The 57,671-nt window shown below is 66.1% G+C and carries 43 protein-coding genes (1 of these 43 running past the window's edge); 16 read left to right on the top strand and 27 right to left on the bottom strand.

Going from position 1 to position 57,671, the window contains the following annotated elements; all coding sequences use genetic code 11:
• The 6 genes in view from ABGB14_RS46840 to ABGB14_RS46815 are tightly spaced (at most 56 nt apart) and all read right to left on the bottom strand, a layout consistent with a single transcriptional unit that may run on beyond the window.
• Positions 1 to 329, bottom strand: the 5' end (the start) of a protein-coding gene (locus ABGB14_RS46840; RefSeq protein WP_347650362.1) for a replication-relaxation family protein. It extends 505 nt beyond the left edge of the window; 329 of the gene's 834 nt are visible here — the first part of the coding sequence; its start codon is at positions 327 to 329; its stop codon lies beyond the left edge, outside the window.
• Positions 326 to 2,677: a TraM recognition domain-containing protein gene (locus tag ABGB14_RS46835; protein ID WP_347650361.1), complete on the bottom strand. Its 2,352-nt coding sequence runs from the start codon at positions 2,675 to 2,677 to the stop codon at positions 326 to 328. Before ABGB14_RS46835 ends, ABGB14_RS46840 begins: the two co-directional genes overlap by 4 nt.
• Positions 2,674 to 4,410, bottom strand: coding sequence for an ATP-binding protein (locus ABGB14_RS46830; protein ID WP_347650360.1), 1,737 nt, complete (start codon positions 4,408 to 4,410; stop codon positions 2,674 to 2,676). Before ABGB14_RS46830 ends, ABGB14_RS46835 begins: the two co-directional genes overlap by 4 nt.
• Positions 4,407 to 5,333: a PrgI family protein gene (locus ABGB14_RS46825; RefSeq protein WP_347650359.1), complete on the bottom strand. Its 927-nt coding sequence runs from the start codon at positions 5,331 to 5,333 to the stop codon at positions 4,407 to 4,409. The genes ABGB14_RS46830 and ABGB14_RS46825 overlap by 4 nt, the downstream gene beginning before the upstream one ends.
• Positions 5,330 to 6,766, bottom strand: a complete 1,437-nt coding sequence (locus ABGB14_RS46820; RefSeq protein WP_347650358.1) for a conjugal transfer protein TrbL family protein — start codon at positions 6,764 to 6,766, stop codon at positions 5,330 to 5,332. Before ABGB14_RS46820 ends, ABGB14_RS46825 begins: the two co-directional genes overlap by 4 nt.
• A 56-nt stretch (positions 6,767 to 6,822) precedes the next feature.
• Positions 6,823 to 8,034, bottom strand: a complete 1,212-nt coding sequence (locus ABGB14_RS46815; RefSeq protein ID WP_347650357.1) for a hypothetical protein — start codon at positions 8,032 to 8,034, stop codon at positions 6,823 to 6,825.
• 252 nt (positions 8,035 to 8,286) lie between these two features.
• Between ABGB14_RS46815 and ABGB14_RS46810 the strand changes: the two genes are divergently transcribed.
• The 3 genes from ABGB14_RS46810 to ABGB14_RS46800 all read left to right on the top strand — a co-directional run bounded on the left by ABGB14_RS46810 (position 8,287) and on the right by ABGB14_RS46800 (position 11,643).
• Positions 8,287 to 8,724 carry an XF1762 family protein gene (locus tag ABGB14_RS46810; protein ID WP_347650356.1) on the top strand — a complete coding sequence of 146 codons (438 nt, stop codon included), beginning with the start codon at positions 8,287 to 8,289 and terminating at the stop codon, positions 8,722 to 8,724.
• Positions 8,721 to 9,731 carry a site-specific DNA-methyltransferase gene (locus ABGB14_RS46805; RefSeq protein WP_347650355.1) on the top strand — a complete coding sequence of 337 codons (1,011 nt, stop codon included), beginning with the start codon at positions 8,721 to 8,723 and terminating at the stop codon, positions 9,729 to 9,731. The genes ABGB14_RS46810 and ABGB14_RS46805 overlap by 4 nt, the downstream gene beginning before the upstream one ends.
• Before the next feature lie 232 nt (positions 9,732 to 9,963).
• Positions 9,964 to 11,643 (top strand): recombinase family protein, encoded by a 1,680-nt coding sequence (locus ABGB14_RS46800; RefSeq protein ID WP_347650354.1) that lies wholly within the window; start codon positions 9,964 to 9,966, stop codon positions 11,641 to 11,643.
• A gap of 119 nt (positions 11,644 to 11,762) precedes the next feature.
• Here the strand turns inward: ABGB14_RS46800 and ABGB14_RS46795 are convergent, their stop codons facing one another.
• From ABGB14_RS46795 to ABGB14_RS46750, 10 genes are all read right to left on the bottom strand, one after another.
• Positions 11,763 to 13,628, bottom strand: coding sequence for a DUF262 domain-containing protein (locus tag ABGB14_RS46795; protein WP_347650379.1), 1,866 nt, complete (start codon positions 13,626 to 13,628; stop codon positions 11,763 to 11,765).
• 290 nt (positions 13,629 to 13,918) lie between these two features.
• A complete protein-coding gene (locus ABGB14_RS46790; RefSeq protein WP_347650353.1) occupies positions 13,919 to 15,253 on the bottom strand; it encodes a DUF4407 domain-containing protein in 1,335 nt (444 codons plus the stop codon).
• Positions 15,246 to 16,370, bottom strand: a complete 1,125-nt coding sequence (locus tag ABGB14_RS46785) for a hypothetical protein (RefSeq protein WP_347650352.1) — start codon at positions 16,368 to 16,370, stop codon at positions 15,246 to 15,248. The genes ABGB14_RS46790 and ABGB14_RS46785 overlap by 8 nt, the downstream gene beginning before the upstream one ends.
• Entirely contained in the window at positions 16,367 to 18,403 is a 2,037-nt protein-coding gene (locus ABGB14_RS46780; RefSeq protein WP_347650351.1) for a hypothetical protein, read from the bottom strand. The genes ABGB14_RS46785 and ABGB14_RS46780 overlap by 4 nt, the downstream gene beginning before the upstream one ends.
• Positions 18,387 to 19,313, bottom strand: a complete 927-nt coding sequence (locus ABGB14_RS46775; protein ID WP_347650350.1) for a hypothetical protein — start codon at positions 19,311 to 19,313, stop codon at positions 18,387 to 18,389. Before ABGB14_RS46775 ends, ABGB14_RS46780 begins: the two co-directional genes overlap by 17 nt.
• A gap of 105 nt (positions 19,314 to 19,418) precedes the next feature.
• The gene (locus ABGB14_RS46770) at positions 19,419 to 20,087 is read right to left on the bottom strand and encodes a Crp/Fnr family transcriptional regulator (protein WP_347650349.1); all 669 of its coding nucleotides are present in this window, start codon (positions 20,085 to 20,087) and stop codon (positions 19,419 to 19,421) included.
• A 429-nt stretch (positions 20,088 to 20,516) separates the two neighbouring features.
• A complete protein-coding gene (locus ABGB14_RS46765) occupies positions 20,517 to 20,966 on the bottom strand; it encodes a PASTA domain-containing protein (RefSeq protein WP_347624452.1) in 450 nt (149 codons plus the stop codon).
• A 15-nt stretch (positions 20,967 to 20,981) separates the two neighbouring features.
• Positions 20,982 to 21,434: a hypothetical protein gene (locus ABGB14_RS46760; RefSeq protein WP_347650348.1), complete on the bottom strand. Its 453-nt coding sequence runs from the start codon at positions 21,432 to 21,434 to the stop codon at positions 20,982 to 20,984.
• 64 nt (positions 21,435 to 21,498) lie between these two features.
• Complete coding sequence (locus ABGB14_RS46755) at positions 21,499 to 22,254, bottom strand: serine/threonine-protein kinase (protein WP_347650347.1); 756 nt, start codon at positions 22,252 to 22,254, stop codon at positions 21,499 to 21,501.
• A gap of 483 nt (positions 22,255 to 22,737) precedes the next feature.
• Positions 22,738 to 25,296 carry a UvrD-helicase domain-containing protein gene (locus tag ABGB14_RS46750; RefSeq protein WP_347650346.1) on the bottom strand — a complete coding sequence of 853 codons (2,559 nt, stop codon included), beginning with the start codon at positions 25,294 to 25,296 and terminating at the stop codon, positions 22,738 to 22,740.
• A 325-nt stretch (positions 25,297 to 25,621) separates the two neighbouring features.
• On the opposite strand from ABGB14_RS46750, the gene ABGB14_RS46745 reads away from it, so the two are divergent.
• The 6 genes from ABGB14_RS46745 to ABGB14_RS46720 all read left to right on the top strand — a co-directional run bounded on the left by ABGB14_RS46745 (position 25,622) and on the right by ABGB14_RS46720 (position 36,484).
• Positions 25,622 to 28,066 (top strand): class I SAM-dependent DNA methyltransferase, encoded by a 2,445-nt coding sequence (locus tag ABGB14_RS46745; protein ID WP_347650345.1) that lies wholly within the window; start codon positions 25,622 to 25,624, stop codon positions 28,064 to 28,066.
• Positions 28,059 to 29,252 carry a restriction endonuclease subunit S gene (locus ABGB14_RS46740; protein WP_347650344.1) on the top strand — a complete coding sequence of 398 codons (1,194 nt, stop codon included), beginning with the start codon at positions 28,059 to 28,061 and terminating at the stop codon, positions 29,250 to 29,252. Before ABGB14_RS46745 ends, ABGB14_RS46740 begins: the two co-directional genes overlap by 8 nt.
• 89 nt (positions 29,253 to 29,341) lie before the next feature.
• Positions 29,342 to 32,497, top strand: a complete 3,156-nt coding sequence (locus tag ABGB14_RS46735; protein WP_347650343.1) for an HsdR family type I site-specific deoxyribonuclease — start codon at positions 29,342 to 29,344, stop codon at positions 32,495 to 32,497.
• Positions 32,498 to 32,504: 7 nt separating this feature from the next.
• Complete coding sequence (locus ABGB14_RS46730) at positions 32,505 to 33,221, top strand: SprT family zinc-dependent metalloprotease (protein ID WP_347650342.1); 717 nt, start codon at positions 32,505 to 32,507, stop codon at positions 33,219 to 33,221.
• A complete protein-coding gene (locus ABGB14_RS46725) occupies positions 33,221 to 35,029 on the top strand; it encodes an N-6 DNA methylase (RefSeq protein WP_347650341.1) in 1,809 nt (602 codons plus the stop codon). The genes ABGB14_RS46730 and ABGB14_RS46725 overlap by 1 nt, the downstream gene beginning before the upstream one ends.
• 15 nt (positions 35,030 to 35,044) lie before the next feature.
• Complete coding sequence (locus ABGB14_RS46720) at positions 35,045 to 36,484, top strand: protein kinase (RefSeq protein ID WP_347650340.1); 1,440 nt, start codon at positions 35,045 to 35,047, stop codon at positions 36,482 to 36,484.
• Between the two features lie 194 nt (positions 36,485 to 36,678).
• On the opposite strand, the gene ABGB14_RS46715 is transcribed toward ABGB14_RS46720, so the two are convergent.
• The 8 genes from ABGB14_RS46715 to ABGB14_RS46680 all read right to left on the bottom strand — a co-directional run bounded on the left by ABGB14_RS46715 (position 36,679) and on the right by ABGB14_RS46680 (position 45,843).
• Entirely contained in the window at positions 36,679 to 37,776 is a 1,098-nt protein-coding gene (locus ABGB14_RS46715) for a hypothetical protein (protein ID WP_347650339.1), read from the bottom strand.
• 4 nt (positions 37,777 to 37,780) lie between these two features.
• Positions 37,781 to 39,835 carry a methyltransferase, FxLD system gene (fxlM, locus tag ABGB14_RS46710; protein WP_347650338.1) on the bottom strand — a complete coding sequence of 685 codons (2,055 nt, stop codon included), beginning with the start codon at positions 39,833 to 39,835 and terminating at the stop codon, positions 37,781 to 37,783.
• 50 nt (positions 39,836 to 39,885) lie between these two features.
• On the bottom strand, positions 39,886 to 40,959 hold the full coding sequence (locus ABGB14_RS46705; protein ID WP_347650337.1) for a lanthionine synthetase C family protein: 1,074 nt from the start codon (positions 40,957 to 40,959) through the stop codon (positions 39,886 to 39,888).
• Positions 40,956 to 42,944, bottom strand: coding sequence for a lantibiotic dehydratase family protein (locus ABGB14_RS46700; protein ID WP_347650336.1), 1,989 nt, complete (start codon positions 42,942 to 42,944; stop codon positions 40,956 to 40,958). Before ABGB14_RS46700 ends, ABGB14_RS46705 begins: the two co-directional genes overlap by 4 nt.
• A gap of 124 nt (positions 42,945 to 43,068) precedes the next feature.
• Positions 43,069 to 43,239 carry an FxLD family lanthipeptide gene (locus ABGB14_RS46695; RefSeq protein ID WP_132340572.1) on the bottom strand — a complete coding sequence of 57 codons (171 nt, stop codon included), beginning with the start codon at positions 43,237 to 43,239 and terminating at the stop codon, positions 43,069 to 43,071.
• Between the two features lie 12 nt (positions 43,240 to 43,251).
• Positions 43,252 to 44,532, bottom strand: coding sequence for a methyltransferase, FxLD system (gene fxlM / locus ABGB14_RS46690; protein WP_347650335.1), 1,281 nt, complete (start codon positions 44,530 to 44,532; stop codon positions 43,252 to 43,254).
• A gap of 511 nt (positions 44,533 to 45,043) precedes the next feature.
• Positions 45,044 to 45,355 carry a hypothetical protein gene (locus ABGB14_RS46685; RefSeq protein ID WP_132340574.1) on the bottom strand — a complete coding sequence of 104 codons (312 nt, stop codon included), beginning with the start codon at positions 45,353 to 45,355 and terminating at the stop codon, positions 45,044 to 45,046.
• The gene (locus tag ABGB14_RS46680) at positions 45,352 to 45,843 is read right to left on the bottom strand and encodes a hypothetical protein (protein WP_347650334.1); all 492 of its coding nucleotides are present in this window, start codon (positions 45,841 to 45,843) and stop codon (positions 45,352 to 45,354) included. The genes ABGB14_RS46685 and ABGB14_RS46680 overlap by 4 nt, the downstream gene beginning before the upstream one ends.
• A 157-nt stretch (positions 45,844 to 46,000) precedes the next feature.
• Between ABGB14_RS46680 and ABGB14_RS46675 the strand changes: the two genes are divergently transcribed.
• Genes ABGB14_RS46675 through cutA form a run of 3 tightly spaced genes read left to right on the top strand, consistent with a single transcriptional unit; the run spans position 46,001 to position 48,835 of the window.
• Entirely contained in the window at positions 46,001 to 47,788 is a 1,788-nt protein-coding gene (locus ABGB14_RS46675) for an ElyC/SanA/YdcF family protein (protein ID WP_347650333.1), read from the top strand.
• Positions 47,730 to 48,518 carry a WbqC family protein gene (locus ABGB14_RS46670; protein ID WP_347650332.1) on the top strand — a complete coding sequence of 263 codons (789 nt, stop codon included), beginning with the start codon at positions 47,730 to 47,732 and terminating at the stop codon, positions 48,516 to 48,518. The genes ABGB14_RS46675 and ABGB14_RS46670 overlap by 59 nt, the downstream gene beginning before the upstream one ends.
• Positions 48,519 to 48,544: 26 nt before the next feature.
• Positions 48,545 to 48,835 (top strand): divalent-cation tolerance protein CutA, encoded by a 291-nt coding sequence (gene cutA, locus ABGB14_RS46665; protein ID WP_347650331.1) that lies wholly within the window; start codon positions 48,545 to 48,547, stop codon positions 48,833 to 48,835.
• Positions 48,836 to 48,841: 6 nt separating this feature from the next.
• Here cutA and ABGB14_RS46660 read toward each other — a convergent pair whose 3' ends face one another.
• Entirely contained in the window at positions 48,842 to 50,167 is a 1,326-nt protein-coding gene (locus tag ABGB14_RS46660; RefSeq protein WP_347650330.1) for an XRE family transcriptional regulator, read from the bottom strand.
• A 249-nt stretch (positions 50,168 to 50,416) separates the two neighbouring features.
• Here ABGB14_RS46660 and ABGB14_RS46655 point away from each other — a divergent pair, with 249 nt between their 5' ends.
• Together ABGB14_RS46655 and ABGB14_RS46650 are read left to right on the top strand one after the other, a co-directional pair.
• Complete coding sequence (locus ABGB14_RS46655) at positions 50,417 to 50,902, top strand: ATP-binding protein (protein WP_347650329.1); 486 nt, start codon at positions 50,417 to 50,419, stop codon at positions 50,900 to 50,902.
• A 72-nt stretch (positions 50,903 to 50,974) separates the two neighbouring features.
• Complete coding sequence (locus tag ABGB14_RS46650; RefSeq protein WP_347650328.1) at positions 50,975 to 51,223, top strand: hypothetical protein; 249 nt, start codon at positions 50,975 to 50,977, stop codon at positions 51,221 to 51,223.
• Between the two features lie 56 nt (positions 51,224 to 51,279).
• On the opposite strand, the gene ABGB14_RS46645 is transcribed toward ABGB14_RS46650, so the two are convergent.
• Both ABGB14_RS46645 and ABGB14_RS46640 read right to left on the bottom strand, forming a co-directional pair.
• Positions 51,280 to 53,112: a S9 family peptidase gene (locus tag ABGB14_RS46645; RefSeq protein ID WP_347650327.1), complete on the bottom strand. Its 1,833-nt coding sequence runs from the start codon at positions 53,110 to 53,112 to the stop codon at positions 51,280 to 51,282.
• A gap of 19 nt (positions 53,113 to 53,131) precedes the next feature.
• Positions 53,132 to 54,133, bottom strand: a complete 1,002-nt coding sequence (locus ABGB14_RS46640; RefSeq protein ID WP_347650326.1) for a LuxR C-terminal-related transcriptional regulator — start codon at positions 54,131 to 54,133, stop codon at positions 53,132 to 53,134.
• A 531-nt stretch (positions 54,134 to 54,664) separates the two neighbouring features.
• Between ABGB14_RS46640 and ABGB14_RS46635 the strand changes: the two genes are divergently transcribed.
• The gene (locus tag ABGB14_RS46635; protein ID WP_347650378.1) at positions 54,665 to 55,426 is read left to right on the top strand and encodes a bacterial transcriptional activator domain-containing protein; all 762 of its coding nucleotides are present in this window, start codon (positions 54,665 to 54,667) and stop codon (positions 55,424 to 55,426) included.
• Between the two features lie 1,001 nt (positions 55,427 to 56,427).
• Positions 56,428 to 57,411 carry a hypothetical protein gene (locus tag ABGB14_RS46630; protein WP_347650325.1) on the top strand — a complete coding sequence of 328 codons (984 nt, stop codon included), beginning with the start codon at positions 56,428 to 56,430 and terminating at the stop codon, positions 57,409 to 57,411.
• The last annotated feature ends 260 nt before the right edge of the window (positions 57,412 to 57,671 follow it).

Genomic DNA, 57,671 nt, shown 5'->3' with positions numbered 1-57,671 from the left:
ATGGACAGGACGCGGTCGCGGCGGTAGCCGAACTCGGCTGGTTCGGTGCCGTCTTCGGCGGCCAGGACGACGGCCCCGGTTTCGCCGAGCACGTAGTGCCACGGAGCGGAGCCGGTCGGCGGTTTGGGGCGGAAGCGGTCGAGGACGCCGATGTGGTGCAGTTTGACCAGGCGGTGGCGCGCGGTAGTCGGGTCGTTGAAGGCGATGCGGGCGAGCTGGTGGCTGGTCAGGACCTTGTGGGTCCAGATCAGGCGGAGCAGGTGCCGGTCGCGGCTGGTGAGCTGGCTGGCGAGTGAGGCCATGACGGCGGGCGTGTAGTGCTCGTTCATCCGTGGACGTCTCCTCCTGTGCTGGGCTGCTGCCGCGGGTCGTCCTGCGGCAGGGCTTCGGGACGGCCCGGGGTTCGGCCGTGTGCTCGGGCGGCGGCAGCCCGGACGCGTTGGGCGAGGTCGGCGTCGGGGGTGGGGAGGGGATGGGTGCGCAGGGTGAAGGGCGGGGTTTCCGCGGAGCGGACGATGAGGCGGGCGGCGGCTTGGTAGGCGCCGAGGTTGGCCAGGTCATGGCGAGTGAGGTACGGGCTGAAGTGGTGTTCGGTGTCGCGGGCGTCTTCGGGAGACAGAGTGAAGTAGATCTTGTTGCGGGCGTCCGAGCTGATGGCCTGGTGGAGGTCGCGGGGGAGCTGGGCCAGGTGCTGGTGGGCGAGCACGATCGACAGGCCGTAGGCGCGGGCTTCGGCGAGCATGTCGGACAGGGCGCGGGGGAGGTTGAGGAAGTTCTGGGTCTCGTCGACGTACAGGGCCGAAGGGGCGCGGCTGCGGCCGAGGCGGGCGCGGTGGGAGGCGGCCTGCCAGACCTGGGCGAGCAGGAGCGAGCCGAGCAGGCGGACGGTGTCGTCGCCGAGTACGCCTTTGGGCAGGCGGGCGAGCAGGATCTTGCCGTCCAGGACGTCGCCGACGTTGAAGGTGGACCGGGCGGAGCCGAGGATGTCGCGGACGAACGGGCGGAGCAGGAACGCGCGGAGCTTGTTCATGATGGGCGCGGTGACGTGGGATTGGGCCTGCTCGGACAGGCGTTCGTACCAGGTCCAGAACCCGGCGAGGAACGGGTCGTTCATTTGCGCGGTGAGCTGGTGGCGGTAGGCGGGGTCGGTGAGCAGGGCGGGGATGTCGGCGAGGGTGCCGCCGCTGCGTGACAGGGTGAGGGCGCAGCCGCGCATGATGTCGTCGCTGCGTGGCCCCCAGGAGTCGGCGTAGATCTTGTGGAAGATGCCGACGAGGTTGTCGGTGAGGGTGTCGGGGTTCGGGCCTGCCAGGACGTTGAGCGCGGGTCGGGAATGGGGGTCGTCGGGGTCGATGAGCGCGATGCGCTTGCCGGCGTCTTCAGGGATGAGGCCGAGGAGGTCGGCGACGAGGTCGCCTTTGGCATCGATGACGGCGACGCCGCGCCTTGCCTGGATGTCGGACAGGATCATGTGGGCGAGCAGGGTGCTCTTGCCGGTGCCGTTCGGGCCGAGGATGTGCGTGTGGTGGCAGGAGTCGGGTACGCGCAGCGCGACCGGGCGTTGGTGGCCGGCGTCGGCGGTGCCGAGCACCTTGCCGTGCTGGGCGACCTGCGGCGTGGGGGCGACGGTGTTGGCTCCGGCCCGTTGCAGGCCGGGGACGGCAGGGTCGGTCGGCAGGTGCGCGAGCGCGGCCAGTTCGGGGATCGACAGCAGGAAGCCGCGCCCGAGGCGGCGGGCGGCCAGTGCATGGCCTGGCCGGATCAGTCGGCGTCGTTCGAGCCGGTTGTGGCCGGAGTACAGGGCGAAGGCGGCGGCGATCGCGTGAGCCCGCCCGCGGATGGCTTGACGGCGCAGCGAGGCCGTGCCGCCGTCGTCTGCCTGGACGGCGTAGCGGATGGCCACTTCGTAGCGGGGCTGGAGGGCTTTGTCGCGGATGGCGCGGGCTTCGGCGTAGTGCTCCAGCCGTACGGCGTGATCGGACTCGCGGTGCGTACGGGAACGGTCGGGAACGGCGAGGTCGAGGGCGGCGCGCACCAGCGCGACGGGAAGACCCGGACGGGACAGGCGCCCGCCGGTGGCGGGACGGGCCAGGACCTGTACGGCGGCGTGCTGCCAGGCGGGCATGCCCACGCCGGCGCCCAGCAGGGCTCGGAGGGGATCGTGGTCGTGGTCGTCGCGGATCGGTAGCCGTTCCTCGCGGGCGATCACGAACTGCCCGCCGGTGGTCCGCCCGCTCAGCGGCACCGGCGGATCCGCTTCGACCACGGTGGTGCGCGCGGAGGGCCAGGCGGCTTCGACCGCGTGGTCCACCAGATGCTGGGGGACGGTGCCGGGGACCCACATGAGGATCCGCACTCCACCTGCACTGAAGTGGTATTCGAAGGTCAGGTGCGGCTGGCCGAACAGGAAACGCTTCCACGCCGGACGTAGCAGCCCGAGCAGGTTGCCCCACAACGCCTCGGCTCCGGGCAGGTCCGCGGCCGGTGGAGCCAGGATCTCCAGGCAGCGCGCCCCTCGGACCGCCGCGCGGTGACGTAGCCGCAAGAGCACGAACCGGCCCAGACTCACCGTGAACACGCTGGCTGGAACCAGGATCGCAAGGTGCGTGCCGTGCCCGTGCAGCCACGTCAGGACGACGTCCAGCAGGACATCGGGGTCGAGATCGTGGAGGGTCACAGATCCTCCTCGTCGTACTGGGCGAGTTCCTGCGGGGAGGAGGTGACCAGGCGGTGTTCGCCGGCGCTGGCCAGGATGTGGAAGGCGACCCGGGACGCGCCGGAGTCGGCGGCCAGCAGGCCGGTGCCGCGTTCGGCGGACAGCAGAAGCTGGCGTTCACCCGCGGACAGGTTGAAGGCGTCGGTCACCGCGTCGATAGCCTGCGGTGCCTGCCGGAGCAGGATCTGGGTGGCGGAGTTGGCGATGATCGCCTGTCCGACGGGGGAGCCGAGCAGGTCGGCGGCATCCTGGGTGACCACCGACAGCCCGGCCCAGTGTTTGCGGGCCGCCTTCGCCATCCGGAGCAGGAACTTGGCTCCTTCGGGGTCCTTCATGAGCAGCCACGCCTCGTCGACCACGACCAGCCGGGGACGCCGCTGGTCCGGGTTGGACACGCGCCGCCAGACGGCGTCCAGGGTGAGCAGCGTGCCGACCGCCTTGAGCTCCTCGGGAAGGTCTCGCAGGGAGAACACGATCAGGTGGGAGTCGGGACGGGTGGTGGTGGGCCCGTCGAAGAGGCGTCGGTGGCTGCCCGTCACGTACGGCGCGAGCCCGGCGGCGATCTCGCCCGCCCGGAAGTCCGCGTCTTCGGTAAGAGCGGTTACCAGATCGCGCATCAGCGGTGCCGGACGGTCCCAGGTGCCGGGATCGAAGGTGATCCCGGCCTGCTTGTACGTGGCGAGAATCGCCCGATCGAGCGCGGCCTTGCCGGTCTTGTCGAGTGGTTCGCCGAGCATGACCGCGACGAGGGTGTGCAGGAACAGCACCCTGCGGGTCAGCGCGTCTCGTCGGTCGGCGGGCAGGTCGAAGGGGTTGAGCCTGACGTCCGGCGCGCCCAGATGCAGGTAGGCGCCGCCGACCGCCTCGCACAGCCGGGCGTACTCGTCCTCCGGGTCGATGACCGCGACCTCGACCCCGGTGTACAGCGAGCGGAGTGCTTCCAGCTTGGCCAGATATGACTTGCCGGCGCCGCTGCTGGCGATGATGGCCGAGTTGTGGTTGGGCTGGGCGAACCGGTCCCAGGTCACCAGGGAGGCGCTGGCCGCGTTCGCCCCGTACAGCACCGCGGTCGGTCCCGTCTCGGCGGTGAGGTCGGGGCTGGTGAACGGGAACGCGGCGGCCAGGGCCGGGGTGTCGAACGTACGGGTGGCGCCCAGGTTGTCGAAGGCCACCGGCAGCGACGACACCCAGCCCTGCAACTGGCGGAAGGCGACCTGGCGGGCGTCCAGGAGCAGGGACGCGGCCAGCGCGCGCACCTGGGCACACGCCTCGTCCAGTTCGTTCTGGCTGGTCGCGTGGACGGTCAGGTAGATCGAGACCCGGAACAGCCGGGCCTGCCCACGCGCGATGCGCGAGGCGAGGTCCTGGGCGTCCTCGGCGGCCACCTCCGCGCTCGGGTCGAGGAGCCGTCCGTGCTGCTGGTCGCTGCGCAGCCCGGACTCCAGGCGGGCCAGTTGCTTGCGCAGCCGATCAGCGGCGACCAGGGACGGCACCGGATCGATGTGGAGCGAGACGTCCAGACGGCCGGGGTAGGTCAGCAGCGGCTCCAGCCACCCGGAGTGGACCTCCCGCGGATACCCGCTGACGGCCAGCGTCGCGCACAACCCACCGCCCACCCGCAGATGGGACGGCCGGACCAGCACCGCCTCCGGCCCCAGCCCTGTGCGACTTGACCGTGTACGTCGAAGTTTCACCGGTGCTTTCCCTTCGTGATGACCGCGCTGGGCTCGGCGAGCTGATCGCGGGGCAGAGGCGGCGCGGCCGGGTCGAAGCAGGACGCCAGTACGGTGCTCGTGGCCTCGGCGTTCAGCAGCCTGACCGTGATTCCGCAGCCCGGCAGGAGCCGCGTGGCCTCCTCCACCCGCCGCAGCGCACGCGCCGCCGCCGCGTCCTGCCCGCCGTCGGAGGGCTCGCGCACGATCAGCAGGACCTGGCGGCGGAGCAGGTCGTGCCGGGCGGACAGGTCAGCCAGGAATGAGGCGTGCTCGTGCGCGGCGGCCGTCAACGCCGGATGAGCCAGATCACCGGCGCCCTCCACCAGCTGGTTGATCGCCGGAGCGAGGTCCACCCGCTGGGCGCGCAGCAGGATCTGCGCCGGACCGGACAGCGAGTTCAGCCAGCGCCCGAACGTCGCCACGAGCGCGTCCTGCTCCTCGGGCGTGCGCAGCGCGAAGCTGACTGTGGACACTTCCGCCACCGCGGCGACGCCGTCCGGTCCGAGATCGATCAGCCCGTCCCCGATCACCCCGTGAGCAGGCAGCCGCAGCGGCGCCGAGCGCGCACCGGTGCGAGCGGCCACCCACTTCGGAGCCGCCGAAGTCTGGTCGAGCGAGGAGGTCAGAGCCTTCGGCGCGAACAGGTGGCGCAGCGCGGCCAGCAGATAACGGTCCAGCGGTACACCGTCACGTCGCCCGACGGCCAGCAGCAGCCCCGCCACCGCGACCGGCAGGGCTCCGGCGGCGAACACCAGCAGCCCGATGTGCTCGCCGGCGATCAAGTACACGCCGTACAGCAGGGCTGCGGTGCCGCCGAGAATGGCCACCTGACGGGCGGTGAACCCGCCGACGATCCGGTCGTCCTGCTCCACATCGGCGGGGATCCGTGTCGGCCAGCTCACCTGCGCTCACCTCCCGCATCAGGGGGAGTACGCCGTCGCGGAGCCGTGGTGTTGCCGGGGTAGACGGGCGGCAGGAACACGGCCGGCGGAACCGGAGGCCGAGGTCGGGAAGGAGGGTGGTGCTCGGACGGTCCCTGGCCGGTCGAGCTCGGCTGTTGCAGCCAGCGTGGGGGTCCAGCGCTGGTGTTCGTGACGCGGACCGGCGGCGCGGACGACGAGGGTGTGGCCACCGTCGTGTTCCGCTGGGAGCGGGTGCCGGCCGGTGGGCGTTTGCCCTGGCCGCCTTGGGATGGAGGTCCGGAGGGCGGCTGCGGTCCGCGCTGACCGGCGGGACCGGGTGGGCCGCCACCGGGTGGACGGTGTGGGGGCAGCACCCTGCCCTGCATGCCATGGGTTGTCCGGGCGCCGGCAGAGGCGCGAGCTCCCCGGCCCAGGTGCAGGGCGTTCAGCACGGGTGAGGTGAGCTTGTAGGCGAGGGCGTACTTGACGATCCGCGTGATCGTCGAGCCGCGCCCGGCCGTCTGGGCGAAGAGCCGGCGCGTGACCCAGCGAGGTATGCGGACCAGGATGATCAACATGCAGATGGCCAGGACCAGGTTGATGAGCTGGCCGGACGGTATGAGCCCGAGCACCAGGCGCCCGTCCTGGTTGAAGAAGATCCGTACCGTCATCACCAGCGCCAGCGACTGCGCCACCTGAACGGTCAACAGCCCGGTGAAGGCCCGCCACCAGAACCGGGCCAGCCCATCGGTGTACGGGAGCGCCAGGCAGGCGAGCGCCAGCGGCGCGGCCACGACGAGCAGCAGTACCAGCGCGGCGCGCATCACGAAGGTGATCAGCAGCAGGGTCAGCAGGATGACCGCGACCAGCGCGAGCAGGATGTAGAAGCTTTCGTCCTGCGCCGGAGGAACGATCATGAAGCGGAGCGTCGTCAATGCCCGCCGGCCGTCGAAGTCCTGACCGAGCAGCGCCTGTGACAGCGCGTTGGCCAGCTCGATGATCTTTCCGCAGATGGTGAAGCTCGTGTTCGTGGCCAGGACGGCGACCAGCAGCCGGGGCAGCACCTCTTTGACCGCGTACCGGGTCTGGACCGTCTCGTGCCCCATCGCCGCGATCGCGCCGATCGTGGCCAGCAGCACGAACGCACTGTTGGCGATCACAGCGCTCGCCTGCCACAGGTCGTACACCCTGGGGCTGGCGGCCACGTCCGGCGTGGCGAGCAGCGTCATCGACAGGACCTTTAGCATCGGCTCGACCGCCAGCGTCACCAGGTTGGCGAACCACGAGTTGATCCAGCCCGCGATCCAGTCCCCGATGCCGAACATCGACCCGGGTGTGCCGATGGAGAGATCCCCCGGCGGCAACAGCGGCGGGGAAGGCTCGGGCGAGGGCGTCGGCGAAGGGGCGCTGGCGGCGGCAGGGGCTGCCGTCATAGCGGCAACACATCCGGCAATGACGGCAACGGTGGTGGCGAGGCGCGGCATGGCGGTCAACCGCCCACGATGCGCTTGAGCACGCTCATGAACAGCGGCGCCAGCACCGCGAGCGCGTATCCGAACGCCGCTGCCTTGAGCGCTGCCTTGGCCTTCTGGATCTCCCCGGGGTCGCCGCCGGCGATCAGGTAGCGCAGCCCGCCGACGGTCAGCATGAGGGTGGCAAGTGTGGCCAGCAGCCCGATCAGCCAGTTCCGCAGGTTGGTGAACACCGTGTTCAGGTCGGCCGGAGCGGCGGCCAGCGCTGCGGTTGCCACCACGGCAACCAGCAGCACGGCGATTGCCGCTGCGGCAACGACCGACAGGGCAAGGCCACGCAGGCAGGGCTTGCCGCGTCGGGGTTGCCGCGTGTGCCGCCTCCTGGCCCGTCCGGCGACGGATGGGTGGTTGGGAGAGATCCGCGCGGAGCCAGGGATGGTGTCCCTGTCTCCCTTCAGCTCGGTTGCCGTGTCTGCATCCGGAGTTTCCTGGCTCCGCGCGGAAGAGGTGGGGGAAGGCAGGGTGGGTTCGGTTTCCGGCAGCCACAGCCTGCTGACCTGCGAGGCGTCGTGCCGGTTCTGCGGCCGGAGGACCAGGCCGCCGTCTCGCAGAGGTACGTCCTGCAGCCGGGTGAGCATGATCAGCTCGGCGTCGAGCTCGTTGAGCGTCCCGTCGTCGACCGCGTCGAGGAGGACCAGATCGGGGTGGTGCCACGGGCGGCCAGCAGGCGGCGGCTCACCGTCCTGCCGCTGCCGCTCGGCCTTGGCCAGCAGGTAGCGGCGAGCGCTCTCGCCCGAGCAGCGGGCCGCCTCGCAGAGACGGCGCCGGATGTGGGGCAGGTCGGTGTCCACGCGGTGCAGGGCCCGCAGGAACCCGGCCAGGATCGCGATGTCGACGTCCACAGGGTCACCACACGCCAGCTCGCGCGTCAGGGAGAGGGCTGTCCTGCGCAGAGCCGGCATCGCCATGCCGGCGGCGGCGACCGTCCAGGCTGATTGCGGTTGCCGGGCCCGGGTGATGAGTTCCGTCCAGACGGCGTCTCTGGCCTGCTGGGTGACGTTCTGGCTGGTGAGCAGCACACGCAACTCCAGCAGCTCGATCGGCCCGCGAGGCAGGCCGGGCGCGAACGCCGTGCAGTCCAAGGACAGGCATCCGGGGCCGGTGCTCAGCAGTCGAAACGAGGTTTCCGCCGTGTCCAAGGGCGATTCGGTGAGGCGATGTGCGCTCATGTCGTGCTCCGATTCGAGAAAGCTCCCGTGGTCTCGAAACCGGTCTACGCAGCCCCTCAGAAACCACTCAGAGAAGCGTTGGGAATCAGCTCAGAAATTTCTCAGAAGAAGTGCCATCAGGACTGGGTTAGCGGTCGTGCACCCTTGTTTCTGAGCGACTTCTGAGCCCGCTGCTTGCCTGGTCACACGCCACCAACACCGTGTTCGCGGTGCTGGAGGCGCGCATCCGGAAACCGTGTCCCGACAACAGCGATGGAGAAGTCGAATGACATCTTCGCGAGCATCAACAACCGCAAACTGACCAATCCCGCTCAGTCGGAAGCCCGGCGCCTGGTTATTTCACCGATCAGGCTTCAGACCGCTCGGGCCTTCACCGCCTGGACTCACCGTCACCTTCTCGCGCCCGCCGACGCCGAATTCGTTCTCGGCGTCCGTAACGGCAACGCGACGTTGGTCGGCGCCGTGTTCGCCGGCCCGCCCACCTCGTGGCGGGACGACGACGGCTCCACGGTGGAGATCCTCTGCCTGGCCACCGACGGCACACCGGGCGTCGAACGAGCGCTCCTGGGCGCGACGTGGTGGGCGGCCCGGGTCAAGGGCTACCGGCGAATGGTCGTCGGCGCCTACCTCGGCGGTGCGCGCTCGAGCGAAGCGCTGTGGCTGGCCCGGACGGTCGGGGGCTGCCGATGACCGTATTGAGACAGCCGTACTGGCACGGCGACCGGGCCGCCGTCTACCACGGCGACGCCCGGCAGGTGCTCTCCGAGATGCCCGCGGGATCGGTGGACTGCATCGTGACGAGTCCTCCGTACTGGGGGCTGCGGCACTACTGCGACGGCCAGTACGGTCAGGAACCCACCATCGAGGCGTACGTGGAGACCCTGCGCTCCACCTTCGCCGAAGCCCGCAGGGTCCTGGCGGATGAGGGAACCTGCTGGCTCAACCTCGGCGACCTCTACGCCGCCAACTCCGACGGCTGCGCCCGCGGCGCGGCCTTCAACCCGCGCCAACCCCTCGTACGGCCGAAAGCCCGCCAGTCGGTACCGCCGAAGAACCTGATCGGCATGCCCTGGCGCGTCGCCTTCGCCCTGCAAGAGGACGGCTGGATCCTGCGCAACGCCATCGTCTGGCACAAACCGAACGCGATGCCGCAGTCCGTCCGCGACCGCCTGTCCAACCGGTACGAGCTGATCTTCCTGCTGGTCAAACAGCGGCACTACGGCTTCGACCTGGACCCGATCCGCCAGCCCTACACCGGCGAACGTCCGATCACCAGACGGTCACGTTCGGGCGGCACCAAGCCGAACAGCATCACCACGCCCTGGCCGCCGCCCGGCAAGTACGGCACAAACGGCCAGGACGCGGCAGGCCCGCGGCACGGGGCGGCGATGCGGCCCACGGGCGAGCGGCACGCCGCCTGCCACCCGGGCGGGCGGAACCTCGGGGACGTGTGGTCGATCCCCACCCGCCCGCTCCGGGCGGCACACTTCGCGGCCTTCCCGATCGACATCCCGCTGCGGGCCATTGCCGCCGGCTGCCGCCCCGGCGGCAAGGTCCTGGACCCCTTCATGGGCAGCGGCACCACCGGCATAGCCGCCCGGCAACTCGGCCGCACCTTCGCCGGGATCGAACTGAACGCCGCCTACTGCGACCTGGCCCGTACCCGCCTCACGGATGCGGAGGGCCAGGATGTCTGACCAGCCACAAAGGGCCTGCTCAGGGCCTCCGGAAACGACCGCGGAGGCGTACCCTGCAGGGCCCACACGGGTCCCCTCGGGAGGCGGAAGCACTGGGCCCAGGCGCGAACTGCGAGTGGAGGTACCCGAGACGAGCCCGTCTCTGACCGCCGGGGCAGCTCGTGCGCTCCTGCGCATTCTCCTGACATGTAACGACGCTGACACGACGTCAGCAGAAAGCGAGGAAGACTGAATGATCCCGTTCGCCTTCTGGGGGCGGGTGTCCACGGAGGACAACCAGGACCCCACCTCGTCGAGGAACTGGCAACTGTCGCGGTCGCGAGCGCTGATCGAGCCTCGTGGAGGAGTGATCGTCGCGGAGTTCTTCGACGTCGACAAGTCCCGATCGATCCCGCCGCAACGCAGGCCGCAGGCTGCGAACCTGCTCGGTGAGCTGCGAAACCCGAACCGCGGGTTCGACGCCGTCGTGGTCGGTGAGCCCCAACGCGCCTTCTACGGTAACCAGTTCGGCAACACCTTCGAGCTCTTCAACCACTACGGAGTGCCCTTGTGGGTGCCCGAGGTCGGTGGGGCGATAGACCCCACCAACGAAGCACACGAGCTGATCATGCTGATGTTCGGCGGGATCAGCAAAGGGGAGCGCAACCGCATCAAGATGCGCGTCCGCACCACCATGGAAGCGCAGGCGAAGATCGAAGGACGCTTCCTGGGCGGGCGCCCGCCGTACGGTTACCGCCTGATGGATGCGGGACCTCATCCCAACCCGAGCAAGGCCGCCGACGGAAAGCGGCTCCACCGCCTGGAGCCGGACCTGCTGACAGCTCCCTACGTGGCAAGGATCTTCGAGGAATTCGTTCAGGGACAGGGCCTCTACCTGATCGCCGAAGGGCTGACCAAGGAGGGCGTCCCATGCCCGTCCGCCTACGACAGGGCCCGCAATCGACACCGCTCGGGTGTCGCCTGGTCCAAGTCGGCGGTTCGAGCGATCCTCCTGAACCCGCGCTACACGGGTCGCCAGGTCTGGAACAAGCAGCACAAGCAGGAAGAGCTTCTGGACGTCAACGACGTCACCCAGGGACATGTGACCAAGCTGAAGTGGAACGCCGAAGAGCAGTGGGTGTGGTCGGAGGCGGTCGTCCACGAGCCGCTCATCGACACCGAGACGTTCGAGAAGGCCCAGGCGCTGCTGTCGGCCAACGGGCGGCCGGCGAGGCAGCGCAAACCCCGAAGGACCCCGCGCCCCTACGTTCTCCGCCACCTGCTCCACTGCGGCGTGTGCGAGCGGCGGATGGAAGGCACCTGGAACAACGGCCGCGCCCACTACAGGTGCAAGTTTCCCGTCGAGTACGCCTTGGCGAACAAGATCGAGCACCCGCGTACGGTCTACGTCCGCGAGGACCACATCCTCGCGGAGCTGGATCCGTGGCTCGGCCGGATCTTCGACCCGGCAGCTCTGGAGGAGACGGTCCGGGCTCTCATGGACGCCCAGAACAACGAGATGGACCGCATCGCCATCGAAGCCGCACGCAAGACGATCGACGACTGCGATCAGCGGATGGCTCGTTACAGGGCGACCCTGGACGCGGGCGGCGACCCGCGGGAGATCGGCACGTGGATGGGCGAAACCCGGGCCGAACGCATGCAGGCCGAAGGGCGCCTGCGGGCGATCAACAGGAAGCGTGAGATCACAGAGAAGGAGATCAAGGAGATGATTCCGGCGATGGCCGAGTTCCCCAAGATCCTCAAAACGGCCGATCCTCTAGACAGGAACGACCTCTACAAACAGATGGGCCTCCACCTCGTCTATGACCCCTCGGGGAGGGTTGTCACAGTCGAAGCGAGGCCCAACATGTACCAGAGTGCGTGTCCGAGGGGCGAGCACCACCGGTCGCACATGGTCCATCCCGATTAACGGGCACGTCCACCATATTCGCGTTAGTTGATGCTCGTTCAGCCCCGCCCGCGTACAGGGCCGAGCGGTTGAGGTTCGCCTCATCTACGCCTACGAGCGTTTCCGTGAGGCCGTGCTCGCTAGGGCTTCCCTTCAACCTCGAGGTCATCCAGGTCGGGGACTACGGCGGCATCTTCGGGGTCGAACTGCTGCAGGCTTTCGGTTCCGTCGCCTTCATCGAGGTCATGCTGCACTGGCTTGCCAGTCGCCTCCTCGATGAGGGCGATGAGCTCCTGCATGCGCTTGTTGAAAAACGCATCGAAGTCGTCCGCCCGTAGCTGTGCAGCATCCACCAGGTGTGTGTCGACGAGTGCGTCGAGCTGGGCAGCATCGATCGCTGCCTTTTTCTCGATCTTGGGTAGGTATAGGGATGGCGCCGCACCTCCGATCGCGCGGTTGGTCTCGGCGGAAAGGGGGGTCTTGTTGACGATGCTCTCCCGTCGGCTCGGATCAATGCCGTAGTCGAGGCACCACTTGGACGGGAAGATGTGATGGATGTCCACGGCCAGATCAACGTATTGGATCTTGTCGAATGCCTTGTGGTACATCCAGTCCTTGGCGCCGTGCGCCAAGACAAGTGCGTAGATCCCCTTGTAGGCGGCCGCGTTCCGAGTCCTCAATGAGAGAAGCCGGGAGGAAGCGAAGGTGCAGTCTGCAACAGTACGGGGTGCCGCCGCCGTGGTGCCGCGCGCCCAGCCAGGGACTTGTTCGACATCGCGGGCGAACCGGGTCTCACTGGCGGAGCCGTACAGTTCACCGATGATGCCGCACCAGAACCACTGAGCGAGCTTGGCACGTACGCCATGCAGGTCGGCGTCATTGCCAAGGATGACCTTGATCGCGGCGAGCGGAACGAGCTGCTTCGGATAAGGGAGAAACTTCACGTCGAAGATGTGAAGATCGGCAAGGAACGTCGATGTCCATACGAAGGCGTCACGGACCGGCTGCACCCACTCTAGGTAGTCGTCAAGGGCGAGCTTGAGCAGGTCCTCTTTCCGCGCCGACACGGCCGGCGGTCGGCCGGATGTGTCCTTCCTCGCTCGGTTCAGCGTCGCGAGCAGACTTACTGTTTGAAGGAAGTCCGTGTTCTCGACCGCTGCCAGGACAGGATATGCGGCAAGGCCCTTCTGCGTGGTGTGCCAGTCATCGTTGAGACGGAAGTCCGTGCCGTGGGCGTCGAAGTACTTCTTGTCGCCGGCAAACGTGGCGGTGAGGAGTTCGAAGACGTTCAGCGGCAGACCGCCGGTGTTGACCTGCTCGAAGACGGTGGCGACGGCCGCTTTGCTGGTCGTCTCATCCAACTCGATGGCGGGGATGTTGTAGGTAGAGCAGGGTTGGATGACTTTGGCATGGAACTGGCTGGCCTGGTCCTTGTCCTCGCAGGCGAAGAGCCATGTGACGGTGTCGGCCCCACCGAAGAGGAGTCGAACGGGGAAGTATCCGTGCGTACGCTCAAGTTCGGGAACGGACAGATCAAGCTCGATGTCCTTGCCGAAGTTGCTACGCAGGACTCCATCTCCAGGCATGGACACAACGGCCTCGTCGATGCGCTCTTCACCTAGCAGCGCAGTGGCCATGTGCACGTAGTAGCGGCGATCCATAAGCTTGCCTCGGCTGTCCTTGGTGTGGACGACGCCGTTGCCCGTGAGGGCCTGCGTTAGCGAGGTGAGCCGCTGCTGGCCATCGAGTAGCAGCAACCCGGGCTCGGTATTCGGTGGGAGAGCGACCCCTTCGACCGGGCAGGGCTTGAACCGGATCTGATCGTTGCCCGTCTTCAGCATCATGACAACACCGAGCGGATGACCACGGAGGATCGTAACAAGGAGTTGACGGATGCGCTCGTCGTCCCATTTGTAGCCGCGTTGGAAGTCTGGGAGCTGGATGCGCCCGTTGGTGGTCCACTTCAGGTAGTCGGCCAGCTTGTAAAGTGGAGTTTGGAAGCTCATGCTCACCCGTCCTCGTTGAGAAGGCTGGCAACATGGTAATGGCAAGGTAACGGAGTGTCAGGGGCGTTCTCCCCAGTCGATCAACCTTCAAGTACTGCTGTTCTAGCGCGCACAGGTTGTGGTTCATAGATGCGCCGAAGCCAGAACTGATACCTCGGTGAGGACCGTCTGGCGACTGCGGTGCCGCCTCGGCGTTACACGCGACGATGTTCAACTGCTCGGAGATTTCCATCTGCAGTAGGACGAGAAGCGGATGTCGAGCGAGGCAGGTGCGCGGCGCTGGCTGGACGCTATCGTTGCGCAGGCATCGAGGCCATGAAGGCTCGGGCGAGGCGGTCGATCTCGTCGTCTCTCGATGCCTCATCGACACGCTGTTCACGGTCAATCCGACTGCGTTCGGCCTTCAGATGGCGCTCCTCTTCACGCAGCCTGTTCTCGTACGCGCCGGTCGTCTGCCGAGTGGTGAAGTTCAGTTCGGCCTCGTGACGGGCTGAGCCTGCGCGCAACTCCTTAGTGAGTAGGCGGTCGTACTCCGTCTTGCCGTTCAGCATCTTGGAGATGATCGGCATGCAATCGAGCAGGACGAAGATGATGCGCAGCAGCCAGTGGGCGAAGCTGACCATGCCACTCTGATCTGCGACCGTGCCCAAGGCCTCCCATCGGTCAAGCAGTCCGATATTGGTATATTCCTGTTCCTTGTCTTCAACGCGCTCGCTGATCTTCTTGCTGAGTGCCGCCGCGCGTTCCTTCTCCGCGCCGGCGCGATCTGCCGCGAGCGAGCCGAGCTCCGCCCGCAGCTTTCCCACCTCTTTTTGCTGCTGGGGGATGTCATGATTGGCGAGGAAGGTCGCAAGATCACTTTTTCGAGCTTTGCACTCGGGCCCGTCGCCGGGCACGCCTGTGGTCCGGTTGGGAACCTTGACGCCATAGCACTCCCGGTCGCGGCGGCTCACCAACTCAGCATGCTGTTCCATGTCCGCTGCCAGGCGATCCTCCGCGGCCTTGAGGATGCTCTGCCTCTGCGCCATGTTGCCTTCGACCGCGAGTGCCTGGTCGCCGCCGTTGAGAAGAAAGTTGGTGCAGTCGACGCCCGTGGGAGCCGGCCCTTGAAGAGGGTTGCACTGCTTGTACCGGCTCTCCGTCAGGCTGATCGCCTGGCCACGTTCCATCATGATCTGCCGATCGAGCCGCTCCTGAAAGATCTTCAGAGTTAGCGGTTCGGCGATGAAGACGCCGATGACGACGGCGAGAGCGAGCCGGACCAGGACATTGCCCCAGCGGGACCAGCCGTCGTTGTCACCGTGAAGACTGGTGATCAGAAATCTGTCGACATTGGCGATGATCAAACCCCACAGCACCGCCGCCGGCACCAGATAAAGCAGGGACGCTTGCGACAGCAGTGTCAGCGCGCCCAACATGGAGGCGCCCGCTATGAGTGCGGTGCTGACCACGAGTCCGCCGAGACTGGTGTAGCGGGAGCGTTCCTGCGGGACACTTGACAGGATTCTTTCGTCGACTCCCGTGAACCGGCGTAGGAACATTCCGAGGCTGAGCTTCCCCCGGCGGCGCCGGGGGTGCCGTGCGTGGAGCTCGGACGCCTTCAATCCGTGGAGAATGTCAACCACGGACGTCCTCCTCCGGGAAGAAGCCGTCGTCGGTGTCGCCTGCTGTTACCTCGGCGCGCGCCTCGTATGCGGGTCCTTCGAGATCCTGCGGCTCCGCATCCGGTTCGACTTCGTCGAAGGTGGCGAGCAGTTCCTTGCCGGTTGTCTCGTTGAACAGACCTTGGGCGATCGCCGCCCTTACGACCTCAGCCCGGGCCCGGGCCTGAGCGACCTGCAACTCGTAGTCGAACTGGACTTTGCGCTGAATAGCGCTGTATTCCCGGTCGCCCAGGGCGGCATAGCGTTCCGCGATCTGCTGATCACTCAGACCGCGAGTGGTGACGTACAGGCCGTCGGCAGCACCAGGACCGCTGCTGAGGAAATCCTTGAACTTCGTGGCTCCAGTGATCTGATGATCGCGGTCCAGAGCCGCCTCCTGCCTGGTGAAGTCGTTCGCGTTGTGGCCCTTGGCGTGCAGGAACTCCTGCTCATCGAGCTCGAAGTCACGGTCGAGCTTGCGTTTGACGTCGCGGAGGTCGTGCTCGCCTTGAATGTTGTGCAGGCTGGTCTCGTAGCGTCGCCGTCCCTGAGCGATCTCGTCGGGAGCGTACACGTTGAGGCCGGCGAACTCGGCTGCCATGCCGGGTAGCACACACGGCACCACGGTCGTGTAAGCCTTCACCTGAGCGTGCACGATCGTCCACAACTCGTGGACCTCATGCAGGCCCTTGCTACGGCCGAGCTCGAAGAGTTTCGGATAGCCCTGGATATAGGTGATCAGATGCTCGGTGACGTCGGTGAGGCCGGCGCGTACCACCTCGATCGGTTCATCGACCGTGCAGCGGAACTGAATTGCCACGGTGAAGTCATGGGCGCCGGAGGAGTTGATGGGCACCTGGATCGTGGCGGGATGATCTCTGGCCACGTCAACGACGCTTACGCTGACGGCGTGCAGAACGTGCGGCTCGTCGCCGCGCAGCCGCCGGTCGCCCAGCACGAACGTGCCGTCGTACTCGAACACCAGCCGCTGATGCGGAAGCTGGCGAGGAAGACTGGAGATCGGGCGTCGGGGCTTGCTCAAGAACCCCTGCTTGGCGACAGGGTCCAGGGGAATCTGGCTGATCACGGGGTAGCTCATGAACGCTTTCCGATGGTGTCGAGGGACAGAACAGCCGGGCTCAGGAAGACCCGGAGGAGTGACAGGAGAATTTCCAGCCGGTTCTCGTCGGTGTTGCGGGAGATGGCGTAACGCCGCAGATCTTGAGCCAGTAGAGGCCTTTCCTTCGCTGGGAGCGCCTCCACTAGCGCTGCGAACAGGGCACGAACGTGACTGCGGTCGTTCTCGTCGCGCTCATCGAAGGCGCAGACGGCGTCGTAAAGGGCGGCCAATGCATCCCTGCGGTGAGGGCGCTTGACCAGGACCGCCGACCAGAGCTTGGCGAGGGGGACAGCGGAAGCCGGGCGACTGCGCAGATGAGCGGTGACTGTGGGGATACCGACGCCGTCGGCACGGGCCGAGAGGATACTCAGGATCGCCCGAATCAGCGGGTCGACCGCACGGCCGATCCGTTTGTCATTGCTGATGTGCCGCGCCAGCCAGTCGAGCATCGGAAGAGCGTTGCCGGTGGCCTCGGTCAGCGCCGCGAACAGGCGGGCCAGCGCAATCTCAGCATGCCGCACAGGCTTCTCGCTGGTTCTGATCTGCAGCCAGAGCATCCGGACCGCTTCCAGCGGAAACCGGATGCCCAGCTCGCCGGACCAAGCAAGAGTGGCAGTGAATTTGGGCCGCATGGCTGACGCCCTCGTCCAAGAGCTGACGGTGCGCAGTACCTCCGAACGGGTCGTCTCGTCCAGGCACAACCACGAGACGGCCATTGCGGCGGTGGCCTGGCTGCGCATGACGCCGTTCCCACGGGCCCATGGGGTGAGAAAGGTGCTCTCGACGTACGAGTAGTCCGAGACCGAGGCCAGAATTGCCACGCCTCTGGCGACCTCGGCCTGTGCACTCGGGTTGTCGCGGAGAGCGGCACACTCATGTAGCCATTCGATGACCGGCTCCCACAACCGCATGCCATGTCGTTGGTACAGCTCCCGCATGACATGGGTTCGGTGATTTGCCACTTTGAACTCCAGCCTGCGCCCCGGTGACAGGCTGAAAAGCGAGCCCTCTGCCACTCGGAGCAGGCGTCGGCTCGGCATCGGATCATCCGCTGAGACGGCATCCGCCTTCTCCACGCCGATACCGGCGATGGACTCCAACCGGGCGAGGAGCGACTCGAAACTGGCCTCCGGGAGACCGGCGGTGAACGCCATGGCGGCCATCTCGAAGAGCTCCCCGCGCGTACGCGGGGCATCGAACCAGGCAACCACGTCACGCCGTCCGGCGGACTCCAGCCTGCCGAGCGCCTTGTCGAGTGGTGCCCCTGCGGCCAGGTCACGCGCCAATGCCACCACGTCGGCCATGGCATGTTCGGAGGTGATGTGGGCAGCCGCCTTCGAAGCGATCTCGGGTGCCACCTCATAGGCCAGCAGAACATCTTGGGCCGACGGCGGCTGCCAGGGGATCTGATCTCCTACGGGCAGCGAAGTAGCCGTCGCTGTGATCACCAGATATGCCCCGGCGTCGCGCACACGGCGCCTGACCTCCCGTACGTGAAAGTCGGCGATCCCCCCGTCGGCGTCGTCCTTGGGCCAGTCACACAGTAGGTAGCCGTGCGCCTTTCGGTATTCGCGGGCAGCCAGCTTCTCCAAGGTGTAGGCCGGGCTCAGTTCCACCACCACCTCGCGACGTCCTCCGACGAAGTCATGGAGAAGGTTGAGTGCCGCTGTCCGCCGGCCGGTGCCGGCGGTGCCGATGAGGGCAACCATGTTGCACCTGCGCAACTGCTGGGTGGCGGCCTCGTAGCTCTCGTGACGCGCATAGCGGGCGCGGGCCTCCTCCATCTCATGTCCGGATACGGGTCCTGACGTGCGACGGGACTTGGTGCGGGAGCCGGAGATGCCGAAGGAGGCCCCTCCGATATCGCCGTGGATGTGGTTGATGACGGTCTGGACCTGGGAGACCTGCGCGAAGCTCGCGTCCGCCACCTCGGCTTGGTCGGTCAGATCGATCGGCGTGGCTTCCTCGCCGATCAGGACGCCGTCGACGGGCGCGTCAGTTTCGGATGCCAAAGTTGATCTCCTCGCCGGAGATGGGGGCGGTGATCAGGTTGACGGTCATCTGCTCGGCGTTGAACTGCTGCGCGAACTGCTCCGCAGCGGGGTCGACGCGCACCAGCTTCTCCAGGGTCTCCAGCAGATCGTCGCGCGACTCCGGGTCGGCCGGTCGGCCCTGCCGAGACCGGTACTCTTTGATCTTCGCGATCAGTCTCCGGGCGCCGTCGAGTCCGGTCTCGGTGCCGTAGGCGCCGAGACGCTCGAGGGCGCCACCGGCGATCAAAGCCCACAAGGTGTCAGCGACAGCGGGCAGATTGTCCATGTCGAGGGTTCCTTTCTCATGCAGGTCTTCTGAGGGGATCCACATCCAAGCGATCTCGGTGCGTTCCTTGGTCGGCACCTCCAGCCGGGTGAAAGACTCCGGTCGGTATGAGGTGTGGAGCTGGCGAACAACGTCCTCGTAGAGCCGATCGGTGAGGATCAGCACCAGATCGGCACGGGGGTTCACCTTCAGGGCGGTACGGGCGGCCGTCGCGTCGAGCAGCCGGCAGGTGGTCACCACGACTTGTCCGACGAAGCCCATGGCGCCCCGCTTTACGACCCCGTGGCCGATGGAGATACGAATGCGCAGGCGGGCATCCTCCCGGCGCTCGCGGTTGTGGTCATGGAGGGCCTTGCGAAGGCGACGGACCAGGTCATCGATGACTCGGAGCTCTGGTTCCCCTTCGGGGAAGACGATGACCTCGCCGTCGCCGGCTTCCTGGCGGGTCCAGGTCTCGCGGCGCAGGCCGACCTCTCGTGCGCCACGGTCCATGATCTGGGCCAGGCCGAGCTGGATCGAGTCGTGCCGCAGGTCGTCGCCGCGGCCGTATCCCTCCGCATCGACCGCCATGATCAAGCGGCGGCTGAAATCAGAGTCAAGCATCACGTCACCTTGTGGTTGCGGGGAAGATCTATCAAGGCGATGGGAGAGGTCGCCGGGGGTAGATTCTGGCGAAGATCACATCGCCTCAAGACGTACCAGTACGTTTCAGCGGAAAGTCGCCAGACCGACTGGATCAACGACCAGCCTGCGGCGCTGGCTGGGATCGATCAGTTTGAGTTCCTTCAAACGTCGGACGGCTTTGAAGACAGCGTCTTTTCTCGCACCGACGAGATTGGCGATCTCCTCATGGGTAAGGTCGACTCCCAGCTCCCGCAGTCCGTCGGGCCTGTCGACTCCGTGTCGGTTGGAGAGCTCCACGAGCACGTTCGCGACCCTTACTGGCACGCTGAACTGAGCGAAGTCGGTTCTTCTCCGGTTGGCCCAGTCGAGCCGGTCGGCGATCATCCTGGCCAGCGCGTTCCATGCCGCCGGGTGGCGATCAAGGAAGTCGATGAACGCCTGCGCGCGGATGGCGTGGACCAACATCGGGCTGCACGTGGTCACCATGGCCGATCTTGGCTCTCTGCGCAGAGCTGCGAGTTCACCGACTACGTCGCCGCTGACACGGATGCCCAACATGGCCGCTCCACCGGATTCCAGGTAGGCCGTCACCTTCACGCATGCCGTGAGCGACCGACCTGGGACGGACCTCAGTAGATAGACCTCGGACCTGTCTCGATCTCCTTGGTATATGAGTGGTTCGCCGGCCTGCTTAGGAGACGACGGTGCGAGAGCCAGTAGCTCCGTTCGTTCTTCTGGGCTGAGCCTGTCCATAAGGGTGCCAATGGGCCACCTGGCAGGGATTTGATCATTTATCACGGGTTAAGCGCCTTGGGTCATCGATGTGAAGCTGTTAGAACTTACACCTCGGGATATCTGGCGGCCAGGTTCAAAAACCATCACAGCGCAGGTATAGGGCTTTTTGTCTGACTTGCCTCTTAAGGTGTCGTGAAATTTCCGGAGGAACAGAACATTGTTCCTGTGACTGGCTCGACTCGGTGATCAGTGTTGTGCCTACATGTCACTTATGTTCCAGATGGCACGTTGATTCGGTTCTGCGATATACGTACTTATCGGGTAACTGCTCCAGGTGCGCAGCTTCTTATGGGTATTGTGTCCAGCGCTGTGTGTGCGGCGAGCGCCTGGATCGAATGGCATGTCTGCGTTGCCTTCGTGCGGGCCTGCGCAAGGTGAGCGAGGCTGTCAGGACGCTTTCGTGCAGGTGAGCACGATGGTTGTGCCCACTGCAACCTCGCTGCCTGCCTTATGGGACTGCTTGGTCACCGTCCAGTTCTCCGGCAGGAGGACCATGGTCTCGTAGCGGTCCTGCGAGCCGAGTTTGATGTCCCTGAACTCGTTCCAGCCTCGGTCCACCAGCCACTGGCGGGCGATCGCGGCGTTCTGCCCCTTGAAGTCGGGCAGCTTCACCAGGCGGCTCTTCTCCTTCTCTGCGGGGGGAAGACCGGTGTCCTGCAACGCCTCCGCGGCGGCTGTTCGGGTGGGGGACGTGACGGTGGCCGGCGTGCTGCCGATACTTCCTACGGCGACGCCACCAACACAACCGGCACCCAGCGCGAGAACGGCGATCAAAGCGACCGCCGGGCCGGAAAACCCACGTCGCGCGGGAGGTGGCATGGGGGGCTGGTAGGTCATGGGGATTCCCTGGAGTCAGGCGGCAAGCGCCGCGTCAAGGTAAGTGATGTCGCGGACCGCGACGTAGAGGCGCCAGCTGAGCAGGCCGGTGCGGGACACCACCGTGACCCGCACGTCGTGCGCGTTCAGCCAGACGGCCAGGTCGGCGAAGTAGCCGTCGCCGGAACCGATGATCACTCGCTCGAACCGGAGGTCGATCCGGTCGTCGACGGCCATCTCGGCGAGCACGCTATCGGCGCCGTCCGGGCCGGAGCGGGTGAGGATCTGAGCGCCGTGGATCACGCGGCCCACCTCGGCCAGCGATCGCGGATTGACCCCAACGACGAACTGGTCCAGAGGGCCGACCGATACCTGTCGCAGGTAGTCCGACATGGTGTGCGCGATCTCGGTCGCGGTGGGCGACGGCGACGCCGCCAGGTTCTCGATGTCCAGTAAGTGGATGGCTCGTCCTGCTCGCAGAGTACGCATCACAGCTCCCTTGCACCTCTCGTGCAAGAAGAGTAGAGGCTGTGAACTGCGTATGCAAGTATTTCTATCGTGACAGCAGTAGGAGTAGTTGTGATGCCGATGGACGTTCATGCGGAGCCTTGCGCATGGCCTGGTGGACGAGCTCGCGAAGAGGCGGGGGAACCATGCGAAGGTCCGGGTCGGAGTTGATGATCTGGTTCTCGACGGCCCAGACGGACGGACCGTCGAAGGCCAGGCGGCCGGTCGCCGCGAAGTACATGGTTGAGCCCCAGCTGAAGATGTCCGAGGCCGGACTTGCCTGACGGCCTTCGACCTGCTCGGGCAACATGAAGGCCGGTGTGCCCTTGGCGCCCCCCGATATGGTCAGCCGTTCGACGGCACGTGCGATTCCGAAATCGATCACCCGCGGGCCGTCAGGAGCGAGCAGGACGTTGGCCGGCTTGAAGTCGCGATGGACGATGCCCGCCTGGTGGATCCCGTTGAGGGCAGCGGCCGTAGCGATGGCGAGCCGAACCAGGCTGTCAGGAGAACGCGGGCCCTCGCGACGGATGAGCTGATCGAGTGAGGGCCCCTGAACGTACTCGCTTACGATGTACGGCCTGCCGTCGTGGACGCCCACGTCGAACACCCGCGCGGTTGCGAACCCCGGCACCCGGCGGGCCGCGCTGGCTTCGGCGAGGAATCCGTCTCGCTCAGTGAAGGACACCCGTGCATGCAACAGCTTGACGGCGACCTGCTCGCCGTCCGGAGAGCGAGCCAGGTAGACCTCGCCCTGGCCCCTTGGCCGATCTTCGAGAGGAGCGCGTACGGCCCCACCCACGCCTGTGCCGGCCCGGATGACCGTCTTGGCGGCACCGGTCCTGACCGGGTTCTCGGAACGGCCGGCGCAGGCGGGATCTTCTGCGGCAGGACCCGCTTGGCCAGGACGAAGAGGTGCACCGCACCGCCGAGATAGGTGCCCATCCAGATCATCGACGTGAGGGTCCAGCGAGCATCCTCCTTCGGTACGTTCTCAAGGGCCCACGAGGCTGCGAACACCGCTCCCTCGACCGCGAGGTACGCCGCGGCGAAGATCCACAATGTTGTGTTGCGGAGGCGGTAAGCGGCATATCCAATCATGAATGGGATCGGTAACCCGCCGCAGCAGCAGACCGGTATCAGCGCCCAGGCCAGGCTCTGACGCAGGCTCCTCTGGAGGGCGGCCCTATCGGGCCCTACAGTCATGCCCCGCATGATATGTAGGTGTTCCGGCGCTAGCGCTTGCAGCGCGAGGAGTCGTCATCGCGGCCGGGAGGTTCCCCCGTCACTGCCCCAGAGCAGCGTTGACCGACGGGCCGGCCCAGCCCGTTTCGGTCTTCCAGATGACTGAGACATCGAAGAGCGTCTTGATGATCTCGAGCGCCCACAGGTCCTGCGGCTCCTTGGGCAGGACGAGGAACAGGCGGTCGATCTCCTTGTGTTTGCCGCTGGCCCATTCGGCTTCCAGGAGCCGAGGTGCCATGGCGCGGAGCTCGGCGTAGGTGTCGACGCTCTGCGCTGAGATCACGTAGAACCCGAGCCCGCGCTCGTCCTCACAGATGATGTCGGCGTATTCGGTATCCAGCAGGGGCTCGCGTTCGTTGCCGTACAACTCGGCCGCGAGCATGTGCTTGAGACGGGCGTGTGCCGGTTGCTTCCGGCTGGTAGCCGCCTGCTCCTTGAGGAAGGCTCGAAACTCATCCCCGTCGGCGAACCGCTCATCCCGGGACGAGGGGACAGCGTCAGTCTTCTTGATCTCGTTCACAGGCACCTTGACAGGCCCGCCTAGTTCGGCAGGCAGAGGGGACGAATGGAGCACCGTCAGGGACTGCGTGCACCGGGTCAGAGCGACATAAAGCTGCCGAAGCCCCGTCGAACTCTGTTCGGCGAACAGATGCGGTTCTACCACCACGACGTGGTCGAACTCCAGACCCTTCGCCATGTGCGCGGGCATGACGGCGATTCTCTGTCCCATCCCCGGCAACGCCGCCTCCTGGGAAGCGGCGATCCGCTGTGCGAGTTCGTCATGGACCTCGTCCTGCGCCGGAGTCAGGACCGCGACGGAACGCGCCTGGTCGCCGTCCTTGATGGCCAGCCGCTGGGCCCTCGTGACCGTCTCGGTGAGGATGCGCTGTCGGGAGACCGGGACGATCTCCAAAGTGCCCGGCGACGACGGTCGGACCGAGGTCGGGATCACCGTGGAGGGCGAAATCTTCGTTCCCAGCATCGCGGCGAAGGTCATGACGTCGGCCGGCACCCGGTAGCCGATGCCGAGTTCGGCGATGTGCCAGCCTTCGGTGCCGGCCATGATGTCGGCCAGGCGCTCCCAGACGTCGTACTGGCGGATCCCCGTGCTCTGCGCCAGGTCGCCGAGTACCGTCATCGAGCCGGACGGGCACCAGCGGGCCAGCGACTTGGCCTGCATGGGGGTCAGGTCCTGGGCTTCGTCGATGACCAGGTGGTGGTAGCGCCGTTCGTCATCCCCGGTCAGGAGCCATCGGAGCTCTCCCAGGCAGACGAGGTCCTCGGCCGACCACGGTTCGTCCGCGACTCGTTTCGCCTGGGGGCGGACAAGCGCGGCCTGCTCGTCGAGGGTGAGCACGCCGAAGGCCGCGGCCGCGAGGCCGTCCTTGTCGGCGAGCAGTTGCCGATAGATCTGCTCGGCGCTGGACGACGGCCAGACGCGGTTGATGAGCGTGGAAACGGCCGCGACCTTCTCCAGTTGGGTACGGAGCCGGGCGTCGGTCTGCTTGACCCGAGTCGCCTCGGTGTACTGGGTCAGCAGCCAGTCGATGACAGTGTCGATGAAGCGGCGGCGGCGCACCTGGTAAGAACCCCTAGCCGCACGAGCCGCCGAGGCCAGCCGGACGAGCTCGACTTTGTCGATCTCCAGCCGCGCACCACGGAAGTTGAAGCCCTCTTCGGCGGCGAGGTCTTCTCGAATAAGGTTCTCGACCGCGTTGTGCAGCACCCTGGCCATCCGGTCGTCCGACTTGACCAGGCGGGTGGCGACCGGATCGGCTCCCCGGACGTCACCTAGCCAGAGCTCGGTGATGTCCACGGTCGCCACACCGCGGCTGCCCATCCGGGGCAGGACGTCCCGAACGTACTGCAGAAACGCCTTGTGGGGGCCGACGACGAGCACCTGGTCGGGGGTGAAGTGCTCGTTGTCCAGCAACCAGGTGACGCGGTGCAGCCCGACCGCGGTCTTGCCGGTGCCCGGACCACCCTGGATGACGAGCACACCTTTTCGTTCGTCGGCGACCAGCTGGAGCTGGTGGCGCTGGATCGTTTCGACGATGTCACGCATGACGCCGTCGCGAGCTAGATCTAGGTCGGCGAGGAGGAACAGGTCGGGCTCGTCGTCGATGACCGGAGCCGGAACGGTTTCCCCTTTGGCGTTGATCACCTGGATCTCGGTGTCGCTGTAGTCGAGAACCTTAGGGCCGTCGCAGCGGAGCTGACGCTGTCGCCGTACATCCGCAGGATCTTCAGGTGTGGCCAGGCGCCAGGCGGTCGCCGCCTTGGACGTCCACTTCACCAACGCCAGCTCGCCCTGGCGGTCTCGTACGGTGGCGCGACCGATGTACCAGGTGAGCCTGTCATCGGGGTCGTCAAGGAGGTCGACCCGGGCGATCACGAGGGGATGGCGGCCGAGATCCTCACGTCGTCCGTACTCCTTCGGAAGATCCGGATGAGAGGACAATCCTGCGTCCGGACAATCCCCGAGGCTGCTCGAACGGAAGCTTTCGATGTCCTTTCGGCCCTGGACGATGCAGTCGTAGATGTGATCCACGGCTTGCTGTTCCTCAGCGATCACCGCATTCCGATCGACCGTGCTCATGTGACCTCCGGGGGAAGCGGTCGATGCCGGGCGTTGGGAGCGGTCCAACGACGGCATATCGAATCGATCTATCAGGTTTTGTGGCCTGTGTCACTAGGCGTGGCACTGGCAGCAGTCTGGACGTCTTTCGAGGAGCATAGCTGACTGTGATGCCAGTACACAGGTTAATTTGGGGGTGTTGACGCAAACGGTGAACGGCTTCTATCGTCTGGTCCACAAACACCGTCCGCACCTGAAGGTCGGACGAACTGCGCGGACACCCGGTCACTGGGAGACTGGCCCTGGCACCCCTCACGTGAACCGACCGACCCAGAGAGGCCACCACGTGGCGAAGTTGACGTTGCCGCAGCTTGAGCGGCACCTGTTCGGCGCGGCCGACATCCTCCGCGGCAAGATGGACGCCTCGGAGTTCAAGGAGTACATCTTCGGGATGCTGTTCCTGAAGCGGGCCTCCGACCAGTTCGATGTGGTCCGCAGCGAGGTCATCGAGAAGCGGATGGCTGAGGGCAAGAGCCGCGAGGAAGCCGAGCAGCTGGCTGAGGTGCGCGGCTTCTACCGCGGTGACAAGTTCTACGTGCCCCCAGAAGCCCGCTGGAGCCACATCAGGAACGAGTCGCGCAAGAAGAACGTCGGCGACATGCTCAACAAGGCGCTCGGCGCCCTGGAGGAAGAGAACGTCGCCGCCCTCGAAGGCGTCCTGGAGCACATCGACTTCACCCGCAAGGTCGGCCAGTCCACTATCCCCGACAAGCGCCTGCAGCAGCTCGTCGACCACTTCTCCCGCGTACGGCTCCGCAACGAGGACTTCGAGTTTCCCGATCTGCTCGGCGCGGCCTACGAATACCTGATCGCCCAGTTCGCCGACTCCGCCGGTAAGAAGGGCGGCGAGTTCTACACGCCGCGTGGTGTCGTCCGCATGATGGTGCGCCTGGTCAAGCCCAGGCCGGGCATGGCCGTCTACGACCCGTGCGCCGGCTCGGGCGGCATGCTCATCCACGCCAAGGAGTACATCGACGAGCACGGCCTCGACTCGCGCGACCTGACCCTGGCCGGCCAAGAGTACAACGGCGGCACCTGGGCGGTGTCGAAGATGAACATGATCCTCCATGGCGTCCTCAACGCCCAGCTGGAGAACGACGACACCCTCGCCGAGCCCCGGCACCTCAAGGGCGGCGAACTGATGCGTTTCGACCGGGTGCTCACCAATCCGCCCTTCTCCCTCAACTACTCCTCAGCCGACATGAAGCACAAGGAACGCTTCAAATACGGCTACGCCCCGGAGACCGGGAAGAAGGCGGACCTCATGTTCGCCCAGCACGTCCTCGCGGTGCTGACCCCCGACGGCATCGGGGCCACCGTCATGCCCCACGGCGTGCTGTTCCGTGGCGGCAAGGAGAAGGACATCCGCGAGGGCATCATCGAGGACGACCGCCTGGAGGCGGTCATCGGCCTGGCCCCCAACCTCTTCTACGGCACCGGCATCCCCGCCTGCATCCTCGTCCTGCGCGGCACCGACCCGCGACCGGCCGAGCGGCGCGGCAAGGTGCTCTTCATCAACGCCGATCGCGAGTTCACCGCCGGCCGCGCTCAGAACTACCTCGACCCACAGCACGCAGAAAAGATTGTTGCGGCGTACGAGGCGTATGAGGACATCCCCGGGTTCGCGCGGGTGGTCGACGTCGAAGAGCTCCGCGAAAATGACTTCAACCTCAACATCCGCCGCTACGTCGACAACACTCCGCCGCCCGAGCCGCAGGATGTACGCGCCCACCTGCACGGCGGCGTACCCAAGTCCGAGGTCGAGGCTAAGGCGGGGTTGTTCCGGGCGTTCGGCATCGACCCGGTGACGCTGTTCACCGAGCGCGACGCCGACTACTTCGACTTCCTCCCCGAGGGCTGGCAGGCCACCGCCGCCCGCCTCCCCACCCTCGCCGAACCTGCTGTGACCCGGTTGCGCGAGGCTTTCGACGAGTGGTGGAGCCGCCACAGCAAGCGCCTGGTCGAGCTGCCCAGCACGCGCAAGGTGATGGAGGTACGCGCCGAGCTGCTCGACTCCTTCGTGACCGAGTTGCTGCCCCTGGACATGCTCGACCGGTTCGAGCTGGCCGGCGTCGTGGCCGCCTGGTGGGGCGAGGCCCAATACGTCATCAAGACCCTCAGCCTGAACGGGTTCGAGGGCGTGGTGGAAGGCTGGCTCACCACCATCGAATCGGCCTTCGCACTGGACAAGGAAGACGTCGAGTACTGGGATAAGCAGAAGATTGCCTCCGAGAAACGCAAGGCCCGCGACCACCGCGTCGTCCCCGCACTGATCCCCGACTACCTGGCAGAACTCGAAGAGGCCGAGACCGCCTACGCCGAGCTGAACGCCCAGCTCAAGGCCGCCACCGCTAAGCCCTCTGAGGACGACGAGGAAGCCGATGAGCCCGCCGAAGATCAGCTCTCCGAGGTGGAGCTCAAAGCACTCAAGTCCCGCACGGCCGCCGCCAGGAAGAAGGTCGCCGCGCTGGAGGACCACTTCCTGCCCCGACTCCGCATGGCTGCCGGCGCCCTGGACGAATCCGGCCGCCGTGACCTCGTTCTCGCCGTGCTCCGGCTACAGGTCTCGTCCCGCCTCGATTCTCGAATGGTAGTGGCCCGTCTGCTGTTCGAGGATGCGTTCCGCATGTGGGCGGACAAGTATGCGGTGACTCTATGCGAACTCGAGGATCAGCGCGACGCTGCTGCTGCTCGGTTCAATGCTTACCTGAAGGAGTTGGGATATGCGTAAGGCTCTTCTTTCAGAGGTGGTTGACATTAATCCAGAGACACTCAGTCTAAGCGCATCGGGATCATTCCGCTTTCGCTACATTGATCTCTCTGCGGTAAGTCGCGGACAAATTTTCTGGAACAGCCTAGAAACTCATCTGCGGACTTCTGCTCCTTCACGGGCTCAGCGCCTTGTACGTCCGAATGACTGTCTACTGGGCACCGTGAGACCGCTGCAGCAGTCTCACGGCTATATAGAAGAAACTGGCGAAGCGCTCGTCGCATCCACGGGATTCGCAGTCCTCCGAGCTAAAGATGGCATCGCCCATCCACGATTCATTTACCATTGGATGCTAGGCTCTTCGGCCCTCCGCCAGACTGACGCTATGGCTGTCGGCTCGAATTATCCCGCAGTTAACGAGTCGGATGTAGCAAATCTTAGAATCGATCTACCTTCAATAGGCCAGCAGCGTCGAATCGCGGAGATCCTCGACACCGTAGATGCTTACATCGACGTGTCCAGTGACCTAGTTGCCAAACTCTTGAGTCTAAGAACAGACCTTCTGGAGCATCTCTTTAGCGAGAAAAGATGGCCTACTGTACGTCTAGGTGAAATCTGCAAAATCACCTCAGGGACAACACCATCGCGCGCTGAAGGTGAGAGGTATTTTGCGCCCAAAGGTATTCCGTGGGTGAAGACGCTCGACTTGAACGAGGGAACTATCGTCGATGCTGACGAGAAGGTTACATTTGAGGCTGTTCGTGACCTGAGACTGAGAATTCTGCCGCCCGGAACGGTGCTGGTCGCTATGTATGGAGGGTGGGAACAAATTGGCCGTACCGCATTGCTTGGCGTATCGGCCACAACTAATCAGGCCATATGTGCGCTAGAGGCAAGCGGCGAATTGCTGCCAGAGTTCCTCCTTCGAGCACTGCAGCAGAAGCGTAGACAATGGCGAAAAATAGCCGCAAGTACCCGGAAGGACCCGAACATCACCAAGCGCGATGTGCATACATTCCAGGTTCCGATGCCGCCAGTCCAAGATCAAGAACGGATTATCAGATCATATTCGTCTCATCTAGAGAGAATCACGAATGAGATCCAATCAAAGAATCGATTGGAGATTTTCAAGCGAGGCCTGATGGAGGACCTGCTGACGGGGCGGGTCCGGGTTCCACAGGCGGAAGCCGTACTGGAAGACCTCTGACCTCCGCCCAGGCAGTAGCAAGCTGTCCCGGTGATGCGGCGATTTATTGGGGATGACGTTCCTGGCGGATTTAGCGAGAGGGCTGGCCGATGACCGACTACGAATATCAACTCGTCGAGAAGCCGCTGATCGAACAGCTCAAGGGTATGGGCTGGGAGCATAGGGCGGGGGCCGAGCATGGAGCGGTTATACCGCTCAATCCGCGGATGTCGGAGCGGGATAACTTCGATGGGACGACCCTCGAAGACAAGCTGCGTGACGCCCTCGAGCGGATCAACGGCACCTGGCTGGACGAGCGCAAGGTGAGCCAGGCGGTCAACGCCATCACCCGGGTCCCCACGACGAACCTGCTGGAAGCCAACAAGCAGGTCACCGACCTGCTGATCAACGGAATCCCGATCGAAGATCCGGCGACCGGGAAATCCCGGACCGTGCATTACATCGACTGGAAGAACCGTCCGGGCAACAACGAGTTCACCGCGATCAACCAGTTCCGGGTGGACATCCCCGGCGCCGGCGGCCACAAGCAGATCGTCCCCGACATCGTGCTCTTCGTGAACGGCATCCCTCTGGTCGTCATCGAGTGCAAGAAGACCACCGAGAGCAATCTGGATAAGGCCGTGACCCAGCTTCGTCGCTACCGCGACAGCCGTACTGGGCTGTTCCGGCCGGTGCAGCTGACGGTCGCGACGAGCGGTGAGGACGCCAGGCTCGGCACTTTAACCGCCAAGCTCGAACACTACGTGCCATGGCGTGACCCGTACCCGATGACGAAGAAGCAGCTCGCCGACCGGCTGGGCAAGGCGGAAGAGCAGCTGAGCAAGCAGGAGATCCTGGTCGCCGGCGTGCTGGAGCCGGACAACCTGCTGAACATCGTGCACAACTTCGTCACGTTCATGACCACCGACGAGGGCGTCACCATCAAGGCCGCCCCTCGGTACCAGCAGTTCCGGGCGGTTGAGCGTGCGGTCGAGAGACTGTTGACGGGCGAGCCGGGGCATCGCGGTGGCATCATCTGGCACACCCAGGGGTCGGGCAAGAGCCTCACCATGACCTTCCTGGTACGGCGGCTGCGATCGCTGGACGGGTTGGCCCACTACAAGGTCGTGGTGGTCACCGACCGCACCCAGTTGCAGGACCAGCTCACCGAGACGATGGCGCTGAGCAACGAGAAGGTGGACGTCGCCAAGAACACGGCACGGGCCAGGACCCTGCTCGGTCGCAAGGGCCCCGGGCTGGTCTTCGTCATGATCCAGAAGAACCAGAGCGGTCAACCCACGGACCGCATGGAGCTGGGCGAGATCAACACCGACGAGTCGATCGTCGTGCTGATCGACGAGGTGCACCGCTCGCACACCGCCGCGCTGGGTGCCAACCTCCGCCAGGCCATGCCTTATGCTGCACGGATCGGCTTCACCGGCACCCCGATCATGAAGAAGCGCGGACAGCGGAAGACCAGCGTGGAGCTGTTCGGGCCGTTCATCGACACCTACCGCCTCCGGGAGGCCGAAGAGGACGGCGTGATAGTGCCGATCCTCTACGAGGGCATCAAGGTCAAGGGCGCGCTGCAGAACGGCCAGGACATGGACGAGCTCTTCGAGGAGGAGTTCGAGGAGCTGACCGACGAGGAACGCCTGCAGTTGCAGTCCCGCTGGGCGACCAAGGGCAATGTGTCGGCGGCGCGGAAGCTGGTAGACGTCAAGGCCAAGCACATGCTCCGGCACTACGTGGACAAGGTGCTGCCCGAAGGCTTCAAGGCGCAGGTGGTCGCACATGACCGGGAGACGACCGTACGGTACCGGGAAGCGCTCATGGAAGCCCGCGATGAGCTGGTCCGCGACATCGAGAAGCTCCCACAGCACCTGCTCACGCGGAACATCGAGGAGCTGAAGCCGCGACAGGCCCAGCTCGTGAAGGCCCACAAGCAGCTCGACCTGTTGAAGCGGATGGACTTCGTGCCGGTGATCTCCAAGGGAGACGCCGAACATGAGGACCGCTACGCCGAGTGGACCGACGAGGCCAAGCAGAAGACCCGGATCGAGGGCTTCACCCGGCCGTTCGGGGAGAATGACATCGCCTTCGTCATCGTGAAGTCGATGCTGCTCACGGGATTCGACGCGCCGATTGAGCAGGTGATGTACCTCGACCGGAAGCTGGAGATGCACGACCTGCTCCAGGCCGTGGCGCGGGTGAACCGTACTGCTGGGAACAAGCCCTTCGGGTACGTCGTGGACTACCGCGGCGTGGCCCAGAACCTGGTAGAGGCGCTGCGTATCTACGCCGACGAGGAATTCGAAACCGACGAGAGCCACGACGTCTCGGGCGCACTGCGCGACCTGAAGACGGAGATCGGGAAGCTGGAGCCGCGCCGGCAGCGGCTCCGGACGATGTTCCGCGACTACACCGACGTCGAAGGCTGCGTGCAGGAGCTGGCCGATCCGCAACTGCGTGACCGGTTCGGTGTCGAGCTGGCCCGCTTCTCCCGGACGGTCAACACGGTGCTGCCCGACCCGGCGGCCACGCCGTACCTGGCCGACGCCAAGCACTTCTCGGTCATCAGGTTCACAGCGAACCGGCGCTACCGCATCGACGGCGGCGAGTTCGATCCCGGCGCGTACGGCCAGAAGATCAAGCTGCTCATCGACGAGCACATCACCTCGCTCGGCATCGAGCAGCAGCTGCCGCCCATCGCGCTGACCGCGACGAACTTCGCTGAAAAGGTCGAGGCGATGACCGGCGGCTCACGGGCTAAGGCGTCGGAGATGGAGAACGCCATCCGGCATCACATCACCGTCAACGCCGGCCAGGACCCGGCCCGCTACCAGCGGCTGAGCGAGCGACTGGAACAGATCCTGACGGAGCTCAAGGATGACTGGGACGCCCAGCTGCTGGCGTTCAAAGATCTGTTGGCCGACGTGGTGGAGGACCGGCGGGACAACCCCCACGAGTTCAGCCCCGCCGAATTCGCTCTCTACGGCGTCCTGCTGCAGGAACTGGCCACCTCCGACGCGGACCTGGAAGACCGGCGGTTCGTTGAGGCCACCCGAAAGATCATCCGGCTGGCCGGTCGGACCATCCACCGGCACGGCTTCTGGGACAAGCGTCCCGACGTCGCCGACTTCCGTGACGAGATTTTCGAGATCCTCGTGACCGCTGACCTGGGCGATGTCCACCAGCTGGAGAAGGTGGCGGACAAGGCCCGGGACGCCGTCAAGAACAACCACGCGACGATCCCCAAAGCATGACCCTGGCATGCTGGTGACCGTGAGTGAAATACCGGGAGTCCTGCGAGTCGGCGACCTGGAGGTCGCCGTCTCGGTGAGCGATCGGCGCAGAAGCGTGCGTCTGACCGTCGAACGGGACGCCTCGATTACCGCGGTCGTCCCACGCCAGCTGTCCAAGTCCGAGCTGACCAAGGTGGTGGAGGCCAAGAGACCCTGGCTGTACGGCAAGCTCGCACAGAAGCGGGAGCTGGGTGACCCTCCACCTGCGAAAGAGTTTGTCACAGGCGAGGGATTCCGCTATCTGGGCCGCTCCTATCGCCTGCGACTGGTGGACGTGGGCGAGGTACGGCTCGTTCGGGGGCGTCTGGAACTGCCCAGAGGAGGCAGCGCCAAGGAACTTGTCGGTTGGTATCGCCGGGTTGGCCACCCCTGGCTGTCCAAACGAATACGCCCCTGGGCAACCCGGCTCGGTGTTGAGGTGAACGGACTGCGCGTCCGGCCGCTCGGTTACCGATGGGGATCGTGTTCGCGGGACGGGCAGGTCAACATCCACTGGGCCACCATGCAACTACCGCCCAGCCTGATCGACTACGTGCTCGTCCATGAGCTAGCACATATACAACGGCCCGATCATGGGAGTGAGTTCTGGGACGCCGTAGAACGGGCGCTGCCAGGACATGAGGATTATCGCGAGCGGCTCCGCCATGCCGGAAATGAGCTTTGGTTGCCGGAGGAGGGGCTTTGATGCAAGACGACGTCCTGGTCAACGCCGTTGACATCGCGCGGATGGCCGACGTCGGCCGGGCTGCGGTAAGTAATTGGCGCAAGCGGTTCGACGACTTTCCCCAACCTGTTGGTGGCACCGCCTCAAGTCCTGCCTTCTCGCTCAGCGAAGTGGAACAGTGGCTTCGCGACCACGGCCGATATGTCGAGGTGTCGCCACTGGAACGGCTCTGGCAGCGACTGCGAAGCAGCACGGACGATCTACGGCTAGGTGAGGTAGTGGCCGAGGTCGGCGCGGTTCTGTTGGGGGAGAGCGCCAAGCTTGACGACGCCCTGCTCAGAGAGGTTCAGGAGATCGGGCGAGCCGAGGGCCCTATCGCCGCGTTCGACGGGATCTGCGAGCGTTACGTTGATCTCCATTCCCGGCGCCTGCTGGCCACTCCACCAGCGGTGGCAAGGCTGATGACCGTCATCGGCGGCACGGAGGGGGGCACAGTACTCGATCCGGCCTGCGGAATTGGCACCCTATTGCTGGAAAGCCATAGCAGCCGGGTATCGGGCCAGGAGTTGAATGAGAACGCCGCAAGGTTGACCAGCGTCCGGCTACGCCTGCACGGCTATGAGGCGCAGGTCGCATCTGGCGACTCCCTGCGTGACGACGCCTTCGCCGGCGCTCAGTTCGACGCTGTGGTCTGTAACCCGCCGTTCAACGAACGCGGCTGGGGCTATGAAGAGCTGACCAGCGACCCACGTTGGGAGTTCGGCCTGCCGCCGCGCGGTGAGTCCGAACTCGCATGGGTGCAACATTGCCTGGCGCATGTAAGACCGGGCGGGCTCGTTGTGATCATGATGCCGAGTGTGGCTGCCAATCGCCGTCCTGGCCGTCGAATACGAGGAAATCTGCTTAGGGCCGGAACATTGCGAGCCATCATCAGCCTCTTTCCCGGTGCTGCTCCCGCCTCCAGCGGCTCCCCTGATCTGTGGGTGTTTCGCAAACCTGCCGAGGGAGAGGATCCGCCGTCGGACGTGTTGATGGTCGACGCGGGCGAGGACCTAACCATGGCCGAGGCGGCATGGCGGGCCTACTACGAGAACGCAGAGCTGCCGGAGAACAGCCGGGTGGTGCGGATCATCGACCTTCTCGACGAAGAGGTCGATCTGACGACGAGCCATCGAGTAGTTACGCAGGAACCCACCTCCGGGTACCTCGCGATGAGTGATCAGCTGTCATCAGTGGTGAAGCAACTCAGGCTTCCTCGGATCGCGGCAGAACCTCGCCGAGATCTTGCCATGACCAACCTCGGCGAGCTGGCCCGGGCAGGAGTCGTCACCATCATGCAAGGTCCGCTCAAACTCCCGAAAGACGGTGACCTTCCCGTACTCACGGCGAAGGACCTCCTGCTCAACCGAGAACCCACTGGCCGCACCCACGATGCTCCAGGACTTGTCCGTATTGAGGAGGGCGATGTGATCGCCTCCCTGCTCCTTTCCAGTGGCGCATTGCCCCGGGTGATGACCGAAGCAGGCGCCGTGCTCGGATCGCAGCTGCTACTTTTCCGAATGGATCCGGAGCGTCTCGACCCCTATTTTCTGGCTGGTTGTCTACGTGCCGAGGGCGCCACGGGGAGCCGTCATGGCTCGGCTGTCAGGAGAGACCCACGGCGGGCGTCACTTCTCAGGCTGTCGATCGAGGAACAACGCCGGTACGGAAAGTCGTTCGCTCAGCTTCTCGCGCTTGAGGACACGGCCAGAGCGTTGCGGGAGATCAGCGATAATCTTGTCCTTGCCGGGATTGACGGGCTTCTCGACGGGAGTCTGATCCCGGAGTGACCCCCGGGAGGCATGGTGTCCCACTTTCTCGGTCGTTATCGGCTTGACCAGTATCGACTCGGTCGTGGCGGGATGGGCGAGGTGTGGGGAGCCGACGACATCGTGCTCGCCCGGCGAGTGGCGATCAAGTTCGTCCTTCTGCCGGACGCGGAGCTGCATCAGAGGTTCGCCCGGGAAGCCAAGGCGCTTTCCAGCTTGGCTCACCCGGGCGTTCCCGCGCTGTACGACTTCGGGACGGATAACGGCAGCCACTACATGATCATGCAATTCATCGAAGGTAACGGCCTGCACGACGTCATTGCCGAACACGCGCCGCTCTCCATCGGCTGGGTGGCGTCCATCGGCGCCCAGATCGCGACCGTCCTCGAGGCCGCTCATGAGCAAGACATCCTGCACCGGGATCTGAAACCGTCCAATCTCATGCTCTGCCGAGACGGCTCGATCCGGGTTCTGGACTTCGGCTTGGCGTTCATGCATGACGCGGACATGACCACGCTCACCCAGACCGGGCAGCAGCTCGGCACTGCCGCATACATGTCTCCCGAGCAGGTCGAAGGCAAGCGGGGCACCGTGCATGCCGACATCTATGCCTTGGGGTGCGTACTCTACGAAGCGGCCACCGGCCGTCCGCTGTTCACCGGTCCCAACGATCACAGCGTGAAGACGCAGCACATCACCACGTCCCCGATGCCGGCCGGACGGCACCGGCCCGACATCCCACGTGGGCTGGATGAGCTGCTGATGGCGATGGTGGTGAAGGACCCGGCCGACAGGCCAGCCAGCGTTCGCGAGGTGTACGAGCGGCTCACGCCGTACCTTTCCGGAACCGAACCGCTGGGTGACATGACGGATCACCTCGCGAGTCCCTTGCTCCTGTACGCCCGCGCGCTGAGCCGAACCACGATCACAGGCCCGTCGATGTCAGCGACGAAATCGGGGGGAGTCCGGGATGATTTCAGTCAGGGAGATGCACGGCGTGCTCGCCGCGAAGCGCAGACGCTGATTCGGGAGTCCCGGTACAGCGAAGCGACGTCGATGCTGGAGGATGCCCTCGCCCGTACGCCCGACGCGCCTGGACTGCGGGAACAGTTGGCCGAGGCATATATGGCGGCAGGTGATTACTATCGAGCTGCCCAGGGATATCGCGAGCTGGCGGCATCCAGCGAGCCAGGCCAGGCCTTCCACTACCGGCTCCAGGAGGCCACCTGCCACGCTCACCTCGGGAACACTGATCTGGCACTGCATCTCATGACGGCGCTGGTGGCCGACGTCCCAGCGGAGGATGACCCGCAAGCGCTGGAACTCCGACGCCAGATCGGCGAGCTGGAGCTAAGCGCGCGCTTCTTGGATCGGGCACGACGCACCCTCGCGGCGCTGCTATCCGATCTTGAGCGCATCTATGGCGCTGATCATGCTGCGACAGAGCGCGTTCGGGAACTCCTCACTTCGACGTGATCAGGTCGGACCCGTGACCGTCTACGCCATTTGGGGTTTGCCAACCTGGCCTGCCGGCCTCGCCAGACTTCTTGCCGACTGCGAACGCCGGAGTGACGGCCAGTCCGGGGTCTGGCTGGCAGGGAATGTCTCGATGCCCCTCGTTAGGAGGACATCGGTGGTGGGATTGAGCCGCGAAGGTTTTGGCGACCGGCTCATAGAAGCTCGCGGAGTGCCACTTCGCCCTTGTCCACGGCCGCGGTGAGAGTCTGCATGTGGACAGATGAGAGTCTCCCGGCACCGAGCCCTGACGCGAGTAGAAGCTCGTCGAGACTCTGTCGTTGCCCACCGGTCAGACGTGAACGCACCAAGCGATGGTTCAGGACATCGCGAGCGGCGTAGGCGTCGAGGGTGGCCACGTCGACGATGGCCTCCTGCACAAGGAGAATGTACGGGCTGGTTCGGTCATAGGCCAGGTCGAGCGCGGTCAGACCGACTCGGGTCTGGAACGCGGCGGTAGCGGGGTCAGGCGGGGTCATCAGCACGAGTGCCTCCTGCAGCGCAAGCTCCAGCTCAGGCTGTGGCACCGGTGACGTCACTGGCCAGCAGTAGACGCGCAGGAGAGCCGCGATGGCGTCCTCCCACGGTTCTGCAGGAGCGGTGGACTCGATCGTTGCGCGAGCCTCCCGGTCGAGGCCGCGTTCCATCAGGGACATGATCAGGATTTGGCGGCCGTCGAGGAGACGATTGCCGACGCCGCGGTGCGCGGCCATGGTTTCGGCAGCTTCGGTCCAGCGGCCGACCCTCGCCAGGGCCCTGGCGCCGTCGATAAGCACGGCGACCCACAGCTCCTTGCAAACCTTCCGGTGGTCCGCATCTGTGCCGATCAACACCGACAGATCGACGTTGTGGTTGCGGATTTCGGCTGTACCGCGCCGCTGGGCAGCGTGGTACAGCCGCCTGAGCAGGTCGTAGGCGCCTGCGCCGTCGCCTTCGCGGATCAGCTGCCGGGCAATGTTCACCAGCGGCATGAGTGCCATCACGGCGATGTCCCCTGTGAGGTTGCCGGCTTCGGCGAAGATCTGGTGCTGCCTCCAGCACAACTGCACGGCCAAGTCGGGCATCCCGACGTCGGAGGCGATCAACGCGGCGTAGTTGAGGACCCCGCTGGCGCGGGTCACCAGATCGCGGTGGCTCGCACCAGCGGGCGCGACGGTCAACTCGGTCAGTTGGGTGATGCGTTCGGCCAGGGGGAGCCCAGGTGCCTTGGGTCGGCGGACCAATGGGATACGGTCGGCTATCGCGGGGATCATCGGCTCAGCTCCTACGCGGCCAGTCGACAACGAGGCGGCTGTAGGTCTTGTCGATGACGAAGCGCGAATCGGCGGCCGCCAGTTGGTCGCGGGCCTCGCCTACAGCCATGCGGAAGCTGGGCTCCGGGGCGTTGTTGCCCCAGTCGCGGTCCCACTCACCGATCTCGGTGGAGACCTGGTCGGCGAGCTCGGCGGCGTGCGGGCCGTGGCCGATGACGCCGATCTCCCAGAACCTGCCCTGCTCGTCCTCGCCTTCGCGCACGGTCAGGTAGGCCAGGGTGTCACCGTCGAGCGCGGCCATGGAACCCCAGCCGAAGTGCGGGGTGAATCCGGGGCGGGACCCGGGCATGCGAGACAGACCGTTCGGAAGCACGCACGCCAGGTACAGGTACAACCACTGCCAGGGGTCTCCCTGACGGAACTTCACGCCCGAGTAGACCTTGACCTGCGGCTGGTCCAGAACGGTACGGAGAGCGTCGCGGTCAACGTTCTGCTCACTGAAGGTCTCCAGGCGGACGTTGCCCTCACCGGCCATGGGCACGAGGGTGTAGATATCGTCGCAGATCCCTTTGCGCAGGGGTACGAACGTCGCCATCTCGCACGAGACGGTCTTCCAGGTTTGGCCATCGCGTTCGAAGGCGAAGGATCGCGAGATGCTGCCGCGGATTCGCATCGGGATGACCAGACGTCCGTCGAGGGCGAGTTGCTCAAGGACCCGCTCGGGGATGTCGCCGGTTCCGACGGTGAACTGGATCCGGTCGAAGGGGGCGTGTTCGGGGAGCCCTGCGGCGCCGTCACCCAGCACCACAGACACGTTCGAGGCGCCGGTCTGCGCCAGGTTCTTCGCGGCGTGGTCGACGAGATCTTGGTCGACGTCCACGGTCCACACGTGGCCGCCGGGGGCAACGAGTTCTCCGAGCAGGCGTGCGTTGTAGCCGGTGGCGGCCCCGGCTTCCAGGACCTTGTGGCTGGGCCTGGCACCCAGCTGCTCCAACTGGGTGGCGACAATCGAGGGCGCGGAGATGCAGGAGATCATTTCGCCTGTCTCGTCGTGCTTGATGGGCACGGCGTCGTCGACGTACGCGGTCTGAGGGTCGACACTGAGGAGGAACCGGTCGCGTTCGGTGTTCCGGAAGGCGGCGATGGTTTCGGGCGTGCGCAGGTGGCCACCGTCGATGAGATAGGTCACGAGTGCTTCGCGCAGGTCGGCGGAGTCGGTGGCAGGGGTCAAGGTGGTCTCCATTCGAGTGACGTTGAATACCGGGGACGTGGACGGGCGGGTAGACAGGTGGGCGTTCTCCCTGCTGGCGAAGGCGACTTGGAACCCCAGCCATGCGGTTGCGGCCTGCTCGTCGGCGGATACTCCTGCGCGGTTGAAGGCGAAGATCGCGTGGTGGGCTAGAACAGCGCGCAGGCCGCGTGTCAGCCGCCCATCGGTAGCCAGTTGCCTCAGCTGGCGTCCGGCCTCGTGGAATGCGGTGACGCGCTCGGTCCAGCCGGGCTCGGCGTCCTGTCGTTGGGCGGCGTCGGCGTTCATCAGGCGCCGCATCGCCGTAACGGCACCATCACGCGCGACGCCGGTGGGCGGGCTGACGGGTGGCCGTAGGAGGCCGAGCTTCGCCCAGACGTCGCCGATCTCGAACGGGTCGAGGCCGGCGGCCCGGTTCATGGTCGAGATCAGCAGCACACAGCGTTCCCGGGCACCGCGATCGCCCGTTTCGGCCAGTGCGGCACGGCTGTCCGCGCAGAACACGTCGTGGGCGACATCCATGCCTTCTGGGCCGCCGAACGCTTCGATCTCCGGCTCGTAGATGCCGCCGACCCAGCCGCTGGCCAACTGGTCGGCGACGAGTCCGTCCAGCAGGTCTGCCACGGAACGTTCAGTGCGCAGCCGCAGCCCCGCGGCCTTTCGCAGGAAGTGGAACCGCTGGTCGTGCAGTGCGGACGACAGCGCCTGGGCAGCCTCCGGACTCACTCCGGCATCGCCTGGGAACGACACGCTGGCATGCCACCAACCCTTCTCGGCGGTGATCGGAAGGTCCTCGTCGTCGACGACCATGGTTGGGACGCTCCTTGTCAGTGGGTGATCGGATCGCGAGATTGGCAGGTTCAGGTGATCAGGAGCGCTCTGGTCCAGCCCGTGGTGTTCGTGCCGTCCAGCGCCAGTTGCGCGCCCGCCCGTCCTTCCATGAATCCCGGCTTGGACAGCCGATCCAGGTCAATAGTCAGGCTCTTGTTCAGCTCTTCGATGAGCGGCGAGTATCGGCCCGGAGCGGCGCTGTCGGAGGCGACGGCGCGGGCAATGGTCAGCAGGCCGGCCCAGCCATGGCAGAGTGAGGCATCGGTGACCCGACCAAGGCGGGCCCGATCGGTGAGGGCACCCACAACGGCGTTCTCTGCCGCGAGTCGGCGGGCCGGATCGCCCAGGGCGATCCCTGCCAGTTGCTGGGCGCGAGCGATGCCGAGCTCGCCGTAGCACCATGACGGTCGCGCGACCTGCGGCTTCGGCGGCTCAGGGGCAGACAGCTGGTCGCGAGTGGTCCAGTAGCAGCATCCGTACCGGTCCAGCCAGCGCACGCACACCTCGATGGCGTCATGCTGGCCCGGCACCTGAACACCGCACCGGACGGCGAAGGACAGCACTGCCAAAGGGCCGGCGATGCCGTGCGCGACGCCGTTGTTGCCGTGTCCGCCGATCAGCTCCTCGTCAGCGGGCCCACGGTCCGACCACCAGCCCGGTAGCTTCCGGCCTTCCATGCGGACCGGCTGGCAGAGGCAGACCAGGTAGGCCAGCACCTCCTTCAGGAGCGGTGAGTCGCCGTCACGCGCCAACAGCAGCGCGCCCAGCCCGGTCAACCCCCGGATGAGGTCAAACTCCGCAAGATGCGGAAGAGCCCCAGAAGCCTGCCGCCGATGCGCCGCGGCCAGTCGGGCGACCACCACACGGTCGACCGCGTCCCGCACGGCCCGATCGGCGAGACCGGCACGGCCGAGCACGAACTCCAGCGCAGGGGCGCCATGGAACAGCGACGCGTTGCCTCCGGCGCTGACGCCGCCCGCGACCGCCTGCCTAAGCTGCATTCGAGCGGATGCGACGTCACCCCGCTCGATGTGCAGCAGCGCCACCCCGAGCGCCCCCTCGGACAGATCCTGCGTCCTGAGTACGGTCGCCGTCGCCTTCATGAGCGTGCCTGCAGGGGGATGACGAGACCGTGGGCCCGGCCGCCGATCCAGCCATCGGCATGCGACGGCGGTGCCTCCTGCAGGACGGCCACACCGGTCGGACTGGCGACAAGGTGGGTGCGCAGGAGGTCCAAGTGCATGTCCTGGCGTAGATCGAGGGAAAGCTGCTGGTCGTCCTCGGTCAGAAGCACACGATCCGGCACGCCGACCCGGTCCATCCAGGCGTGAAGTTGTCCGGCCCACTCCTCCAGCGTCGCGGTACGGCAGGGCAGTTCCCGAGCCTGCAGCTTCCATCGTGCGGACACCAGGATCGAGCGCCGGTAGTGCAACGCCGGAGTGAACGGAAGGGCCCATGCGGCGCCCCAATCGAACCACGTCACCTGCGGAACTCCGGCCCGGCTGATCTCGGCGAGGAACCGGGCCAGAGGAGGGGTGTAGTTGTTCCACAGGAAGTTGATCGCGGTCGGTGCAAGCAACTCTAGATGCTTCCCTGTGGCGGCCTCGGCCAGATAGAGGCGGCCATCGCGGATGCCGACAGCCAGATCGGACGGGAACAGCACTCCCTTTCCGCGGTGCCGGAACTCCCCGACGCTGACCAGCCGGGGGAACACCTGCGGGGCACGGGTGAGCAGGTCGGCCTGGACGCGGCCGGCGTGGAAGGACAGCTGGACCAGCTCTGCGTCGGGCTCGACCGTGGGAAGGCCGGCGCACGCCGCGCCGGTCTGGGGGAACAGATGCCAGAAGCGGCCCGTCATCGAGCCGGCCGCCCGGGAGACGGTAGACAGCCGAAGACGGAAGTCCCCGCGCTCCAGTGCCTGCGTTGAGTCGGCCTGGACCTGCACGCACAGTTCGAGATGGGGCGGGACGACCGTACGCTTGCCCGCGGCAGCCTCCAGCCGCTCGATCATCGCGGCGGACAGGACCACCGATCGGCTGCCCTCGACAGCCGCCGTGCCGGCCATCTCAAGAAGGAGCCTGTCTCGTCGGGTCATGGGCCGGGGTGGCTCGAAGACCTGGCTGAATCCCTGGGGAAAGCCCAAGCCCTTGTCGGGATCGGTCACCAGCTCCAGCGGCACCTCGGCGCTCTCGCCGTAGCGGTCGGCGAACTGTTCTGCGTAGCGGCGCCATGCCGAGGTCCCGGCCGGGTACATAGCGAGCCGGGTCAGGACCGTCGCTGCGGTTTCCGCCTCTGTCACTACCGTGTGCGGGAGCCGCACTGTCGCGTCCAGCCGCAGGTCCGGTGCCGCCGCTCTGTTCTGGATCTCCCGCAGAGCGGCCGGCAGAGGGTCGGCTGGATCGACGACGGTGGCCGGCGCGCGCAGCGACGACCGCAGCAGCCGCACCCGCAGAAGCTCCACCAGCAGCCCGGCCCGGCGGCGCTCGTCCGTGTCAGGAAATTCGGCGGCGAGCTTGTCCGCAAGGGCCGAGTACCGGATGGGTGATCGGGCCGCGTCCAGCACCAGCGCGACTGCGGGCGTGACCGCGAGGGAGAATTCCGAGGCGCCCTCGGAGGGAACGTAGACGCGCCCGCCCCGTCGACGTGCCAGGTTGTTGAGACATACGTCGACGTCGGCCATCCGCTCGGCGTTCGCCTCCCAGTCGCTGATCGTCGCGTCCAGAGCTACCGGGTCGGGCCGGGCGGCAGCCCGGTGCCGCTCCCCGAAGTGGACCTCGGCCACGTCGCCGAACTCGATCAGTGCGACGCCCGCGAACAGGCCGTAAGGCGTCGAGCGGCGCGCGTACCTGATTGCGTACCGGGCGGTGGCCAACGCCGCCCGGCGCACCCGGCGTACCTTCGGAGAGTGCCCGTCGAGGATCGCCTGGACCCGGCGGGCCAGGTCCGGGCTGGCGCCGGACACCGCCTGCTGAAAGGCGTCATCAGCCCACACCGCGGCCAGCCACGAACGCCAGCGTTCGAGCGGCGCTGCGGGTCCAGGCCAGGGCGGCAGGTTCGGTCCGGTGAGGTTCGCCGCGGCGCGCAGCATCCCCTGGCCGGCACCTCGATACAGGCTGTGCCGTGAGCGCGTCATCACCCACACTCCGTTCTGATAGGAGGGCGAGGGCCTGAAGGCTCGGTTCCTCTGGCCCTCGCCGCCGGGCTGACCTGGACTACGAGGTGGTGCAGGCGCTCGGGCAGGAGCTCCCGCAGTTGTCGCCTGTGCTGCACATCAGCACTGTTTCGGTGGCCGGGGTGTTCTCGATGAAGGTGATGTCGAGCTGGAACGGGTCGTCAGCGTTGTCGGTGGCGGGGTCATGAGCGGTCGCCGTGGAGCTGGGCATGGGCCTTTCTCCTCACTGTGACGGGATGGGTGATGCCACCTGGCGGTGCGGAGGCGTGCCCGCATCCGGCCAGGAGATCGTGATGCGAGTGTGCTGCTTCGTGATGACCCCGCCCGCGGGCGGCACGTCGGCCGGGGCATCGACTGGCCAGACCGCGAAGCTCGGGCCGGGCCCGCCGCGGTAGTCGCGGTCCCAGACCTGGACATGCTCCACGATGGCTCGGGCGACTTCGCGGCCGTGTGGGCCATAGCCGTGTGCGCCGAACTCGACGATTCCCTCCCCGGCTGTCGGCCGGATGGACAGGTAGGCGAACGAGTCGTCCTGCGCTGTCGCGAAGGGGAACCAGCGGCCTCCCGCTTCGGAGACGATGCCGGGGTCTTCGCCACCAGGGGTGTTCACGGTCATATTGCAGAAGCCGGGCAGCGCCGTCGCCATCCACAGGGGCAGGTCGGGGAACGGCTCGGCACGAGTCACGGTCACCCCGGACCAGGCCGCCGCGGGCCGGCTGGCGAGAACGCCGTCCAGTGTGCGCGGTTCGGCAAGGTTGCCGTCATCGAACCGCAGCCCGACCTTGTCACCGTTCAGGAGCCGAACGTGCTCGTCGTGGGCGCCCGCGCCCTGCATCTTGACGAAGCCGCAGACCCCCTGCGAAAGGCTGACCAGGTGATCATTGATGCGTTCGAGAGCCAGAGAGCGGGTGATGCCCTTCATCCTCAGCGGGACGACGATTCTGCCGCTCTTGGCAAGCTGCTCGCGCCAGGCAGGAGGGATGTCCCACGCGCCCACAGTGACCATGATCCGGTCGTAGGGGGCGTTGTCCTTCCAACCGTGTTCGGCGTCGGCCGTGACGACCTGCACCTGCGGATACCCGGTGGCGTCCAGGCAGGCGCGGGCCCGGCTCGTCACGTCGGCGTCGATGTCCATGGTCGTGACCTGACCGGCCGGGCCGACCAATTCCGAAAGTAGGGATGCGAAGTAACCACCTGAGCCGACCTCCAGCACGCGCATCCCCTGACCGATGTCGGCCTGCACGAGCTGCATGGCCTGGATGTCGGGAGCGGACATGGTGGAGATCAGTGCGCCGTGTTGGCTGCGTTTGACTTCGACGATGTCCAGCGCGTACGCCGCCTCCGGCGTCACCTCGGGGGCGAAGAGGTGCCTGGGGACCTTACGGATCGCGGCCTCGACCGGCGCGGGGAGCGGGAATCCCCACTCTTCGCATCGGGCCGCTACGGCGGTAGTCATGGCGTCACGCAGCGGGGCGGCGTTCTGGCCGTCGTTGTCGGTCGTCACAGGCGGGGTCCCCTCCTCTTGGTCGTGATGGGCAACCGGTCGATGCTGGCTGCTGGTCTGCTCGGCCGGGAGCAGCCGCGCCGAGGAAGTCGTCAGGTTCTAGCCCTTGTCGGCGGCGCAGATGGTCGAAATGGTGTGCTGCGGCGAGCACGAGGTAGACATCGAGGGCCTGGCGGTAGAGGCCGCGTCTGGCCTCCTCATAGCTGCCCTCCTCGGCTTGGCGGAGGACGAAGTACTGGCCGCCCTCGGACGCCAACTCGAATCGGCCGCAGCATGAGGTGTAGGCGATCCGGAGAGTGCCGCCGTGGGCGACGTACGGCGACCACTCGAACGTGTCGGCCGTGTGGACGTCAGCTCGCCTCTCGTGGCGGGCAGGCTGTGTCATCTGCTGTCTCCGTGCTCGATTCGGCGCATGGGTGGTGCGGGCGATCGAGCGGTAACCCGCGAACGGGCTCCGTCAGCGGGTGTCGGGCTGCGGACGGGGACCTCTGACAGCCCACGCCCTGTCTGATCATCTGGCCGTTCCCTTTTGTGAGCCGGAAGGCGATTCCCGGGCAGCGTCAGTGGATAGGTCGCGGGTGAGACCCGGCTGGGTCTTCCACTGCGTCTGGATCGCGTCGCCCATGAGGCGCAGCAACTCCTCTGGGTGCTCAGCCTCGACTCTGATACCGCCCTGGGCACATGGGCCTCTGTAGAAGGCGACGAGGGAGCGGCCGTAGGGCGAGTACATCAGCCACCAGTCGGGAAGGCGACGCTGGAGGCTCTCCACGTATCCCCTCCCCACCTGATCAGCGAGGGTGTCGCTCTCGTTGGTCAAGATCATGTTGTTCTCCGGATGGAACATCGGAAAGGATGCAGGGCGGGCTCGGCCAGGCCGCCAGGTAGGTGGTTATCGTGCGGACAGCGGCAGCCGGTCCGGCAACGGCACAGCACATGAGCGCGGACGTGGCGCTGCAGCAGTCGCCCGGCGGAGGCGCCGCGAACGAGGAACAGGCGCACTCCAATGGCGCCTATCTGTTCTCTACGTCGGGCAGCGAGATGCTTCTCGCCCAGATGGCCGGCGGTCGGTAGGACCACTCCATAAGCGCTGGACAAGGTGAGGACGTCCAGCAGTCCCGTGAACGCCGAGTCGTCACCGGGTTTGCCTTCGCGATCCTTGAAGATGTCGCAGAGCTGCAGTTCATGCTGGTCGCAGTATTGGGCCAGCGTCACCGTGAGAGCGGCGTAACGCTCAGGTGTCGAGCGGCGCGGCCGCAGGTATCCGTAGACGATGGGGCCGTCCACTGGGTGCTGCTCGGTGAGTGTCGACACGGTAGCCGTCCTTATGGTGGTGGGGGGTGATGGCCTGCTCTTCGAGCATGGACAGCCCAGGCCCGGCTGGATACGACCCGCTGTCGCACTTCCGTTGCACTTCCGTAGTCTCTTGGTGCCTCTGCGTGCTTCCATGGCCGTGGAAGGGAGCAACGACGTGACGACCGTGCATGAGTGGACCGGCCTCGAAGCGCATGCCCTACGTCTTGCTCTGCGGATGAGCGTGCGCGTGTTCGCCCAGCACCTCGGCGTTGCTCCTCGCACCGTGGCCAAGTGGAATCAACTGGGCTCTGCCACCCGGCCACGCCCCGACACCCAGGCCATCCTGGACACCGCGCTGGCACGCGCGGACTCGGCCACCCACCTGCGATTCGAGACCCTGCTCCTGGAGCTGGGCCAAGACGCCGATCAAGGGCTACGAGTCACCCGCGTGGGACCACGCGCATGGGACTACGAGACGTGGACGGACGACCTCGACCGGGTCGTCGTCGCGCTCAGCCGACAGAGCTTCAACTACGCTGCCGACCTGCTGAACCGATGGCTCGCTCGCTACGACCCACACGCTCTGGACGACAAGGGCCTGTACCTGTTCGCACGGTCGACGACGCTGCTGGGTGACCTCCAGCGTGACCAGGGCGCAGTCGCCGGCCCTCTGTCCGCTCGCCGTTCCTATCTCAACGCGCGCTCGATCTACGGCCAGCTCGACATCCCTCGCCGTATCGCTCAGCTGGACCTGTCACTGGCGGTGGTCACAGAGATGTCGGGTGGGTTGGACGAGGCCGCCAGGGAGTATGAGGCGCTTGCTGTGGATGACCGGCTCTCGCCGCGCGACCGGACGCGAGCCCGGCTGTGGGTCGGGACCGCCTTGAGCAAGAACGACAGGAACGACTATGCCGCCCGGCTGATGACGACGGCCATCCGCGAGTTCGAGAGCCTCGGGGAGCCCGAGGACTGGTCCGTCGCGCACCAAAAGCTCGCCCTGGCCCACCGTGGCGCCGGGAATCTTCCGGAGGCCCTACGCCTCATCGATCTCGCCCGTGCCACTGCGGTCACCGACGCGCCCATGCAACGGGTCCGGCTGGAGACGGCTTACGGGCACATCCTGCTTTCTGACCGGGCCACCGTGGATGATGGGCTGATGATCCTCGACCGTGCCGCACGCGAGGCCGCGCAGCACGGGCTCGCGCACCAATTGCGCAGTATCGAGGGCATCCAGCAGACCATCCAGAGGGAGAACGAGCGGCTCCCTCTGCCACGGCGATCAGGGAGCAGCCGAGTGAGCGTCAAGCAGCAGGCCATCACCGACGAGCAGTGGCGGTACACCCGCATCATCTGGGATTACCACCAGATGCACCATGACCTGCGCCGGTGCGATGTGGCCATCGGGCTGGGCAGCCACGACCTGGGCGTAGCACGCGCGGCCGTCGACCTGTACCGTGCCGGGTGGTTCCCGCTGCTCGTTTTCTCCGGCGCCACGAGCCCCACCACCGCCACCCGCTTTCCACGTGGCGAGGCCGTTCACTACCGCGAGCACGCGCTGGAACTCGGCATGCCCGACGAGACGATCCTGCTGGAGCCTAACGCCACCAACACCGGCCAGAACATCGCACTGTCACATCAGGTGCTGGCCGACGCCGGCATCGAGCCCTGTTCGGTACTCCTGATCTCCAAGCCGTACATGGAGCGCCGGGCGTACGCCACAGCACGGAAGGTATGGCCCGAGGTCGAGGTGGTGTGCGCCTCCGAGCCGCTTGAGCTGAACGACTACGTCAGCTCGATCGGTGATCCAAAGCTGGTCATCGACATGCTCGTTGGAGATCTGCAGCGCGTGATCCAGTATCCCAAGCTTGGCTACGCCATCGAACAGCCCGTCCCGGGAGAGGTCCATGACGCCTACCAATCTCTTGTCCGCGCCGGGTTCGACAGCAGGCTCCTCACGTCCTGAATCACCGGACGGCGAGGTGTGCGCCATCCACCAGCCCAACCTCTTCCCCCGGCTCTCGACGCTGGCCAAGCTGTTTACTGCCGACTACTGGATCGTCCTGGACGACGTGCAGTTCGCCCGACGCGACTATCAGCACCGCACGCGTGTTGCCTCGTTCGACGGCTTGGGGAAGACACATTGGCTCTCCATCGCCACCCACCTGCCTCATGGCCGCGCCACCTCCATCCGCGGAGCACGTCTGGCCGATTCTGCACGCTGCCGCCGCCGCGTTGCCCAGCTTCTCGCCGACCATTACCGGCACAGCGCCCACTGGCCGGCGTTCAAGAAGCGGCTCGAACCCGTGCTGGCCACCTTCGAGAGCACAGATCGGCTGGCGGACGTGACGGAGGCGTCCGCGCGCCTGCTGCTGGATGAGGTCGGCTGGCGGGGGCGGATCCTGCACAGCAGCGATCTGCTCGCGCGTGGCGAGCGATCCCAGCGGCTGGCAGACCTCGCGTGGCTGACCGGCGCGCGGACCTATCTGTGCGGGACAGGGGGCATGCGGTACCTGAACCCTTCCGCATTTCGGGTTCACTCGATCGAGGTCCTCCCGTTCCAGACCCTCGCCACGGGCATCTGGGCAACCGCCCGGGAAGTGAGCGCAGTGCATGCCCTGATGCTCGTCGGGCCGCGTGCCATGCGGCGCGAGCTGGAGGAACTGCGTGGACGCGTACTGGCAGGAAGTCCCTGACTTTGGAGGACCTACGCTCAGGAGCTATGACCCGCCATGTCGAGGTTCACGTGACCGCAGGAAGTCGTGAGGAGGCCGAGCGTATCGTCAACGCTGCGGTCGTAAGCCGAGCGGCGGCCGGCGCCCAGACCAGCGGCCCGATCGTGTCCGCCTACTGGTGGAAGGGGGAGATCCAGCGCAGTGAGGAGTACTTGATCCTCATGAAGACCGCCGCGGACCGGCTCGATGACCTCGTCGAGCTCATCAAGGAGGCCCACTCGTACGAGACCCGGAGATCGTGGCCATCCCCATTGAGGGCGGCCTCGCCGGCTATCTGAGCTGGATCACTGAAGAGACGGCTGTTTCCGCGAAGCGCGAGTAGCGGCGTACTCGGTGTGGAACTCCCGGGCGACCTGAGCTCGTGAAAGCATGAGCTCCGCGGCGACGTTGTCGAGACGCTCCCAGCCGAGAGGGAAGTCCATCGCGCTTGTGGCGTCGAGTGCGGATCGCGCGGAGTCGACGGCTTCGGTGACGTCTCCGAGGCGGTGTTGCGCGAGCGCCATCTCAGCCTTGACGACACACAGCTTCTTGACTTCGGTCGTCGGTCCGAGGTGCAGCGCGATCTCCTCCATGGCGGTGGCGGAGTCGTCGTGGCGCCGGAGCCGCGAGTAGACGGTCAAACTCATGGACGCGAAGCGCCCCGGGTCGAGGAAGCACGTCCATGGACGGGCGTTGATGTCCGCGCCCGCGTAGACGTCCACCGCTTCGCGGATCGAGTTCAAGGCGCCACGGTGGTCGCCGAGGAGCGCTCCCTCCTCGGCGTGGCGGGCCAGCAACCATGCCCGCGTCGCGGGATCGCCCTCGCCGATCTGGTCGAGCCCTTGCTGGATGAGCCGGGTGCTTTGAGCGCTGTTCCTGCCTGCCATGTACGAGCGGTACCCGGTCATGCAGGCGGCGATCGAGACGTCGTTGGTGTGCTTCGCGGCGACGTTGGCCAGGCGGGTGTGTGCGGCCGTCATGTGCGCGTTCCCCTGCTCCCAGGCGAACCATGCGGCCAGGATAGCGCTTTCTCCGGCCACCACCGCCAGCCGACGCCGGTGGTCGTCCGGCAGACCGCTTTCCAGCAGGGCGCTTACCTCGTTCAGGTGGCTGATCAGCGCCGGATAGAGGGACTTGGCGGGAATGTGTTCTTCGAGGCGGTGGAAGCCTCGGGTCCGGTGTTCGAGGTGAGCGATCGTCGTGCTGTCCGGCCTGTGATTTCCGGCCAGGGCGCGCAGCAGCCGCTGGGCGGGGTCGAGTGCCGCGCCCACTGCGGCGGTCGCGGCCAGATGCAGGACGGTTCGGCGGTCCACGCGCAGGTTGAGCCTTCCTACGGTCCAGGCCAGGGCCATGTGGTCACTGGGTATTTCGGTCGGTTCTGTCGTCGGCTCCGGGTTCCGGGTCCATACACGTCGGTAGAGCTCGGCGTACACCGGGCCTGGCTGGTGAGTGCCGGCCTCGTGAAAGCGGATCTCCCGGATGATCGAGCTTCGGCTCGGCAGGGTCGCACGGGTTCGGGGGTCGGCCGCGAGCTCGAGTTGGCGGGCCAGTTCGTTCTGGCTCCAGCACCGGTGGAGCCGCTTGGCACGGATGTCCTCCGCCCAGTTCGGCCTGACGCCATTTTCGCTCATTCTCGATCACCTGTGTGCCGGTAGGCGGGGGTTCTCCTGCAACCTCCTCCAGTCTCTTCCTGACGGCGCCCGTTTCGCAGGTGTTCGCTTTCAGTAATCAGTTCAGTACGCATTGGGGCATCCCCGTTTCTGCGAGCAGCCCCCGCTTGTACTGGACGGCTTGACCCCTGATACGGAGTCGAGCGCCGATAGGGGCCCGTGGCATCCGTCCGGATGCGACGGCCAACGACCACAGGAGGAACGCCGCGAATGATCGCAGCGACGAACCCGCAGAAACGACAGGAACGGACGCGCTCGCCCGAGCGGATGATGTGGCGGTGCGTGTTCCCCGGGCATACCGACCAGGTCCGTCAGGCGCGGCGCATGGTCGAGGCGCTGTTCGCCGGAACGGGGCGCGAGAACGACGCCGGGCTCATCGTGTCCGAGCTCGCGACCAACACCCTGCTGCACACCCGGTCCGGCCACGCAGGAGGGTGGTTCGGGGTCGAGATCCGCCTCCCTGACGACGGCCCTGCCTACCTTGGGGTCTATGACCTCGGTGGAGCCGGGATCCCGCAGATCAAGCGGCAGCGGGTAGTGCAGGAGGAGAGGGTGGGCGGGTTCGGGCTCGCGATCGTCAACGAGCTGGCCCTGCAGCTCTCGCTGATCGGTAACCCGCAGACCGGGCACACGGTGTGGGTCTACCTGGAGCCCATAGCCGGAGGCGTCGGGTGCGCGAGCGCCGTGGCGGGATGAGAGGAGGTCGGCCTGCTGCTATCAGGCCGACCTCCGGCCTACGGAGACGTCTCCACCGGAGGGAAGGCGAACATGGGCACAGTTGACTTCGCGACCGTCCTCGACAGGCTCTATCCGGGGTACGGCGATGACGTACGGGCGAAGATGTTCGCGCTGATGTGCGACGTGGCTTTCGTCTACGCGCGCAGCGACGCGTCGTGCAGTTTCGACGTCAGCCTCGACTGCGCTCTCGACGCAGTCGCCGAAAACGTTCACGGGATACGGGTTCAACACCGCCTCAGCCCGTTGTCCCTCCTGACCGTCGTGGACGGTGACGTCTGAACCTTTGAACGGTGCCCGCCCGGCCTACGGGTGGGCACCGCTGTGCTTGGTGGACGTCAGCCCACCTGGAGTGCCTCTGGGCGGTCGACCGGGGCGGCGATCAAATGGGTGTGGAGAAACGCGCTGATGGCCTCGTACGCGGTCAGCTCGTTGGCGCGGTTGGTGAAGCCGTGGCCTTCGTCGGGATAGATGTCGTAGCGAACTTCGACGCCGCGTTCGCGCAGCCGGGCGACGATCTGGTCAGATTCGGCCTGGGGAACGCGTGGGTCATGGGCTCCCTGGAGGACGAACAGGGGAGCGGTGATGCCGTCGGCGTAGGTGACGGGGCTGCGCTCCAGGAGCTGCTCGGCGCGGGTGTCGGGGTCGCCGAGGACGGTGGCGACGAAGGTCTTCCAGGTGGGAGGCGAGGCCTTCGCCAGTGTGAGGAGGTTGCTCGGACCGCATATGGAGACGCCCGCAGCCCAGGGGTAGGGGAGGCGGGCCAGGCAGGACAGAGTGGCGAAGCCTCCGTACGAGGCTCCCATGGCGGCGAGGCGGTTCGGGTCGGTCCAGCCGAGGGTGTGGAGGTATTTGACGGCGTGGTCCAGGTCGTCGAGGTCGATGCCGCCCCAGTCGCAGTAGATGAGTTTCTGGTGGGCGGTGCCGTAGCCGGTGGATCCGGCGAAGTTGGGGGCCAGGATGGCGATGCCCTGGTGAAGCAGGTGCTGGTAGAGGCCTGAGCGGGCGTAGAGAGGGCGTTCCTGGGATTCCGGGCCGCCGTGGATGGACAGCAGGACCGGGTGTGGGCCGGGGCCGTCCGGGCGGTAGAGCAGGGCGTGGACGTCGCGTCCGTCGCGGGCCGGGTAGGTGATCAGCTCGGGGGCGACGGGGTCGATGACGTGCAGCGCCGGGGGGCGGGTGTCGGTGAGGTAGCGGAACTCGTGGCGGGCCAGGTCCAGGACCGCTATTTCCGCCGGCCTCGCCGCGGAGTTGATCAGTACGACCGCGAAGGAGGCGTCAGGCGCCAGGGACAGTGCGGAGATGACGCCGGGCGGGATGCTGGGCAGCGAGATGGGGGAGCCGTCGCGGTCGGCGTGCAGGAGGGAGCTGCCGCCCTCGTTGACTGACCAGATGCGTACTCCTGTGGCGGCGTCGAGGACTTCGACGTCCCAGTTCGGGCGCGCGATCGCCTGCAGGGACTTGGCTGCGAGGTCGTAGAAGGCGGCGGCGGTGAACTCGCTCCAGTGGTCGGTGAGCAGGTGGAAGCCGCTGGAGTCTGCCGCCCAGACTCCGGGCTCGAAGACGCCCTCGCCCAGAGCCGATGTCATGCAGACCGGCGTGGCGTCCGGATCGCTCAGGTCGGTGAGATAGACGGCTATGTCGGTGTTGGAACGGAATCCGGTCGCCAGCAGCCAGCGACCGTCGGGAGAGAGGCTGACGGCCTCGAATGCGACCCCTTCCGGGGGCGTGAAGCGCCGGAGTTCGCCGGTCTCCAGATCGTGGACGATGAGGTCCTGGGCGGCGGGGTCGCGGTCGTTGGCGGTAAAGGCCAGGAAGCGGCCGGTGGGATCGAACGGCGACGTGGCCAGGACGCGCTGGCAGTCCGGCCCGGAGCTGATCTCGGTCAAGCCGCTGCCGTCCAGAGCGACGAGGTAGAGGCGGAACTGCTCGTCCCCGTTCTCGTCGGCGGTGAAGACCAGCTGGCTGCCGGAGGGCGTCCAGGCGATCTGGCGGACTGTCCGGTCATCGAAGCCCGCCACGCGGCGCGGCTCGCCGCCGGAGACGGGAACGACCCACAAGTCGTAGTGTCCGGAGGCGTGGCTGGAGTAGGCGACCAGCCGGCCGTCCGGGGACAGCGCAAGGGTGGGCTGGAATCGCTGCTGGGGCACGAAGTCCAGAAATCCGGGCATGTGACAGGGCCTCTCGGGTTCAGTTGATCCAGCCGCGGCGCGCTGCTGCGGCTCCGGCGGCGAAGCGGGTTTCCACGTCCAGCGCGTCGCGAATGGCGGTCCAGTGCCTGCGCATGGTGTTGACGCTGATGTCCATGCGCCGGGCGATCGCCTCGTCGGACAGTCCTTGAGTGAGCAACTGCAACACCTGCGACTGCGCAGGGGTGAGCGGCCCGACGGCTTCCGTGCTCCCGAACGGGATGGCTTTCTCCCAGAGCAGTTCGAAGTACTCGCGCAGGGCACCGACGATGACGGGCGAGCGTACGAGCAGAGCCCCGCCCATCCCTGTGGGCGTCAGCGGAAGGAGCGCGACCGCCTCGTCCGCGAGCTTCATCTTCATCCCGACGCGAGAGAGCAGCCGGGCCTGCTCGCCGGCGGCCACCGCGGCCTCGATCGTCTTCGCGCCGATCGGATGCTCCGCGCAGCGGGTCTCGTAGATCGCGCGGCACTGCACTTGGCCCTCGAAGACCGGCAGCGGCGCGTACCCGGTGGAGTCCTCGACGGGCGCCTCCAGGACGTAGTTGTCCAGGGTGAGCCAGTCGTGCCGCGCGGCGTTGATGAGCGCGTAGGACAAGGAGCTGATCTCGTCCCGGTCGGTGACGATCTGCACGAGCCGGTCCATCGCGGAGCTCGTAGACCCAGCGGTTGGCGTCTGGTGGAACTCGCTCAGCCGCTTGTGCCCCGACAGCAACCGTTCCTGGTCGCCGACGAGCCGGCGCGAGAGATCCGTAAGGACGCCCTGCAACGCGAGCTCCGGGGGAGCGGGCACGAGGCGTGGTGGATTCAGCGGACCGTCCGGACGGAGATGCGCCATCCCACGGGACGTCAACTCCACTACCTGCTCACAGCCGCCGAGCAGGGACGCGGCGTCGTCCTCGGGGCAGCCGTCTTCCGCGAGCAGCTTGGAGTATGACGCGAAGATCTCATCCGGAACGACACCCTGCAATAGGCGCTGCGCGTTGGTCTGGTTCTGTTCGTCCACCGTCACCTCCGATTCGAGGGTAGCGGGGCGATCACTGTATGTGACGCTGCTTCTCTGGCCGTGTCGGACGGTGGGTGGTTCCGCGCGATGGTGCTTTTTCACCAACCGGCTGCGAGGCCCGGAGAGCCGCAGCCGTAGGCACTCTTGCGGTCCTGGACAACGCGCTCCCGGTCAGTAGCCGCCGTGAGGAGTTTCACGTTCCCTGTTGTGGCGCTGCGCACGGTCTGATCAGTGCGAACGCTCAAGAGTGACAAGGGAGGCAGCATGAGGCGGCATCTTGTCGGAAGGGTGGCGAGGAAGCTGACCGGACCGACGTTGGTGGCACATGGTCTGGTCGGACTCGCGGTGACGTTCGGTCTGTTGAGCTGGCGCAGTCGGTCGGTGACCCCGCCCGCCGAACCCCGCTTGCTAGACACCGCTCCGGTTCCGGTGACGCCCGTTCGCAGCATAGACACGACACCGGAGCCCCAGGCGGCCCCCGTAGGCCCCGCACAGTTCGCAGAGAAGGCAGGCGCACCATCGCAGCAGGTGATGGTGACCACCCGACCGACAGCCGATCGGCGTGGCACGATCCGTCTGATCGGCCAGTGCGTCATCGAGGGACCCAACCGCGCAACGGGCGGCTGGGGAACCGACACGTGGGCCCTCCTCGGTCTGCTCGCCGAGCACCGCTCTTCTCTGCTGACCAAGGCCATGGCCGGCGACAAACTGTGGCCCGAAGCCGCAGCCCCGAACGACCGGTTCGCCGGCCTCCTCAAGGCGACCCGCGCCAAGATGTGCGAGGCCCTGGGGATGCCCGGCAACTACGGACGCGTCGTCATCCAGTTCAAGGGCGGAGCCGGATACAGGATCAACCCCGACCTCTACGGCTGCGACGTCTGGCAGATCCGCGACCTCCTCGCCGCGGCCGCCGTTGCCACAGGCTTGGAGAAGACGACCGCGCTGACCGCTGCCGTCAACCTCTACACCGGCCCTTACCTCCCCGACGTTCCGCATCCTTGGGTACGGCAGACGGCGGACGCCCTGAACCGCGGCATCGTCCAAGCCCTCGCCCAGCTCGCCGACCTGGAGGAGCATCCTGAGTTGGAGGCCGGCCACCTCGAACACGCCACAGAACTCGATGCCGTCGCCGAACACCTCTACCGAAGGCGAATAGACGTTTACGCCCGCCTCGGCAGGACCCAGGCCGTGCATTACTGTTACGACGAACTACGTGAACAGCTTCGCATCCGAGGTAGAAAGCCCTCCGCGAAAACGGAGCAGCTCTACCGAGAAATCATCGACTCTGAATAAGGTGCCGAACCCCTCGAAATAGGCTCAGTCCGCGACTTGACCGGAGCCCATGAGGTGGTCCTCGATATGCCATGTGCGCGTGAGCGCACGATGGCAGAGAGGAGGATACGTGTTCGGCGAACACTTATTACGGCAGGCGGCTCTACGCTTATGGAAACGCATCGGCGCTCGGTTGGCGAGGACGCTTATCGCGGCCGGGCTGACCAGGTGCCGATGCGCGTAACATCGTCGGCCCTGACCTGCTGAAGGCCGAGTCCCGCAGGCGAGCCTACGCGGCCATGACCCTCGCCTGCGGGCGCAGCCTTCCACACGGCTACGTCGTCTGGGCCGAGCTCCGCCTACCCCGAGCCGCGTAGGCGCCCAGGAGAAGGGTGGGACCAGCCGGCTGCTATCCGGCTGGTCCCACCCTCAGAGTAAGGCTCTACCCCCAGAGGCAAGTCCTGCTTCCCTCGCCGAGAGTCCACCATTGCGCGGACTTTGCGCGCGGCACCGATCGGTCCGCCGGTCGGTGCGCCGATCGCCCTACCGACCGGCCTGCCGCCTTGACCGGCACCCCCCGATCCGGGGCGTCCTCGCAGGTGTACGGGGCTATCCGGGCTACCGGTGGCCCGCCCGACTCGCCTTAACCGACGAGAACTCGGCAAGAAGCGACACCGTCGCCGAATCGGCTGCCCCTGCTCTACTCGACTTTCTTTTTCGTCTCCCATAATCACTGTCCTCTAATCTGCGGTGCCTCGCTTCGGATGCTTCTTGCGGCACCGTGAGGTCAGCTCCTCTTGTGCCGAAGAAACGACAGGCATAGCACGGCAGCCTTCTGTCCTGAGGCGGATTGTCGAGATTTGTCAAATTTTCATTACCCGGCTTGGCGATCAGAGATCCATCGTTTTTGGCGTGCATCGCCGAATCGGCTTGCTTTGTATTCCGAATCGAGAAATGGTCGTCGTGCATCGAGGAAATCGGCCCATGGAAATGCGGCCGTAGCTCAAACAAAGGAGAACGAAATGGCGACGAACATGATTGCCGAAAGCGCCCCTACCCAGGCTGAGTTCTGCCCGGAAGGTACGGCGGCCAAGGTGTGGGAGGCCCTGCACGCGAACCCGGCCGCATCTGTCACGACGATTGCCGAGGCAGCGGGTGTCTCCCGCCCGACCGCCACCAAGGCCCTCGCGGGATTCGCCGAGGCAGGCCGCGCCGTTCGCACCCCTGGCGGGCGCACCGACAAGGGTCGCGCCCTTCCTGACACGTGGGCTTCGGTTCCGTCGGTTACCCAGGCCAATGCCGACGCCACGGTGTCGTCTGAGATCGACGCTGAGGCCCCCGATACGGCCGACGCGCCCACTGACACCCCGACGGCCCCGGCGGATCCCGACGCAGCCACTCAGGACGACGCGAATGCCCAGGAGGACACCTCCGCCCCGACAGCCGCCATGTCCATCCAGGACGCGATGCGCATCCTGGAGCAGGAGGCCGACCGCCGCGCGATTGCTGAGGCTGAGCTGGCCCGAGCCCTGGCCGAGGAGGAAGCCCGCCGTCAGCAGGCCGCCGAGGCCCTGGCCAAGGCGCGCATGATCGAGGACAGCCGCCGCGCCCTGACCGACCTCCTCAACGCTGTCACCACCACCTACGCGGCCCTCCTGGCCGACGACGAAACGGCATTCACGACCGGCCTGGAGGCCATCTACGCCGGTACCACAGACGTGCGCAAGGCCGCCCGCATCACCCAGCCCAAGAGCAACGGCAATACCGCCACCTGGGGTTCCTCACGCGGCGACCGCAACGCCCCTCGTCCCCTGCGCCCGGACGTTCTCGCCCACCTGATCAAGCACCCCGACCTTGCCTTCACCGCCAATGAGATCGCCAAGGTCCTCAAGCGTTCCTCCGGGGCGGTCGCCAACGCCCTGGACACCCTCGCGAAGAACGGCGAAGCCCAACTCGTCAGTGAGCGCCCCAACCGGTTCCGCGCGGCCAAGCCCGAGGACGCCTGACCACCCATCCCAACGGACCCGGCCGCTCGGCCGGGTCCCGTCATGAAGAGGAGCAGTAATGTCCGATGAGATGTTCGCCCTTCTGGGGTGGGCATGGGATGTAGACCTGGCCACCCGCCTGGCCCGACGCCACCCAGTGGGCTAATTCCATCCTGAAATCGCAGGTCACGCCCCTTGCCTGAGCTCGTTTGGCGGTGTTCGGGCAGGTGACGGTGCCTGATCATGGCGGGTGATCGTCTGTCACCGGGTGATTTCGCTGT

The sequence above is a fragment of the Nonomuraea sp. B10E15 genome (assembly GCF_039871615.1).
Taxonomy (GTDB): domain Bacteria; phylum Actinomycetota; class Actinomycetes; order Streptosporangiales; family Streptosporangiaceae; genus Nonomuraea.
Note: the sequence above shows the minus strand (reverse complement) of the source record. Positions and strands in the feature narration are given on the sequence as shown.

Coding starts and splice junctions, on each gene's coding strand:
- ABGB14_RS46820 (WP_347650358.1), bottom strand. CDS start 6,766: ATGACGGCAGCCCCTGCCGCCGCCAGCGCCCCTTCGCCGACGCCCTCG.
- ABGB14_RS46815 (WP_347650357.1), bottom strand. CDS start 8,034: ATGAGCGCACATCGCCTCACCGAATCGCCCTTGGACACGGCGGAAACC.
- ABGB14_RS46810 (WP_347650356.1), top strand. CDS start 8,287: ATGGAGAAGTCGAATGACATCTTCGCGAGCATCAACAACCGCAAACTG.
- ABGB14_RS46805 (WP_347650355.1), top strand. CDS start 8,721: ATGACCGTATTGAGACAGCCGTACTGGCACGGCGACCGGGCCGCCGTC.
- ABGB14_RS46800 (WP_347650354.1), top strand. CDS start 9,964: ATGATCCCGTTCGCCTTCTGGGGGCGGGTGTCCACGGAGGACAACCAG.
- ABGB14_RS46795 (WP_347650379.1), bottom strand. CDS start 13,628: ATGAGCTTCCAAACTCCACTTTACAAGCTGGCCGACTACCTGAAGTGG.
- ABGB14_RS46785 (WP_347650352.1), bottom strand. CDS start 16,370: ATGAGCTACCCCGTGATCAGCCAGATTCCCCTGGACCCTGTCGCCAAG.
- ABGB14_RS46775 (WP_347650350.1), bottom strand. CDS start 19,313: ATGCTTGACTCTGATTTCAGCCGCCGCTTGATCATGGCGGTCGATGCG.
- ABGB14_RS46770 (WP_347650349.1), bottom strand. CDS start 20,087: ATGGACAGGCTCAGCCCAGAAGAACGAACGGAGCTACTGGCTCTCGCA.
- ABGB14_RS46765 (WP_347624452.1), bottom strand. CDS start 20,966: ATGACCTACCAGCCCCCCATGCCACCTCCCGCGCGACGTGGGTTTTCC.
- ABGB14_RS46760 (WP_347650348.1), bottom strand. CDS start 21,434: ATGCGTACTCTGCGAGCAGGACGAGCCATCCACTTACTGGACATCGAG.
- ABGB14_RS46750 (WP_347650346.1), bottom strand. CDS start 25,296: ATGAGCACGGTCGATCGGAATGCGGTGATCGCTGAGGAACAGCAAGCC.
- ABGB14_RS46740 (WP_347650344.1), top strand. CDS start 28,059: ATGCGTAAGGCTCTTCTTTCAGAGGTGGTTGACATTAATCCAGAGACA.
- ABGB14_RS46735 (WP_347650343.1), top strand. CDS start 29,342: ATGACCGACTACGAATATCAACTCGTCGAGAAGCCGCTGATCGAACAG.
- ABGB14_RS46730 (WP_347650342.1), top strand. CDS start 32,505: ATGCTGGTGACCGTGAGTGAAATACCGGGAGTCCTGCGAGTCGGCGAC.
- ABGB14_RS46725 (WP_347650341.1), top strand. CDS start 33,221: ATGCAAGACGACGTCCTGGTCAACGCCGTTGACATCGCGCGGATGGCC.
- ABGB14_RS46715 (WP_347650339.1), bottom strand. CDS start 37,776: ATGATCCCCGCGATAGCCGACCGTATCCCATTGGTCCGCCGACCCAAG.
- fxlM (WP_347650338.1), bottom strand. CDS start 39,835: ATGGTCGTCGACGACGAGGACCTTCCGATCACCGCCGAGAAGGGTTGG.
- ABGB14_RS46705 (WP_347650337.1), bottom strand. CDS start 40,959: ATGAAGGCGACGGCGACCGTACTCAGGACGCAGGATCTGTCCGAGGGG.
- ABGB14_RS46700 (WP_347650336.1), bottom strand. CDS start 42,944: ATGCTGCGCGCCGCGGCGAACCTCACCGGACCGAACCTGCCGCCCTGG.
- ABGB14_RS46695 (WP_132340572.1), bottom strand. CDS start 43,239: ATGCCCAGCTCCACGGCGACCGCTCATGACCCCGCCACCGACAACGCT.
- ABGB14_RS46685 (WP_132340574.1), bottom strand. CDS start 45,355: ATGATCTTGACCAACGAGAGCGACACCCTCGCTGATCAGGTGGGGAGG.
- ABGB14_RS46670 (WP_347650332.1), top strand. CDS start 47,730: ATGACGCCTACCAATCTCTTGTCCGCGCCGGGTTCGACAGCAGGCTCC.
- cutA (WP_347650331.1), top strand. CDS start 48,545: ATGACCCGCCATGTCGAGGTTCACGTGACCGCAGGAAGTCGTGAGGAG.
- ABGB14_RS46660 (WP_347650330.1), bottom strand. CDS start 50,167: ATGAGCGAAAATGGCGTCAGGCCGAACTGGGCGGAGGACATCCGTGCC.
- ABGB14_RS46655 (WP_347650329.1), top strand. CDS start 50,417: ATGATCGCAGCGACGAACCCGCAGAAACGACAGGAACGGACGCGCTCG.
- ABGB14_RS46650 (WP_347650328.1), top strand. CDS start 50,975: ATGGGCACAGTTGACTTCGCGACCGTCCTCGACAGGCTCTATCCGGGG.
- ABGB14_RS46645 (WP_347650327.1), bottom strand. CDS start 53,112: ATGCCCGGATTTCTGGACTTCGTGCCCCAGCAGCGATTCCAGCCCACC.
- ABGB14_RS46635 (WP_347650378.1), top strand. CDS start 54,665: ATGGTGACCACCCGACCGACAGCCGATCGGCGTGGCACGATCCGTCTG.
- ABGB14_RS46630 (WP_347650325.1), top strand. CDS start 56,428: ATGGCGACGAACATGATTGCCGAAAGCGCCCCTACCCAGGCTGAGTTC.